The following is a 55,767-nucleotide window of genomic DNA, read 5'->3' on the forward strand; positions in this document are numbered from 1 at the left end:
CGTGGCTTGCCGTGAGACTTCGGAAAAAAGGGGCAAGCTTGGCCATCTGCTCGTCGGTCCGCCAGTAAAGGTCGCTCATGCCACCACTTCGTTTTCCGAGCCGTAAATTCGCCGCACACTGAAAATCAATGCTTCCTGACCTTCGCTAAAGATAATTTCCGACCCCAGGTACTTGTGTTCGACAAGGACACCGATGGCGATATAGAGAAGGATATCGGTTTCGAAGCATCCGCTAGTGATGGAATACACCTAAGGTGTTCAAACTACCTGTCCCTTCTCAAGTTAGAAGATAAGTATAGTACCAATCACTCGGGGTTGGTTGTTTTCGATGAACCCGGACAACAAGCTGCTGAGCCTGTCAACTTGAATAGCCTATTTCGAGAGGCGGCTAAAGAACGGCTGGGCTGGGCGGACACCAAATCCTAATTGCAACCTCGGAAAAGGAAGTAGCTATTAAAGAGGCGCTTGGTGACCGTGACTACAACTTGATAGCGTTCAATGGCTACATACTAAAACCGCTGACTCAAGATCATACAATCCCCCAAGTATAGCTTTAAAACTCTCTTGCACCACGAACACCTTTCGATGACGTCCACTATCATCGGTGAAGATGACGCACCCCGCTGGACCATCTGGCCAATAGCATCGGCCAGTAGTTCCAGAAGTGCCGTCGAACGGCCCAACCAGTCGGCCATGGTCGAGCGGTCGAGATTTAGACCGTCGCGGGCATAGATTTGGCTTTGGTGGTAAAGCGGCAGATGATCCGCGTACTTTGAGACTAGCACATGCGCCAACAGCGCCGGTCGCGGTCGGCTGCTGCTCATCACCCGGCAGGAAGTAGTTTCTCAACAAGATGCGGTTCTTCAATTTCTGATGCCATCGCTCGATCTTGCCCTGAGTTTGGGGGGTGATACGGCGCACCGCGGGACCAAAGAAACTGCCTGCTACATCAACTGACGATATGACCTGACCGCCCTAGCGCATATGAGGCAGCACCGCCTTGGTGCAGCGCACAACACCTGTAAAGTTGATATCCACGATCTTCTGGATGTCCTCTTCGCTCGCCTGTTCGGTGCTCCGGACAAAGCCAAGACCGGCGTTGTCCACAAGGGGTCGATACGCCCCTGTCCGCAATGACCTGTTCCACGGCGGCATTGACCGATACACTATCCTGCACGTCCAGTTGCAGAACCTGCATTGAAACGCCGGCCTGCTCAGCCACGGCGCCCCAAGCACCAAGCCGATCAAGGTTGCGCATCGTGGTGTAGACCGTTTGCCCCACCTTGGCAGCCTACACGGAGATTGTGATGACCAGCCCTGTGGAGGTTCCGGTATCCAGAATGACCTTGCTCATGAGGGGTATCCTCTTGAAGCGGTATCAAGCTGCGATCGAAAGCCAGACCCGATCAAAGGTCTGTTCGATTGTCGAGCTGTCGAGCCCAGTTCCATTCAATGCTGAACTACGGGCCAGTTGCATTTCGGGAGCATTGAGGAGAAGCGACAAAAGGCTGGTATAGAGAGGCACGAGCGTCCCGTCATCCACGCCACGTCGCAAAACGTCAGCAATGTCCTTGGCAAACCCATCCACGATAGCTTGCTGTGCGGGCGTCAGGATCTTTGCGGCATTTCCGAATTCCAGAAAAAGCAGATCCTGCGGTTGCTCAGACACAAAGTCGAACATCCGGAACCACATCTGTCGGATAGAGCTTGCCGTGCCACCTGCGTTCAACCCCTGTATCTGAGCGCCGTGAAACTCACTCTTGATTTCCATATAGACTTGCCCAAGCATATCGTCCTTGTTTTTGAAGTGTACATCGACGGTGCCCGCCAAAACATGGGCGCGCTGGACCACACCGGCGACGGACACGGCAGCAAATCCTTTCTCGACTCCTTTGGCCACGGCGGCGTTCCGGAGCTTGCGGCGATTCGCGTCTTTGGTCGTTCTGGGCATTGGCCTCGTATCCTGCACCGGTTCAGCAGGATATATGATAATGAATATTCATTACCATTGCGGACGCCAAAACTTATGGCGAGGGTAAGCTTTTTTCGACCACGTCAATTGACGCATGCATGCTGTGTCCGACCGGCAGAACAGGAATGCATGAAGCACCCCGAAAGCCATCCTTCGGGAACGGTCTGCACAATCCGCGACAGAGCGGCCTTAGCGGCCCATTAATTGAAAAAATCGATAGCGTCCGCTTGCCTCACCCACCGTCCCGAAACAGATAGATCGGACTCGTCCACGCTTGGTTACCATCCTCAAAAGTCGCGCAGATCCAAATCGGAGTATCACCAGTTTCGCGAATCTTGACGGTTTCGTGCAGTGTGATCTCGCGCGACAGCGGTGCATCGGGCAGACGCTGAACCCGCAATTCCCGCGCGAGCCCACCGGCGTCCATCACCACCGGCTCGCCTCCGATATCATCCAACGGCAGCGCGAGATTTCCGAGGTTGGTAAGGATGTCGAGCAACGCGCCCTCCTCGGCGTCGACCCATATGTCAAATCCCATCATGTTGCCGGTCGTCACCGCGCTCCAGACGACTGCGCCAGATCCTGTCTGCTCTAGCCTTTGTTCATGGTTCAGTCGGTTGATCCGCTCGAACCGATCAATACGTGCCGCCTTGAAATCGGCCCGGCCTCGCCAATTGGTGTTGCGCCCCCGGCCGCGATACTCGGCCCCGGACCACATGACTCTGATCCGATTGCCCAAATCGGCCTCGTCGTAGGGCCGAATACGTTTGAGCACATCAGCCTTGTCGCGCAGCTCCAGGCTGGCGATCCCCGCCGGTGACTTGACCGTCACTTCGATTTCGGCGGTGTCGCCATTGACCCTGACGATGTCACCCATTGTGCAGCGATCAACGGCCTCCGTATCAGTCTCTGGAAGGGCATCCGGGTTGCGCAGGTACAACGTACCGCCCTCAGGCAACTTTGCCGAAACATCGACAAAGACGCGCGGCCCGGTCGTGCCAAAGGTATGGCGACGCCGGATCGCTTCAAAGATGGCACTGCGAGTGTTCTCCGCGGTTACAAAACAGGTCAGCCCCCCATAGGCGCCAAACACCGATGCGCCGGGATAGCTGGATCCCGGCCGCCCCTTGTGACCGTCACTGTTACATACGACCCCGACACGACGCCGCAGCGGAAAGCCATCAGTCAGAATCCACTCAAAGCTGCCCCAGGCGGAATGCATCTCGACCGCCGCCTCGAAGCGAGGGTCATGGTCAAAAAAGATATTGGCATAGCGCCCACCCACATGGGCGTACATAACGGTCTCGGTCGGTTCGGCCTCGAACTTCTTGTAGAGGTCGGTCAGCGTATGGGCATCATTTGCGGCGTCACTGCGATCCGCAACCAGCGCGTGCGAGCAGCGATAGATCGGCGCGCCTTCGTCTAGGTAGAATACGTTGTGATCGCCTCCGACCGCGGTGTTCCCAGACCACTCATAGCCCGGCAATACGGTAAAACGCCCAGGATCGTTGGCTTCGGCGGTGATTTCGTTCAGGCGCGTCCAGAACCGATCGGTGATCTGAAAATCGTTTCCCTGATGGCTGGTCACGTCGAGAAAGGATTTGCTGCGCGCAAAGTCAAAATAGTACTCCGCGATGTTGGTCCCGACCGTTTCGCCGGTCTGCCCATGCAGATCGCCCCAGTAATGCACGGTCTCGCGGTCACTGATGACGAGAGGACCTGTCTTGACCACCTGCCCCGTTTCATCCGTGAGCGTGATCTGCAGTTCCCCCTCGGTGTCACATGTCAGCCCTTCGAGCGTCATCGCGCCACTCTCCGGGGAAAAGTCGATGGTTTCGGGTAGCCCGTTGACTGGCACCGGGCATTCAACCGTAAAGCGACGCGGTCCTTGCCCGGTGGGATTACCCCAACGATCCTCAGCCTTCACTCCCAGATGAAAGGGCTGTCCGGGCCGACGCAGGGTCGGAAGAACCGCGAGATGACGTGATGCCGGCCCCGGTACGACCGTTACGAAAAGCGGGTCACCGGGTACCGGGATATGAACGCCCGTCGCCTGCACATCGGCCATCACCCGAAAGACGCGCCCCGAGTCCAGGAACGTCGGCATCAACAGACCCGGGCTTCCCCCGGTAGTACCCCCGATGACAATCTCGATGGTTTCGCCGGGCTTAAGGTAACCACCGCTCTGATACACGGTCAGCGTCTCGTTCCAAGGACGCTGACCACCGTTTCGATCGTATTTGAGTTGTAACTGCCCCTCGCCAGAACTGCGCGCGGTGACATAGTTTGCCGCCGCCGGATCGGTCGTCTGAAGAAACCCCGCATCCGAGATGAAACGGAAGGCAACCCGGACGCTGCCTGTATCGTCAAGGCCCAGTTTGCCGGTCTGATAGCGAATCTTGAATGTCTGATAGGTGCGCACCTCTGCCGTGCGCGGCCCCTCCATCGTCGCCGTGCCATAGAGCGAATCATCGTCACCTGGCAGCGTTGTAAAGCGCGCGTCGCCAACAAGAGCAGGGTCGACAGGATGATGAGGAAGGGTCATGCAGAAATCTCCGGATTAGACATTAATATATAGTTTTACAGAAAGCCTCTCGATTATCCAGACAGGTTTTAGCGTGATGTCAGAGAAATGAGGGTGAAAGTATAAAATATTGGCAATACTTCAAATGAATTTCGACGAACGCAGGAAATATGAGAAAAGTTTTGCACTCGTAATACTCTATAGTATTCTAAACCCACCCAACCAGAGAGGTCCTCCAATGAAATTCCCAACGGCCGCCATCGCATTCACGTTCGCCTCCGGTGTCGCATTCGCCGCAGCTGCACAGGATTATCCGTCAAAGCCCGTCACCCTTGTTATCCCCTACGCTGCCGGGGGGTCGACAGAGACCATGGCGCGAATCTTCTCGGTCGCACTGGGCGAGGAGATCGGACAAAAGATCATCGTCAAGGTGCGTCCCGGTGCGGGCGGCGCCCTTGGCGCTTCCGAAGTGTCGCGCGCGCCGGCAGATGGCTATACTATCCTGTTTTCCACTGCATCGTCACTGATGTGGCCGCCCCTCACGCAGGATGTGGATTTCACCCTCGACAGTTTTGATTTCGTGGCAAAGATCACCGACTATCAACAGGCAGTCGTCGCCGCCGCAGATGCGCCCTTTGACACGATGGAGGAACTGGTTGCCCAGTCCAGCGACAGTACGCTGAGTTATGGGGATCAAAGCTCCATTTCACGCGCCTTCATCGACGCGGTCGCCGAAAAGGAAGGCGTTCAATGGAACGGTATCCCGACAAAAGGCGGCGGCGAGATGGTCCCGTTCCTGTTGGGTGGCAAAATTGATTTCGCCTGGTCCGGCGGCGTCCATCAGGCATATGATGGTAAAATGAAAGTCTTGATGTCGATGAACAGCGACCGGCTTGCCGCCAGCCCTGACGTACCATCCATTCAGGAACTCTACGGATTTTCGATGCCAAGCCAGGCCATTCTCAGCGTTCCCGCCGGAACGCCCGAGGATATCATCGCCTTCATCGCAGAAAAGACCGAGGCCGCGATGGAAGATCCTGAATTCGTCGATCTGATGAACAACAAATTGAGCTTCCCTCTCGCCTATCAGGGCACAGCCGAGATCACCAAAGCGATCACCGACAGCAATGCGGTTCTTGCCGAGATCGCAGGTCAGGAGTGATCGTCGCAACCAACACGGATCAAGGCGCGAAGCGGCGCCTTGATTTCATCTGCGGTCTCGTCCTTGCCGTGCTGAGCCTGATCGCACTTGTCTGGCTCATTCCCGTTTCGGTACCCGGAGAGGCATCACGCGGTGAGGTTGCGCCCTCATTCTTTCCCAAACTGACGGCTGGTGTCGTACTGACCTGTTCGCTTGGGCTGATCTTTCTGAACCGTTCCACCTTGCAAGAAAGCAGCCATACCCGAGGGTTGCAGATCGTCACCGAAGTCGTGGGCTGGGGCGTCTTTGCAACCGTTATCATGTTGCTGCTGTTGCACGTCGGGCTCGCCCCCGCGAGCATTCTGGCCACCGCCGCAGCGACTGTGGTCTCACGTTATCGTGGGCGATGGTGGATCTCGGCGATCATCGCGCTCTCCCTGCCCTTTGTGCTGCAATTTGCGGTTCAGGCTCTTTTCAGCATCCAACTTCCCTGAGGCATCCCCATGATGGATCAGATCCTCACCGCCTTTGACGCGGCCTTTACCTTTTACAATCTCATCGCGATTGCCGGGGGGATCACGCTAGGCATCATCATCGGTGCCATTCCGGGGCTGGGCAGCACGACGGCAATGGCCGTCCTGATCCCGATCACCTATTACATGACCCCACTCGTCGCCATCGCCTTTCTCGTGGGCGTCAACAAGGGTGGCACATCGGGCGGCGCAATTCCCGCGATCCTGCTGAATAGTCCGGGCACACCGGAGTCTGCCGCCACCGCGATGGACGGCCACCCGATGGCAAAACGCGGAGAAGCCAAGCGCGCACTGAAGTTCGCGATCTTTTCTTCGGTGACCGGCGATACGATTTCCGATGTCATGCTGATCCTTCTGGTGGTTCCCTTTGCCGCCATCGCGTTGCAATTCGGTCCACTCGAATATGCAACGGTGTTCCTCTTTGCCTTTGCCCTGTTGTCGAGCATCACCGGCGACTCTCCCCTCAAGGGAACCATCGCGATCTTTGGTGGTGTGTTCCTGTCCACCGTGGGTCTTGATCCGGTGCACAGCACCCAGCGCATGACCTTTGGTGAGATCAATCTCTATGACGGCTTACCCCTGATCCCCATCGCCATTGGCGGGCTGGCATTGGCCTCGGTCCTGTCCGAAATGTTCGACATCGGCCGTTCCGGCGGCACCGAAGCGTTTGACCTGCAACAGTCGAAATCAGGCGAAAAGACATGGCTACCGGCAAGCGAATTCTTTTCCCACTGGAAGACCATTATCCGCTCATCTCTGATCGGCTCTTTTGTCGGAATGCTGCCAGGGCTGGGCGTGACGCTGGCCGCTTTTCTGTCCTATGGGGCTGCGCGACGCGCCTCTCCCAACGGACAGAATTTCGGCAAGGGTGAACCCGAAGGCATCATCGCCACCGAAGCCGCTAACAGCGCCGTCGTCGGCGCAAATCTGGTGCCGACCATCGCCCTCGGCATTCCCGGCAACATCGCGGCGGCACTTTTGATTGGAGCCCTGGTCATGCACGGGATCGTCCCCGGTCCTTTCATGCTGCAGATGCACGGAGACCTGATCTATGCGCTATTCGCTTCGATGATCCTCGCCAACTTTGTGCACCTCGTTATTGGTCGGATGGGCGTCAACGTCTGGGTTCATTTCGCCACCATCCCGCGTGGGCTGATCCTGCCCCCGGTCATCACCTTCTGCATCGTGGGTGTATTTCTGCCGGCGCAATCCTTCTGGGATGTGGGTGTGATGTTTGTCTTTGCCGGGCTGGGTATCCTGATGATACGCACCGGTTTTTCAATGGTCTGTCTGGTGATCGGCTTTCTGCTGGGTGGCCAGTTTGAAAACTCGATGCGCCAAACGCTCTTGCTCTACAACGGGAAATACGCCGAGATGCTTCAGTCTCCGGTCGCAATCCTGTTCCTTCTGCTGACGGTGGCGGTTATGGTTCGCGGAATTATGCGCGCCCGGACATCCTGATGAACCAGACAGAAATCGCCGAAGACGCCGACCGATTGATGGGGTTGCTTCGCGACATTCTTGAGCGAGAGATAAGGGAGGGTTCCAGCAAACGGAACGCGCTGCGGATCGCCCTGGTCTGGGCAATCAATGCTGACCGGCTCAAACCCGGTTCGCGACTGCCACCGGAAACCGCGCTCGCCCGCGACCTGGGCATCAGTCTTGGCACCGTTCAGGCCGCGCTGCGACAGGTTCAGGATCTTGGGCTGATCGAGAGGCGCAGGGGCGATGGTACCAGAGTATCCGCTGGCACCAAATTCTCGCCCACGATCTGGCATTTCCGCATGCACCTTGTGGACACCGGCGAGCAGTTCCGGATCATGCATCAAGAGGTAGAGGTGCTGCAAAGCACCGAACAGGGACGATGGAGTGAACAGCTCGGCGAACTCCCTAGCTTTCTCGTCATCCGCCGTCAGATCGAAGGCACCGGGGGCATCCGGATCGGGGCCGAGATGATGCTTGATCCCGCGCTGGTTCCACCACACCTGATTTCGGCCGGCGAGTTACGTCTGACAAACCTTCGGACGGTCATCGAACAAAAGCTCAAGATAAAGGCCGCGGGCGCCAAGCACCGGGTGAAGTGCGAAAATGTCGATCCCCGCAAGCTTGCCACATTTGGCCTCGACTTGCACCAGCGCACTCTGTGCGTCGATGCGCGGACCGTGCTGACAGATGGTCGACCGTTCTACTTCCAGACGCTTTATGTTCCTGCAGACCAGATCGAGCTTGAGTTTTAGCGCCGAGAGCATGTTTCGCCCCGCCCGATCAGGGGCGAGGCGATATTGGCGTGACATTCATTTGTCAGTGTTTTGACGGCACCAGACCGCTCCAACCTTTCATGTCAAGTGGCTGACCATCGGCATCCATGACCGGTTTCGGCGGCACCGACTTTTGCGTCGCCAGCGAAACCGCAACCATCAGTGTAACCGATGCGATGACGCCCCAGATCGATCCGATGTAGATCGCGTCCCAATTGGCCCAATCCTGATAGACCCCATCGACCCCCGGCACGACACCGGTGTTGGCCTCGGATGTGATAGGCAGATAATAATAGAACCCCGCAATCCAGCCAAGAAACCCACCTATCATCGCCGCCAGCGCGCCAACCGAGTTGGCCTTTTTCCAGAAGAAGCCGCAGGCATAGGGTACGAAATTCGACACCAAAAGCAGCGTCCAGGCGGCGACCATCAGGTTGTAGATCACTTCAAATTTCAGCGCGATCACCAGCGAAACACAAGCCACAACCGGCACGAAAATCCGGGTCCAGCGCAATGACGCCTCATCCGAGATATTCGGATTAAGCATCTTGCCGCCATTGTAGCCCACGATCGAAGCACCGGCGAGCGTCGCCGCAGCAGCCGAGGACATCAAGGCGGCGACGAGACCGCAGACAAAGATGATTACAAGGCCGGTTGGCAGGTATTCGGCCGCCATGACCAGCAACATCTGGTTCTGCACCACGTCAAATTCCATATCCGGGTAGAGCTTGAATGCCGCCACGCCGAGGATCACCGGGATCATGCCGAGGATGATATAAACGATACCGGACACGATGGCCGATGCGACACCGACGTTCTCCGACTTTGCCGACATCAGGCGCTGGTTCACGTCCTGTGCGGCAATCGAGCCGACACCAACGGCCATGATTGCAGCGAACCAATAGAACCAGCCCATATGCCCTGTGTAGTAGTTGAAACCGGTATTGCCCAGTTCAGCATCGGCGCGTGCCTCGGAAGTCGGGAAGAAGTCCCATTGGTTGATCCCCATCCAGTTATGCGACGGATCGTTCGAGAGGATGTAGTCCCAACCGCCGACCTCGGGCAGGCCCATGACGATGACAAAGATCGCGATCATCGAAACCGTCACAACGGCGATTTGCACGCTGTCGGTCATGGTGACCGCATACATACCGCCCATGACGGTGTAGGCGATCAGCACAAGCGTCGAGATACCTATGCCCCAGGCCAGCGGAATACCTGTGAAGAAGGTGATGATGGAACCGAACCCGACCAGCAGCGCGCCGATCCACCCCATTTCGGCGATCAGCATGACCAAGGCCGACAAACCAGCAACCTTGCTGTTATACCGGCTTTCGAAAAAATCTACCAAAGTCATGAATTTCGAACGTCGAACGACTCGGGCAAAGAAAACACCCAACAAGACAAGACACAACGCCGCGCCGAACGGGTCAAACACCACGCCCTGCACACCAAACAGATAGGTCGCGCCCGACGCGCCCATGGTGGTCCCGGCTCCGAACCATGTCGCAACCAGCGCGCCCACCATCAGCGGCAGACCCAGACGACGGCCCGCCACAAGAAAGTCAGCCTCGTCCGAAACCCGCTTTGATGCCCACCAACCGACGGCAAGCAAAAGCAGCATATATATGCCCAGCCCGGCGATGACCAAACTGCCGTTTTCGTAAGTCTGTTCCATTCTTTCAATCCCTGTCGCTTTTCAGGCTTCCCTTTTGGTTTGCCTATCCATGCGTTGGGTTTGCCGCAGATGAACGAGTTAACGAATTACGGAGTCAGAGATTGATACATCGACGTTTCTAGAAGTTTCCTGAAAGCGGCGCGTTTCTGTGCGTCCGTGCCGCCAAGCTATTGGAATCATTCAGCCGCCCGACGAGCGGACGGCTGGAAAATGGCGTTTTATTGGTACTCCGCAAGAAGAGTTTATGCTGCAAGTGCCAGAGAATTGCACGATGTGCTCAGACCTTGGACAGGATGTGTTTCACACCAAGATATCCGGACAAGCCCCAAGGCCCGAGTTCCCGCCCGATGCCGCTTTGTTTGAAACCACCCCAGGCACTGTCGGGGTAAACCACCTGTGGCGTGTTGATCCAGATCTGTCCCGCCTCAATCCGGTCGGCGATGGCCTTGGCCCGCGTCCAGTCGCCGCTGACGACCGATCCGACGAGTCCGTAGTGCGTGTCATTGGCCACTGCGATGGCCTCTTCGTCCGAGGACACAGTCGTCGTGGCCAACACCGGGCCGAAAATTTCGTCTCGCCAGATCGTATGATCCTGCGGCACGTCCCGAAAGATCGTTGGTTTGACGAAATGACCCTCGCGATCAATCGCGCCACCACCGATCACGCAATCGAGGCCGTCAGATTTCGCGTCCTCGATCATCCAGAGCACCTTGTGACATTGCGCGCTAGTGGTCAGCGGCCCCATCTCGACCCCATCCTCAAAGGGCGACCCGACCCGTAGCGCACGAGAGGCTTCGACCAGCGCCTCGATAAGTTTTGGTTCGATTGATTTATCCACGATCAATCTTGAGGTGGCGGAACACATCTGGCCCGCGTTGAAAAAGATGCCCCCCATGATGCAGGACACCGCCTGATCGATATCGGCATCGGCGGTGACGACTATGGGTGATTTGCCGCCAAGCTCGAGCGAGATCGGCAAACAACGCGCGGAAACCGCTTCCATCACCTTGGCGCCGATCATATTGGAGCCGGTAAAGCTGATCTTGCGGAATTCATGCGCCCGCGTCAGCGCGATGCCAACCTCGGCACCGCCAGTAACGATATTCAGAACCCCGGCAGGAAGGCCGATCTCGGCGGCGATATCGCCATAAACCAGTTCATTCAGCGGTGTCATTTCGCTGGTTTTCACAGTCGCAGTGCAGCCAGCGGCCAGCGCGGGAGCAATTTTCCACGCGCTTGTCACAAGTGGAAAGTTCCACGGTACGATCATGCCGACCGGCCCGACCGGTTCATGTCGCACCAGCCCGAAATGCATGCCGCCTGCGTGGTCAACGCGGGTGTCCTGACGTTCATCCAGCCCCTCGGCAAGGGTGGCGTAATAATCGAAGGTCGCAATCGCATCATCGACATCGATCTCGGCCTCGATGCGCGACTTGCCGTTGTTGTGCATCTGCACGCGCACTAGAATGGTCTTGCGCGATTCCAGCCCGCGCGCGAACCCGAGCAAGTACTTTGCCCGCTCGGCACCGGGTTTGCGTTTCCAGCCATCAAAGGCCTTTGCCGCTGCCCTGGCCGCCTTCTCTACATCTTCGGCGCTGCCAGCCTGCACCCGCGACAGAACATTACCGGTGCTGGGATCAATCACCTCCAGCATTTCGGCGCCACGTCCGTTTTTCCACTGCCCGCCCACAAAGACGGTGTTTTCTCGTTCCAGAAGTGCCTCGGGCATGATCCGTTCCCCAAATGATTTGCTCCGACAATGCGCGGGGGCCAAGGTGGAAAGAATGACGAAAGCCCGTCGTGTTGCTACGATGGATCTCGTGGAAAGACCGACGTCGCACCACGTTTATCGACGAAACCCCGACAATCCTCGGAGTATGGCATAGGTGTCCCGTTATTTTAGAACGAGGTTCGGGACGGCAGGGTGCCCGAAACGTGATGTGATGGGAGAAAGAACATGAGCTTTGCCACCGGTGCCCTGAAGGATGTGACATTCTTTCCGTTCTGGCTGGACAATGATGCGGCACCCGAGGTGACCGCGCAGCATATCGGTCACACCTCTGCCGATCTGTTGATCATCGGCGGTGGCTTTACCGGACTATGGGCCGCGATTCAGGCCAAGGAAGCCGATCCAGATCGCGACGTAATGCTGATAGAGGCAGGCAAAGTGGCCTATGGTGCCTCGGGCCGCCCTGGTGGCGTGGTCTCGACATCGATCATGCATGGTCTTCACAATGCCGAGCGACTGTTCCCCAACGACATCGCCGAACTCGAGCGTTTGGGTCAAGATAACATGCGCGGATTTCTTGACACGTTGGAACGGCACAAGATTGATGCGCATAACACATGGGGCGGAGAACTGACCGTTGCGATTGGTGACGGGGCCTTGCCGGATGTGCAGGCCGAACATGACCTGCACAAGAAATACGGTCACACTGTCGAACTGCTGGATCAGGCCGGTGTGCAGGCCGAGGTCAATTCGCCGATTTTCTCGGGCGGCTGCTGGAGCAAGGACTTGAGCGGCACCGTGCATCCAGCCCTTCTGGCCTGGGGTCTTAAGCGCGCGGCGCTGAACCTTGGGGTGCGGCTGCACGAATTGACGCCGATGGAAAAGATCGACCGTGAGAACGGTGTTCTCAAGGTCACCACACACGATGGAACCATCAAGGCGCGCAAGATCATGCTGGGCACAAATGCCTTTGCCGCCGGTCACAAGCGGATCAAGAAACGCGTGGCAGGCATCCGCGACCGGATCATAGCGACTGAACCCTTGACCGATGAACAGCTTGACCGGATCGGCTGGACCAACCGGCAGGGCATCTATGATACCCGCACACAGCTCAACTATATGCGGATGACCAAGGACAACCGGATCACCTTTGGTGGGCGGCTGATATATTACTATGACGGCACCAACAATACTGATCCAGCGGGCGAACGCGTGGTCGATCCCTATGTGCGGCTGGCGGATGCGTTTAACCGTACTTTTCCGCAACTGAACGACGTCAAGTTCACCCACGCTTGGTCAGGTCCAATTGCGCTGACAACGCGGATGGCGGTGCATTTTCAGGATTACATGGATGGCGATATGGTCTGGGTTGGTGGCTATTCCGGGTTTGGAATCTCGACCAGCCGGTTCGGGGCGCGTGTTGCGCTGGCCAAGCTGGATGGAGTTGATCTGCCGGAACTCAAGATGGATTTCGCCACCACCATGCCGAACACGATCCTGCCAGAGCCTTTCCGCTGGATTGGTTCAAAGGTTACGCTCTATGCACTCGACACGGCAGATGAAAAAGGCGGATGGCGTCACGCTTGGCTGAAACTCGTTCAGGCGATGGGATTTCCGCTTTCCTGATTGGTTGCGTGCGCGGCGCAGATGGCATCGCGCACGGCCTGAACACGCCGCTCGTTTGCGGTGTCTTCACGCGACGCGAGGCTCATCGGCAGTTCGTAGAAATAGGTTGCGGGATGAATTGCGCGCATCATCCCGTTGTGTACCCAGGGTGCCGCGAGATGTTCCGGCAGATAGCCGATATGCGTACCCGCCAGAACAAAATGCGCGACACCTTCCATGTAATGTGACACTGCTGAAGCGACCGGCGGATGGGCAAAGTGGATGGTCTGGGGTAGTTCGTAGGCCCGTGCGACCCAATCGGCCTGTTCCAGTTCTTCCGGAGCAATGTCATGCGGCGCGCGTTCAAACAGCGGGTTGTCAAAACCGCAATAGACCTGATGCCGTTCGTGAAACAGCAGTTCATAGCGCAGGCTGGGCGTCAGCGAATTGAACCAACCCAAGGCCAGATCAGTTTCGCGTTTCAACAGCGCCGTTTCTATTCTGCCGGGCGCCATCTGGCGCACTTCCAGTTGCAGATATGGGTTATCACGGCGCAGCTTTGCCATCGCCGCCGAGAACCGGCAGCCGGGATGGGTCAGAATATTATCGATCAGAATGATACGCACCGATCCGATCAGATCGTCCTGCGTCGCTTCGATGGTGTTGACGAATTCGCCAAGATCACGCAGCAGTTTGTAGGTCGAGGTCAGGACAATCTCGCCTTGATTGGTCAGCGAAAATCCCGCCCGCCCCCGCTCGCACAGGCGAAACCCCAGTCGGGTTTCCAGATTGGAAATTTGCGTACTGATCGTCGACGCCGCCACGTTCAGCCGGTCCTGCGCTGCGGCAAAGCCTCCACATTCAGCCACCGCCACAAAGACCCTGAGAAGATGGATGTCCGCGTCCCGGACCTGATTGAGCATGGTTCACCGCTACTTTTATCGTGCCTTAGCCTCATTGCATTCATGATTTTTCCGAACTGGCAAGGCTTTTACGGTGGTTCCATGAAAACCGGGCCGGACCATTCCTCCGATATCGGCCCGTCAAACCTCAAGTAGAGCAGGAATACCGATGAACTCAGTAGTGAAAATGACCCCCGACGGCGCTGGCGACCTTAAGCTTGAGCCCTGCTCGGTTGTGCCGCCAGAAGCGGTGATTGACGGCAATCCGCAAGAGCAAGGCGCGGTGATTTCGGAGTCTAAGGATGGCAACTTTGTTGTCGGCATCTGGGAAAGCACACCCTACGCCGAAGCGTTTGACGCCTATCCCGGCGACGAATTCTGTCAGGTGCTTTCCGGAAAGGTCACTCTGACAGATCAGGACGGAAACGCATCCACCTATGTGGCCGGCGAGAGCTACTTTGTTCCAAAGGGCTTCAAAGGCACGTTCCGGGTCGTCGAAACAATGCGCAAGTATTACGCTCTCTATATGGGCTGACGCCGGGAACAGTACTTTGGGAAACGAAAACAGCAGGGAGACCGACATGGCTTTCAATCAACCGCTTGGCGGAAACGAAATGCCCCGCTTTGGCGGGCTGAACACGATGATGCGGCTGCCACACCAGGAAAGCGCCGAAGGGTTGGACGCCTGTTTCGTCGGTATCCCTATGGATATTGGCACTTCGCACCGGTCCGGAACCCGTTTCGGCCCGCGCCACATCCGGGCAGAGAGCGCGATGATCCGACCCTACAACATGTGGACCAAGGTGTCGCCATTCGACTCCCTGCAAGTTGCCGATATCGGTGATATCGCCATCGACACGTTTGATCTGAAACGGTCGGTCCAGATCATCGAAGAACGTTACGACGAGATCCTCAAGCACGACGTCATCCCGCTGACGCTCGGTGGCGATCACACGCTCAGCTATCCGGTTCTCAAGGCAATTGCCAAGAAACACGGGCCTGTCGGCCTTGTGCATGTAGATGCTCATGCCGACATCAATGACCTGATGTTCGGCGAGGAAATCGCGCATGGGACACCTTTCCGTCGTTCGCACGAAGATCAATTGCTTGATCCTTCACGGGTCTGCCAGATCGGGCTGCGCGCCACCGGCTATGAGGCGGGCGATTTCGACTGGCCACGCGAACAGGGCTGGCGCGTCGTGCAGGCCGAGGAAATCTGGTACAAGTCCCTCGCCCCCCTGATGGAAGAGGTGCGTGCACAAATGGGTGACGGTCCGGTCTATGTAACCTTTGATATCGACAGTTTCGATCCCGCCTATGCGCCCGGCACAGGCACGGCAGAACCCGGCGGGCTGACCTCGCATCAGGGTATCGAACTGATCCGTGGTCTGGCTGGCCTCAACATTGTCGGCTGCGACCTTGTCGAGGTTTCACCACCCTACGATCAGACCGGTGCAACCGCTGTTCTCGCCGCCAACATCCTGTTCGAAATGCTCTGCGTACTGCCCGGCGTCAAGCCGCGCACCTGACGAGTCCAGCCTCGGCCACTGCGTTCTGCGGCGATGGTTGGCCGAGGCTACACAGACTCTGTACACTTTAGATTGCCGCAATCGCTTGCTTCTAAGGGCGGTCCCAGTGGCCGCCCCGAAATGCGAGGGCTGCACCGGCTGTGTACAGGAATGTATTGCGCTACCCCCATTAGATGACTAGCATACCAGACAGATAATAAACTTCGCATGTGCGGACCGCCAGCGCCGAGCCGTTCAAGTGGTGGAGGGATGGCGTTGTCGCTCCTTTTTAAGCGGATAACACAAAGTGGTCTTCGCCCCTCAATTGGGCAAAGAAATTAGCAAGGGCGCGGAATGCAGATTGCCACGGACGTAACCGAACGCCGCACGACAACCGACATGGTCTTTGACAGGTTGTACGAAGAGATCGTGTCGCTCACCTTGTTGCCGGGAACCAAACTGTCAGAGGTGGAAATCGCCAAGCGGTTCGGCGTATCCCGCCAGCCCGTGCGGGATGCGTTCAACAAGCTCAAGTCGCAAGATCTGCTGCTCATTCGACCGCAAAAGGCAACCGAAGTGCGCGGCTTCTCGATGGAACGCATTGCGCATGAACGGTTCGTGCGACTGGCCGTCGAATTGGAAGTCATACGTCGCGCTTGCGCAAACTGGAAACTCGAGAACTGCGAAATTCTGAGGGGAAACCTTGCCCAGCAGATGGACGCGATGGAGCGTGATCAGCCGGAAACCTTTCACGCGCTGGATTACGACTTTCACCAACAGATTTGCGAACTGGGAGGTCACCGCTTGGCGTTCGACACCATTCGGGAGTGCAAGCGCAAGATCGACAGATTATGTGTTCTCAGCCTCGGACGGAAAAGCGAAATCGACACGTTGTATCAGGATCATTGCGATTTGGTTGAAGCACTTGGTGAGCGCGATGCAGCTAAGGCCGAAGATGTTATCCGGACCCATCTGGGCCGATTGGATGGCACGATTACCGAGATTCATTCGATGAACACCGAGTATTTCGAATAGCGCGGCAATCTGGCCACTCAAACACTCAGCGTCGCCTGATCACATGACCGGTTGCATCGACAGGCCCTGACCTGTGCATCAGGCCATCGTTATTTGCGCAAGATCAAGGACGTGCCCAAATCTCCCGTGGCAGTTTGAGGCATCAGACAGCGAACAGGAGAGAACGTCATGCTCGAGATTTCCCCGCGCAAGGTGGCACAGGTGATCCTGATGTCGCGCGAATTACACCGTGCCGAGGGCGAATTGCGCGCCTTTATCGAGCGGCTGAGCGAGGATGAGCAGGCCGAGTTGGTCGCCATCATGTGGATCGGGCGCGATAGTTTCGATGTTGGCAACCTGGCCGAGGCCATTGCCACGGCCAAGACAGAGGCGTCCGTGCCTTGCGCTGACTACCTGTTGGGAACACCGCATATGTCCGACCATCTGGAAAATGGTCTGGACGCCCTTGGAATTTCTGCAACCGAGGCCGAAGACGACCTCATGTAGGCATCCTCGCCCCTAGGCAAGATGGTCCACGATTTGCAGATGTTGTGCCAACCTGTCGATTTCACCCATCCAGCGCTCCACCAGCTTGGGATCGCTGGGGGCGGCGTGGACCCCGGCGGCAATCTCGTGATTGAGCACCGCTTCGATTGCGAGCGAAACCGGAATCGAAACCAGCCGCGCCATGGCGGTGCCACGCGCATCCCCCCAGGCATCCATCACATAGGTCTTGTGCCAGACCGAAACGCCATCCTGCTCGGCGTCCAGGCTGACGCACAGCACCACCCTGTCGGGTTCGCCTTCGTCATAGGCGTGCTCGGCCCAGAACTGGTCCGACATTTCCTTAAGCCGTGCGTCGCCTTCGCTGCCTGACAGCGTTTCCACCTCGGCAAACACGTCTTTCCATGCGTCGGCCCACCCGTTCAGACGCAAGGTTCCGCGCACGAATTCCTTGACCTGCCAGTCGTCCTCAAACTCGTATTGCTCCATGAACGGAAGGCTGTCGCGATTTGGATAAACCTCAAATGTTTCCGGTGTTGGCAGTGGTGCGGCATAGCTTCTGATCGCGTCCCATGGGCGATCTACCTGCAACTCGGAGTAGGACCGGATTGAACGGCTGGGAGAGCGCAGAGCCTTCAGCACGCCCAGAGGCGACCAACTGAATTTGTAGCGAAACGGGTTCGCGTTTTTGGGAACACCGCCGCAATAGGAAATGAAGCTGATGTGATTGGCAGCGTCAAACGCCGGCGACGCCCGGTATTCGTCCATCAACGCATGGGCCATCAGGTGGTCGATCCCCGGATCAAGCCCGACCTCGTTGACCAGAGCAACACCAGCGGCCTGTGCGGCGGCATCGAGCGCGCGCATTTCAGGCGCGATGTATGAGGAACTGACAAAATGCGCCTTGTTTGCGATGGCCAGTTCCGCGAGTGGAACGTGCCAGTCGCCGGGCAGCATGGAAACGATCACATCTCCAGCGACCAGTTGCCCGGCCAATGCATCGATATCAAAGGCTTTGATCCGGTCGGTCAAATCGCCAACGGCTTCGCGCGCTTTGTCCGTTGTCCGGTTCCAGACGGTGACATCATGGCCCGCCTCAAGCAGACGCCGAAGGCCGGGAATTGCCGAAAGACCGGTTCCACACCAGTGAATTGTCATTTCTCAGAGTCCTTTCTTGTGTTCGTCAAATGTCGCCTTGGCGCGGCCCCAGACACCTCCGGACAAATCATCCAGTGTCAGCAAGGATGGCAGCAGTTGCGCCGCGTAGTCCTCGGAACTCTCAACCGGCAGCATCGAGGGCAAATTATCGATGGCCGTGACATCCAGAACGGGCACATCCTGAACCCGCAACGCTGGCTCATCCCAAGTGGTCGTGCGATCGTAAACCTTGACCGGCGAAAACACGCTGTCCGGATCGCAGGCGATGTCGCCGATCACGGTCAATCGGCGCGGCGCGGTCTTGGCGATGGCGGGTACAAAGACGGGTGTATCGGGGCGGGCAAGGATACAATTCAGAAAGATGTCGTGGTCCAGAACCTCGGGAAACGGCCCCCCGTGGGCGGTTTCCTTCATGTCCCACTTCGTCACCGGCACGTCCATCTCTGCACAAAGATCAGCAGCACCAGAGCCAACGCGACCAAGCGCACCGATCACCAAGGCCGTGGGTCGCTGCGCACCGATTGCCTTGAGTTCAGCAGCGAGTTCGGACAACAGCGCCTTGGACCCAGAATAGGTCGACACGGGACCGGCAATTTCATCACGTTGCTGCGCGGCCCAACATTTCAGTGCAACCGCCGCGCCTGCGAAACCGGCCCAATAACCAAACGCGGCCACCCGCCGTCCAGATTCATCGACAAGATATTCAAGATCATAGAGCCTGCCGCCGCCAGCCTTGAACCGCTTTAGCAGGATTTGCCCAGCTGGCTGCCCCTTGTAGGCGTGGCCGAACAGGATGTGCCGATGGGTCAGGGGTGTGCCGTCTTCGGGCAGTTCCTTAAGGCCAAAGATGATGGCGTCAGCAGGGGCATCCGGCCAACTGTTTTCAACAGCGATTTCGCATCCAACCTCGCGATAACCGTCGAGAGGGATGGCACGAAACGAACTTTCTTCGACCGTGACGCGCACTCCCGCCTCAATCAATTGCGCAGCGCCTGCAGGCGTTAAACCGACGCGCTCTTCGTTTGCCCGTTGTTCCGCCCGAACCCATAGATGTGTCATCAAGAATTTTCCTCAGATCATGCCCTTGGCGCGTGCGGTTTGCACCGATGCCCGGGCGTTCATGGCATCCATGAACGTGGTGATTTTGGGATAGTCTGCGACATTAACACCGTCGCCCTCAAGCCAGCCGCAGATCACAAACAGGTAGGGATCGGCAATGCTGAAGGCATCCCCCAGAACGTACGGACCCGCGAGGCCGTGGGCCTCGATATAGGCTGCACTTTCGGACATGGTCTGGGGCACTTTGGCGGTCATGTCATCAAACGACTCCTGCCGGGTGGCCCAACGGCTACCGCGCATCCTGTGAGCGTGGTTCACATGCATGGTGGACGCGAGATAATACATCACCTCGCGCATCCGCGCGGCCTGCATGGCATCCTGCGGAACAAGACCTGCCTTGGGCGCGCTGGCGGCGACAAATTCCAGCAATGCCCCGGTTTCGGTAAGGGTGCCTTGATCCGTGACCAAAGCTGGCACCCGGCCTTTGGGGTTGATCTGATGATAGGCGGGTTTGGTCTGTTCGGCGGTCTTGAAATCGACTTTGACCGCCTCAAATGGCAGATCTGCTTCGAAGAGTGCGATCGCGGTGGCAATCGAGATCGTTCCTGGCATGTAGTGGAGTGTCAGCATTCCGTCGATCTCCTAGAAATGAGTCTGGGCGAATTGCCGCTCTGGCGTATCGAGATGCGGCACCGCATTGAACAATACCGGGCTGAGGTGCTCGCCGATGGGAAACAGGCGATGCATCGACGTGTTCATGATGGCCAGGGCCACGCGTGCCGTGGCAGACATGTTCAGATCCATGAACCGACGCATTGCGATCGCAATCAACCCGCCCGAGGTGACCACCAACGCCGGACCGCTTTCCGTGGCGATTTCCTGAAGAGCATCGTTTACCCGGGTTTCAAACGCCTCAAAGCTCTCGGGCGCACCCTCAAGTTCATCGTTGCGCCAGGCGTCAAAGACCTTGGGCAGATGGGCGATAAAGCCTTCACGCTCCTGCGGAATCGGAATTCCATGCTGTTCATCCAGAAGCTGCGACAGGGTAAAATACTGAAGCTCGTTGAGCCGCTCGTCTTGTACCGCGTCGCCCACGGCCATGCCGCTGGCGGTTTCGATATGACGGGTAAGCGTGCCGCAATAGACCCGGGGGTGATGGCTGCCCGCGATGCGCAGATGATCCCCCAACCACGCCGCCTGTTGGTGGCCCAATTCGCTGAGTCGGTCATACTCAAGCTCATCCCGTGCACCGGTGTTGGCCTGACCATGACGTATGAGGGTGATGTGGGACATTGCGACGGCTCCTGCTTGCCCCCGTCTTAGGCGAGAGCAGTCGCAGGTGCCAGAGGCTGGCAAGGAAATTTACGGGGGAATTGGCGGCGCGACGATCAAGTCTGAGGGGGCGTCTGCCTAGTTAAACACCGGACGCCGGAGGCGCCATGCAATTTAACGCATTGGCGGGGAGTCCAACGACATTGGTGCTGGTGCGGAACGACAGTGATTTAACCATTAGTCGCGGTGCGGGAATCCGGGACATCAAACACCTTCCGTGCGTGCAGAACGCTTAGATCCCGGATTTGCCGGATATCGCGCGGAATGTTCTAGTAGATATACCTGATCTGGTCGGTCCAATAGCGTTCTACCCGCTTCAGCGACGTGGTGATGGCGTCGATGCCATCGGCATCGATCACGCCCCTGCCCTCCAGCCCCTCGGCATGGCGCGCGAAAAGCGTGGCGACAATGTCGCGAACCTCGCGACCACGCGGCGTCAGCTTGACCCGGACAGACCGCCGGTCGATCTCACAGCGCTGGTGGTGCATATAGCCCATCTCGACCAGCTTCTTGAGGTTATAGCTGACATTGCTGCCCTGATAGTATCCGCGGGTTTTCAATTCTCCCGCCGTGACCTCGTTCTCGCCGATATTGAAGAGCAGCAATGCCTGAACAGCATTGATCTCCAGAATACCCACGCGTTCGAATTCGTCCTTGATCACGTCAAGCAACAGCCGGTGCAGCCGTTCGACCAACGCCAGCGATTCCAGATATCCGGTCATGAATCCTTTTTGGGTAACCGGGCCTACTTGCATTTCCATACTCATCCGTCTCTCCGACTCGAACTGCTCGGGTCAGAGATTGACGGGAAAACCCGAAGAATCGGTTAAACCGAATTCATCTCAGTTTTGAAAGGTTTGCGCGATTTCGCCGATCAGCGAACCAAAGCGCGCAGGCGTTGCCGCCTGCCCGGTCACCCATTGATAGAGATCCTGATCGTTCTCTTCCAAAAGCGCGTCATAGAGATCAAGGTCGCCCGTCGTCATTCCGGCCAGATTCGCATCCGCATAGGCGCTCAGGATCAGGTCCATTTCCTTGATCCCGCGCCGCATTGACCGCATCTTGAGCCGCTTGATCCGGGTATCGCGCTGCTCTGTCATTGACGCTCTTGCACCAGCTGCCGCAGTTTCTTCTCAACTCTTGCGGCGCGCTCGGCATTGGTGCGCATCACGGCGCGAATTTCCCTGAGTTCCGCCAACACACCGGCAAAATCCTCGCCGACGGTCACATCATCCGGCGCGGCGGGGCCTTCGCCTTCGCCGGTCAAGAGCCACTTGATCGAAACGTTCAGCAACCCGGCCAACATTGACAGGCGGTTCGCGCGGGGCTCGGAGACATCGTCCTCCCAACCAACCAGTGTCGTTTTCTTGATCCCCAAGCGCCGGGCGAGTTCCGACTGGTTCATGTTGGCAGCCTCACGCGCACCTGCCACGCGATCACCGAAAGTTGCGGCGTCCGGCCCGTACCAGTCGGTGTTTTGGTCGTTCATTTTCGCTCTCCTGTGAGTCGCGTTGAAACCTGCTTGATCGGCTGTCGGCGGCAACCTATGACAGTCGCGACAAACATACAAATCGAGGCTGATATGAGTTTCCTGTCTGCGACACTGTCGCGTGTCAAACCGTCTCCGACCATCGCTGTGAGCAACATGGCGCAAGATCTGAAGGCGGCCGGACGTGATGTCATTGGCCTCGGCGCGGGAGAGCCGGATTTCGACACACCGGACAACATCAAGGCCGCGGGTATTCGCGCCATCGAGGCGGGCAAGACGAAATACACTGCTGTGGACGGGATCGCAGAGTTGAAACAGGCGATCTGCGCCAAGTTTCTGCGGGACAACGGGCTGACCTATACACCCGAGCAGGTCAGCGTCGGTACCGGCGGCAAGCAGATTCTGTACAATGCTCTGGTAGCGACACTCAATCCCGGTGACGAGGTGGTGATTCCTGCCCCCTACTGGGTCAGCTATCCGGACATGGTTCTGTTGGCGGGCGGCACACCGGTGATTGCCGAGACTTCGTTGCAGACACGGTTCAAGCTGACACCTGATCAACTTGAGGCCGCGATCACGCCAAAAACCAAGTGGTTCATCTTCAACTCTCCATCCAACCCGACCGGCGCGGGCTATTCCCGTGACGAACTAAAGGCGCTGACAGATGTTCTGATGCGTCACCCGCATGTATGGGTGATGACCGATGATATGTACGAACATCTTACCTACGACGGGTTTGAATTCTGCACCCCGGCCGAGGTTGAACCGCGTCTTTACGAACGCACCCTGACCTGCAATGGCGTCAGCAAGGCCTATGCGATGACCGGCTGGCGGATTGGCTATGCGGCTGGTCCCGTTCCGCTGATTGCAGCCATGCGCAAAATCCAGAGCCAGAGTACGTCAAACCCCTGTTCGGTCAGTCAATGGGCTGCGGTCGAGGCGCTGAATGGCCCGCAGGATTTCCTCGCCCCGAACAACGAAACGTTCAAACGCCGCCGCGATCTTGTGGTGTCGATGCTGTCCGAGATCGACGGGATCACCTGCCCGACGCCAGAGGGCGCGTTCTATGTCTATCCATCCATTTCTGGCCTGATCGGCAAAACAACCCCGGCGGGCGTGGTGATCGAGGATGATGAAACCTTTGCCACGGCCTTGCTCGAAGACGTTGGCGTCGCCGTGGTTTTCGGTGCAGCCTTTGGTCTGAGCCCGAATTTCCGGGTCAGCTATGCGACGGCTGATGAAGCATTGAAAGAAGCATGTCGTCGCATTCAATCGTTCTGCGCGTCGCTGACCTGACACCTTGCCACGACCACATGATCTGCTTCGACTTAATTTTGCAGTCACGCCGTGCAGGTGAATAAGCCTGATCCGCGTTGCTCGCTTGAGGCGCGGTCAAAGGCTGGACACCCACAAGCTATGAATGAGAAAATAGGTCGATCTGTCGACATTGGTGCCTATCCAGATTGCACCACAGCACCCTGACAGGCGGAAACGCATTCGGCCTTTATGCAGAATGACCACGCTCTTCTTGAAATGGTGAGCCGTTGCAAGAAGGTTCTGCCGATACGTCTTAAAGACTGTAGATGCCCGAGAACTTGGCTTCCAGATAGTCCAGCAACGGAGCTTCGGATGGCTCTATCCCGCTGGCTTTCTTAATGACGTCCCGGGGCGCATAGAGCCCGCCGTGCCGTTGCACAGACTCGCGCAGCCAGTCCGTCGCGCCGGACGTGTCGCCTGCGGCCAGTTGCGCATCCAGATCGGGTACAGCGTCCCGCAGCGCCTGATTGAGGCACCCTGCATAGACGTTGCCCAGCGAGTAGGTCGGGAAGTAGCCAAACAGGCCAACCGACCAATGCACATCCTGCAAGCACCCGTTTGACGGCCTGTCCACCTCATAGCCAAAGTCGACGGCAAACCGGTCGTTCCAGGCCGTTTCAAGGTCCGAAACCTGCAAGTCACCCGACATCAGCGCCCGTTCAAGATCAAAGCGCAGCATGATGTGCAGGTTGTATTGGACCTCGTCAGCTTCGGTACGGATGTATCCGTTCTCGACACTGTTCACGGCGGCATAGAACGCACCGGTGTCATCAATTCCGATATCTCCGAACGTCGCATTCATCCGATCGAACAACCAGCCGGTGAACGCCCGCGAGCGGCCAAGCTGGTTTTCATAGATCCGGCTCTGGCTTTCATGCACGCCCATGGACACGCCCTGTCCCAGTGGAGTCAAGGCATAGGCGGGATCGATCCCCTGTTCATAGGCGGCATGTCCGACTTCGTGGATTGTCGAATAGATGCAATTGAAGGGATCGGTCGGGCTTGTCCGGGTGGTGATCCGCGCATCAGACCCGCTGCCGGAACTGAACGGATGAACGGCCTTGTCCACCCGCCCACGGTTCAGGTCATATCCAAACGCTTTGGCGAGTTCCTTGCTCAAAGCCATTTGGGTCGCGTCGTCAAACTGCCCGGTCACACCCTTGGGTTTGGGCTTTTCAAGAACGGCCGCGCGCAGGTCGACAAGGCGCGGGCGCATCGCGTCAAAAATGGCCGCAATCTGCACGCCCGTCGTGCCCGGTTCGTAATCATCAAGCATCGCGTCATAGAGATCGCCGCCATTGGCCAGCGCTGCGCCTTCTTCGCGCTTGAGGGCAACAACCTCTTCCAACACCGGAAGAAAGGCGGCCACATCCTCTGCCGCCCGTGCTGCGGCCCATTTCCCCTGCGCCTCTGATGTGACCTGTGCGATCCGTTTGGCAAGATCAGCAGGAACCTTGTTGGCACGATCATAAGCCCGCCGTATCTCGCGGATTTGCGCAATATCGGCAGGCGCACTCGCCTTGGCCGTTTCCAGCCATTCCCCGACCTGCGGAGCAGAGCGACGTGCATGCAGAATCGATTCCATGGCGCTCATTTCCAGACCGCGCTGCGCTGCCGCCCCGCGCGGCATCATCGTTTCCTGATCCCACCCTAGGCGACCGGCGACCTGAGCCAGAGCCGAGGTTTCACGCTGGAACGCCATCAATGCGTCAAATGCCGTCATGTGGATCATCCTCTCACCGATGTCGCTATGGGATAGGCGCTCAGGAACCGGGCGCGCAGGATCAGCGTCCAGACCAGAACGGCTGCCAGCTGGTGCAGGATGGCGACTTGCCACGGCGCACCGTACAGCACCGTCACGATGCCCAGCACGACTTGCAACGACATCGCCGCAAACGCCGCGTTAAATGCAAAGCGCGTGGCCGCATGGGCACTCCGCCGCCCGCGGTTCCAAACAACGACCGCGAATACAAACAAAAGATACCCAGTCATGCGGTGAATGAACTGAACCAATCCCGCGTTCTCAAAAAAGTTGCGCCAGATTGGCTCAATCACAAAGATGTCAGTTGGGATCAGCTGGCCATCCATAAGCGGCCATTCCGGATAATTACGCCCCGCATCAATGCCGGCGACCAACGCCCCGATCAAAATCTGCAGAAAAGCAAAGTGCAAAAGTCCCGTCGACAGCCCAAACAGTCGCCCCTCTTTCGCGCGACGGGCCTGCATCAACTCACGCTCTTCCCGGCCGAGCATGAAGACATACCAGCCGATGAAACCAAGAATGACAAAGGCCAATCCGAGGTGAACCGCCAGCCGATAACTGGCAACATCGGTCATGCCTTCGCCTTGTGTCACACCAGACGAGACCATCCACCAGCCGATGGCCCCCTGCAGCCCACCAAGCGCGCCGACAAGAAACAGACGCCCTGTCCAGCCTGCGGGGATCTTGCGAGCGACGAAAAAGCCCGCGAACCCGATGGCCCAGACCAACCCGATCACCCGACCCAGTTGTCGATGCCCCCATTCCCACCAATAGATCGATTTGAAATCGGCGAGCTCCATCCACTGGTTCTGAACCTGAAACTCGTCAATCTGCTTGTATCTGTCGAATTCTGCCTGCCAGTCAGCTTCGGACATCGGAGGCAGCGCGCCAGTGACTGGTCGCCATTCGGTGATCGAAAGACCGCTATCTGTCAGCCGCGTCAGACCGCCGACCGCGATCATCACGACGACAAGCGCAAACAGCAGCATCAGCCACAGCCGAATGCCACGCCGCGCGCCTCCGCGCCCCTTGTCGATCAGCCCGGGTTGAGCAGCCGGCTTTGCCGCACCCTGATCGGATACCTCTTCGAAAATGCTACGTTTTTCGCTCATCTCCGCCTCGCTCGCGATTTGCCCAGACCCTAGGTCGGTCCATCCGTCCCGTCCAGAGCCATCACCGGCCCCGTTCCTTCCAGCGTACCATCTGTCGCAGGATGCCGTGCAGGATCTGGACATCGGCCTGGGTCAACGGCAAGCGTGACCACAGGTTGCGCAGGTTGACCTTCATGCTGTCGGCCTTGGTTTCTGGGAAAAAGAACCCGGCCTCGTCCAGACGCGCCTCGTAATGCTGCGCCAGCTTTTCGACCTCAATCCCCTGCGCCCATCCGGATTTTCCGGGATTGTCGATCTCGGCAGCGACAGCCTCGGTCTGGCGACGCCATTCATATCCCAGCAGCAACACGCATTGCGCGAGATTGAGAGACGGAAACTCAGGATTGACCGGCACCGAGATCAGCACGTTGGCACGGGCGATGTCCTCGTTTTCCAACCCGGCCCGCTCGGGACCGAACAAGACCGCCACCTTTTCTCCGTCGGCGATCCTTTCGGCAGCCATCTGCATGGCACGTTCAGGGCTGACAACCGGCTTGGTGAGGTCCCGTGTCCGTGCCGTGGTTGCCAAGACGAAATGACAATCACCCGTCGCATCAACCACATCGTCGCAAAGCTGCACTGCGTCCAGCAACCGGCCCGCCCCGCTGGCCAAAGCCGTCGCCGCCGGGTTTGGCCACCCATCGCGGGGTGCCACGATCCGCATCCGGTCCAACCCGAAATTCCACATCGCGCGCGCGGATGCACCGATGTTCTCGCCCATTTGTGGACGCACAAGAACAAATGCGGGCTGTGGTTTGGGCTTGGGCATGGGTCTCTCCGGAAATCCGATCCCGCCATAAAGCCCGCCCAGCCATAGGGCAAGGCATGGCCACCGAAACAGAGCTAAAATGCCTCGGCGTCTGCCAGCCATGCGAAGACTTCGCCGCCGGTATCTCGGATTGCCGTGGGTTCGACGAAACGACTGCACAGGCGTTAACGGTTTGAACGGAGGTATGGCGCTACTGATACGAGATAGCCTCGGTCCACACGAGCCGAGGTACATTGAGCAAAAAGGGTCTGTCAGGGGTGTCGTATATCTCGCGATTTCTGGAAGGAGCGTCGGAAATGCCAGAATCATGCCCAAATTGAGCCCATTTTCACCGGCAGGATGAAACTGAACGCTCTTTAATGAGCAAGATAGCGGTTGGGTCACTGGGTAGGACGACCAGATTGAGGGCAGGCAGTTCGCCTGAAATTGTGAGCAAGATAGTGTTGAAGATTTTGACCCAGGCCCGCGAGACAAAAACGCATTTGGCGCTCGCGGCAGATCTGCATAACCGCAAGTTGAACGACATTCGGGAACGACAAGGTCGCAAGCGGTTCAGCAAGTGGGCGCACGATACCCGTGATTCAAATCTGGTAAGTCGCTTTGCCAAGCTTGAGGGCGCAAAGGCCCGACTTGCGTCCGATGATCTGCCCGACGAATTCCTCTGCTGTGCTGCGATGCAGGATTTCATCGGGTTTGTTGACCGCGAAGCCTCGGCAAACTGGACGGCGGTTTATGACACCGCGACTGCAGACGCAATTTATTCCGGTTTTGTCACAGCGGCCTTGGCCGCGGCAGGCGAAGACCTCGACAAGGATGCAACCTGATCCGCTCAACGCATCAATACCTGCTGATTAGGCAATGCCCTTCAAGGCGAACCCCGGTTCAATCCTGACGCCGGCTCACGCGCAACCAGATGCCATCCTTTGCGCGCACTGTCAGGTGCGCGACCGGGACAGGTTCACGATCAAGAACCGGCTCGACGCGGACATCCCGCAGTAGCGTCGACAGCAGCAAAGGCCCCTCGACCATCGCGAACCCCGCGCCGGGGCAGACGCGCGCACCCGCTGAAAAGGGCATATAAGCGCTTCGTTGACAGCTCCGGCCATTATCGGTGTGCCAGCGATCCGGATCAAAGTCGTCCGGCCGATCCCAGAGCCGTTCGTGACGATGCAGATGCCAGGGGCTCATCACGATCTGCGCTCCCTTGGGCACTTCACGATTGCGAAACTGTTCAGTGCATTGCGCCTCGCGCACCATCATGGGAACAGGCGGATACAAACGCAGCGCCTCGCGGAACACATCCCGGCTCAGGCGCAGCCAGCTCATCTGCGAAAATGTCCCCTCGCCCCAGTCCTGCGCCTCGGCGGCAACACGATCCTGCCAGTCCGGAGAAATTGCCAGCAGATATAGCGCCCAGGCCAAGGCAGATGCGCTGGTTTCGTGCCCCGCCAAAAAGAAGATCGCGACCTGATCGACCATCTCTTCGGTACTGAACCGTTCACCCGTTGCGGGATCAGCGGTTATCATGATCTTGGTCGCCAGATCGTCGGGCGCCGTGCCAGCCTCGATCTGAGCCATCCGCGCACTGGTCAGATCTGTGATCAGCGCGCGAATTTCCTTGGCCGTCTGACGGGTGCGGCGGCTGAAGAACCGCGGCATCCATCGGGGCAGTGGCACAAAAGCCGCCAGATTCAGAATCGGTTGGCTGCGTTGATAGTCGCGAAACAGCCGATACACCTGTGCCGCCGTCTCATGTTCGATCGGAATTGAAAACAACGTGCGAAAGATGACATCCGCCGCCATGTGGCTTGCCAACGGTTCGATATCAACGGGCTCCTGCCCGCTCTGCCGCAATCGCGCGGCGGCTGCCTCGGCGGCGGCCTGCATGGCTGGAAAGGTATCGCGCAGGCGTCCACCCTCAAAGGCCGGATCGATAATGCGCCGTTGTCTCTTCCAAGTCTCATGATTACTCAGAAACACCGAATTTCCCAAGAGCGGACGCAACCCTTCGCTGATCCGGTTGGACTTGGGAAAATCGTCAGGTCTCTCCCGCAAGACGATTTGCAGTAGGTCTGGCTGGTTGATCAGAAACGAGCGAAAAAACGGCGTGCGAAACTCTGCCATCCACGCGCGATAGAGCCGTGCGGGCTGGGCTGACAAAATATCCTTGCGAAACAGACGGCCATAGCGCCAGAGCGAGACCCGGTCCGGGCGCGATGGTGGCTTTGGTGGTCTCATGATGCGGTCAGGCCCGTGTATTTCGACACTGGCCTTTCAATCCGCGAGGGGGATGCTGGCCGCGCGGAATAGCGTTCGGCTAGAGTAAGCGGGCCGGCCGTAATGCGAAAATAATCGTAGTCCCCAGGCTGGTCAAAAGCACAGAGATACTGGAAATGCAGACGAAAGAAGCGCCACCGCAGGGCGCGCCACCGCTCCGGCGAAAGAGTTTGCGAGAAAGCAGCAGACAGGACCAATGGCCACCGTTTGCCAGCTGGGGCCACGCCACTGACTGCAACCGGATCGCAGAGCGCAAAGGCACAACCATCACCCGGTGCCGTGACGTCGATCCATGTGATTTCCTGCCGTTCTGACAGATAATGCAGATCCGCACGCAACCGATGAGCCTCAGGCAAAAAGGACTGCATCGGAATGACCTGACCCAATGACAGGAAACCAAGCGCGGGTCCGCCCGATGGCAGGCGCCCGGCGCGCAATAGGTCTGCAAGCAGCGACACCGCCAGATGCGCGCCCGAGGAATGCCCGACCAGCAAGACTTCGTCGACGTCCTCCTGCAGCGCCTTGGCCACGAGGTCAGTGAATTCGACAATCCGCGCCTCAAGTTCAGCAGGATATTCCCCGTTCCTCTGCGCAGAATAGGCATAGTCATGCATCAGGTAGTAGGCGTAGAACCGACCATCCCTGGCCCTGAACCAAGACAAGACAGCCCAGGCCGCACCCACACCCAGCCCCCAGACAACAAGATCGACCGCCCAGAAAGCCAACCCGAACCACGAGAGCACCAACAATAAGGCGTGGCTGACAGCCCACCCCGTCGCGCAAGCAAGCACCAGTTGGAGCAGCAGAAACGCCACAGGATACAGCGCCGCAATCACCGGCCCCTTGCGCAGTTGCATCAGCCGCCACAACGCCCCGGTTCCGATGTAGGTCCAGGCCGTACGCAAGAGGTGCCCATAGGTGGCTAGAATGGATCCAGCCATGCTATCCCGGACAAGGTCGGACCAGACCAGAACAGTGAACTGTGTTTCGATCTCTGCCCCGTCGATCGTGGCATTGACCTTCCAGCCGAATGGACCGTCATTTGGCGCAGCAACAACAGCGACCTGATAGCCTGAGATCGCGGCCTGACTTGCGCTTTCCTTACGATACAGCTCGCGATAGCGACGGGGATGGATCGGATCGTAGCCGGGCACATAGAACACCCGGCGGCGATAAACCCGCTGCTCTGGATCGCTGCTCATTTGAACCCTCTTGCCTCTGTCGCCACCTTAGCCGGTCGTGCAGAGCAGCGTAAGAGGTCAGCCAAGCGTCGCAAGCGCCGGGAAGCGTTCAAGCAACCAATAGGAAAAGCTGGAAAAACCACCGGTCAGCATCAGCAAGCCGATGGTCCACAGCAACAGGCCCATGACGCGTTCGATCTGCTCCATATGGCGTTTCATCCAGCCCATCAGCCCGCCCAGACGGGGCAGGAACGCCGCGACCAGAAGGAATGGAATGCCGAGACCAGCAGCATAGACCGCCAACAAAGCAGTGCCGCGCACAACCGAAGCCTCGGACGCTGCCAGAGACAGAATGGCGCCCAGTTGTGGCCCGATACAGGGGGTCCAACCAAAGGCAAAAGCCAGACCCAGAACATAGGCCCCAAAGGCACTGCCGCCCCGGTCGCCAGCATCAAGGCGGGCTTCGCGGTCGAGGAATCCGATCCGGTAGACACCCACGAAATGGGCGCCAAAGATCATCACCAGGATACCCGCGATGGTGTTGAACCAACCCTGATATTGCAAAAACATCGTGCCGATTGCTGAGGCGGTGAACCCCAACAGCAGAAAAACGGTGGACAGGCCGAGCACGAAAAACAGAGCAGGAAGCAGCGCCTTGTTGCGCGCGCTCGATTCGGTGCCAAGTTCCTGTAGCGACACGCCGCTCATATAGGCCAGATAGGGCGGCACGATGGGCAGCACGCAAGGCGACAGGAAACTGATGATCCCGGCGCTCAGCGCAACGATCATCGCGGGCAACAGCGCCGCATCAAAGATATCTATTCCGAACATGACATCGCCATAGGCCATCGCGCGATCAAGGTCACTGGGGCAAAAGCGTGATCACGGTCACAACCCTGTGGACAGGATGAAATATCCGCATTAACTGCCGCGTATGACCGAGATTTCCGACACGCTGGATGCCACCGGGCTGTTATGCCCCCTGCCCGTTCTTAAGGCGCGCAAGCGACTGAAATCGCTGTCTGCAGGCGCTGTTTTGCAGATGTGGGCCGACGATCCCGCGGCGCTGATTGACGTGCCACATTTCTGTTTCGAGGCCGGGCACACTTTGCTTTCACAAAGCGATGATGGCCCGCACCAGGTTTACCTGATCCGCAAAGGCGGCTGACCACACCTATCGCATCCGGAACGAAACAGGGGCGCGCCGCTTGGCACGCCCCCTATTTGTCTCGAACTCAACTAGGTTAGCTGCCCAGTGACCACCAGCCGCGCCGCTTGGGCTTGGCCGGTTCAGCCGGAGCAACCGCCTCTTCCGGTTGGACCTCCGCCGCGACGGGCTCAGGCGCTTGTTCCTCAGCAACCGGTTCAGGTGCGGGGGTTGGCTCTTTAGCCGCCGGTTCGGGTGTTGCTTCGACCGCAGCCGGTTCAGGAGCCGGTGTTGGCGCTTCTGCGACTGGCTCAGGTTTCGGCTCTGGGTTTTCGGCAACCAGTTCAGGCGTCGCAGCGGGCGCTTCATCCGCAGGCGGGGTTTCCACCACCTCGGCGGTCTCTGCCTCTGCGCCGCTTTTGGCTTTGGGCTTGCTCTTGCTTCGGCTCGAGCGTGTCCGAGTCGGTTTGGCCTTGGGTTTGTCCTCCGCAGCGTCCTCAGATGTGGAATCCATTTCAGCGACGGCCACTGTCGCCGCTTCCGAAGCGTCCTCATCCTTGGATTTGGACTTTGACGATTTGGACCGGCTCGACGATCTGCTGCGGCTCGGCTTTGACGCGGACTTGGGCGCGTCTTCTGCCTTCTCCTCACCCTCAGCTTGCGTGTCGTCGCCCGCCTTTGCGTCCTCTGCAGGAGCCTCATCGGACGCACCTGTTTCAGAACCTTCTGCAGTCTCCGCCTGCGACTCGTCGTCCGCGCCATTGGAATAGCTGCTCGACTTGCTGCGACGGCGACGCCGACGGCGCTTGCGCTTGGGTTTGGTTTCGGTCTCTTCGGCCTCGGCGGCGACTGGTTCCTCGACCTCTGCCTCCACTTCGTCCTCGTCCGAATCCACTTGATCCATCAACGATGTATCGACAGAAACCACCGGCGCGGTCGCAACCGGAACGGTCCGGCTCGCGGTCTTGAACTTCTCGATCGCAAAATCGGGACTGACCAGATGCGGGTCACCTTCGATCCGAACCGAAAGGCCATAGCGCATTTCGATCTGCGCCACGTGCTCGCGTTTCTGGTTCATCAGGAAGTTCGCGATGTTCACTGGGCATTTGACCAGAACTTCACGGCTGCGGCGGCGAACACCCTCTTCCTCAATCTGACGCAGGATCGACAGCGCCATATTGTCGTCGGACCGGATCAATCCGGTGCCATGACAGATCGCGCAGGGCTGGGTCGTTGCCTCGATCATGCCGGGGCGCAGACGCTGGCGGCTCATTTCAAGCAGCCCGAACCCGGAGATCCGGCCCACCTGAATGCGTGCACGATCGGTCTTGAGCTTGTCTTTCAGGCGCTTCTCGACCGCAGCATTGTTCTTGCGCTCGTCCATGTCGATGAAATCGATCACGATCAAGCCCGCAAGGTCGCGCAGCCGCAACTGGCGTGCCACTTCTTCGGCAGCTTCAAGGTTGGTCTTGGTCGCGGTATCCTCGATCGAGCCTTCCTTGGTCGCCCGGCCAGAGTTCACGTCAATGGCCACGAGCGCCTCGGTAACGCCGATCACGATGTAACCACCAGATTTCAGCTGGACAGTCGGGTTGAACATCCCGGCGAGATAGCTTTCCACCTGATAGCGTGCGAACAGCGGCATCTGATCCGCGTATTGCTTCACGTTCTTGGCGTGGGACGGCATAATCATCTTCATGAAGTCCTTGGCGATGCGATACCCACGCTCGCCTTCGACAAACACCTCGTCGATCTCGCGGTTATAGAGATCGCGAATCGAGCGTTTGATCAGGTCGCCTTCTTCATAGATCTTGGCCGGCGCGATGGATTTCAGCGTCAGTTCGCGGATCTGTTCCCACAGACGTTTGAGATAATCATAATCGCGCTTGATTTCGGTCTTGGTGCGCTTGGCACCTGCGGTCCGAACGATCAGCCCTGCCCCTTTCGGAACATCGATTTCCGAAGCGATTTCCTTCAGTTTCTTGCGGTCCGCAGCATTGGTGATCTTGCGGCTGATACCGCCACCGCGCGCTGTATTGGGCATCAGCACGCAATAACGGCCTGCGAGGCTGAGATAGGTGGTCAGCGCAGCACCCTTGTTGCCACGCTCTTCCTTGACGACCTGCACCAGAAGGATCTGGCGCACTTTGATCACTTCCTGAATCTTGTAGCGCCGCGGGCGCGGCTTGCGCGGTGGCCGGATGTCTTCGGCATCATCGTCATCCGCAACGGATTCGATGCTGTCATCCTTGGCTGCGGCATCGCTGCCCTTTGCTTCGGTCGCGTCGTCGTCACTGTCGTCATCATCGTCCGACGCTTCTGCTTCGGGGTCCTCGGCAGATGTCGCATCGTCTTCTAGGGTGTCCGGCTCGGGCTCTTCGACCGGCGTTTCGGCCACCGTCTCCATCGGAGAAGTGCCCTCGGGCGTTTCGACGTCTGCGGCCTCGGGCGCGTCATCCTCGGTCAGATCAATGGTTTCCATGCCATTGATTTCAGACTCGACCTCTTTGGACGCCTTTGCATCCTCAGACACGGTTTCGGCGGCCTTGGAGCGCGAACGCGAGCGCGACGACGACCGGCGGGACCGGGTCGGTTTGCTCTCTTCCTCTTCATCGCGCGCCTTCATTGCCTCGGCATAGGCACGCTCTTCCTCCATCAATGCCTCGCGGTCAGCGACGGGGATCTGGTAATAATCGGGATGTATTTCCGAGAACGCCAGGAAACCATGCCGGTTTCCGCCGTAGTCAACAAAAGCCGCCTGAAGCGACGGCTCGACCCGTGTTACTTTTGCAAGATAGATGTTGCCAGCAAGCTGGCGTTTGTTTTCGGATTCAAAATCGAACTCCTCGACCTTGTTTCCGTCGACCACCACAACGCGGGTTTCTTCCGCGTGGGTGGCATCGATAAGCATTTTCTTTGCCATGTTTCCTTAGTGCACAATCGCATCAGCGCCCGTCCTGGCGGGCGGGCACGCATGGGAGAGTGTCTTGTCAGGGCGATTTCAGACGCGGCGCGGCAAGGTACGGGCCTCAGCCCCCCTGCCTCATGTCTCAATGTTCGCGCGCGCGTCATCGCGGTTCTTCTCCGACAGACCCGGATGATATCCTTGGCCTGCCCATTTATATCCCCGTCGCCCGGGTTTCGGGTACAGGAAGGTATCTGCCCCGTTCGGGGCACAAGCGGTCTGTTCAGTCAATCGGATCGGTATCGCCAAAGCCTGAAACAGAAAAACTCTAAAGCGGACTCGTTCACGCGATAATGCGTAGCATCCGTCTGCCAAGCATAATGGCAGTCAACTGACAATTACAATGGGATATTCGCGCGCTTCACGTGAATATTCCGCCACCGCGCCCCAGTTGCGCAAGCCCCTAGAGATAATCGGAGCGTTGCAGCCCGTATTTTGCCATCTTCTCGTTCAGCGTCCGGCGGGGCAGGCAAAGCTCGTCCATCACCGAAGCGATTGAGCCCTTGTGCCGCCGCATGGTGTTGTCGATCAGCATTCGCTCGAACGCTTCGACGTACTCCTTGAGCGGCTTGCCCTCGGTGGTCATGACCGGCTGCATTTCCTCGTGGTCCGACATCAGCAGCGACGCGATGGTACCGCTGCCCCGGCGCGATTGCAGCACGGCGCGCTCGGCGATGTTGATCAACTGGCGCACATTTCCCGGCCAGGGGGCCTGCAGCAACTGCGCTGCTTCCTGCGCAGTCACCTTGGGTGCATCACAGCCATATTCATCGGCAAACTGTTCTGAAAGGCGGGTGAACAGCGACAGAATATCCTCACCACGCTGCCGCAAAGGCGGCACGGTGATCCGCAGGGCGGCAAGGCGATAGAACAGATCAGGCCGCAGCGCGTCTTCGCAGGTCCGGCCCGCTTCCTGTAGGTTGCTGATACAGATGAGGCGCGTTTCCGCAGGTGTACCCTGCTCGTTGATCACGCTCAACAGTCGCGCCTGCAGGCTCTCGCTCAGCGCCTCGATGTCTTCGAGCACCAGCGTTCCGCCACGCGCCTCTTCCATCGCCGGGAGGCGTTCGTCCTCGGGCAGCATCGGACCAAAGAGGCGTTTGGCCAGCGTGTCTTCTTCGAGCGCCGCACAGTTCACCAGCACGAATTTCTTGCCCGCCCGGCTGCCCACCGCATGCAGCGCATGCGCCACGAGCGTCTTGCCGGTGCCGGTTTCCCCGTCGATCAACACATGGCCATCGGCCTGCCCCAGATCGAGCACGTCTTCTTTCAACCTCTCCATCACGGGACTGGCCCCAATCAGCTTGTTCATCAATTGCGAACCATCGCTGAGTTCACGCCGCAAGGCACGGTTGTCGAGCGTCAGCCGCCGTGCACCGGCGGCGCGTTTGGCCAGTTGCGACATGCGGTCAGGGTTGAACGGTTTCTCAAGAAAATCAAACGCACCAACCCGCATCGCCTCAACGGCCATAGGGACATCGCCGTGGCCGGTGATCATGATGACAGGCAAGGCACTGTCACTGCCCATCAGCTTTTTCAGGAACTGCATGCCGTCCATGCCGGGCATCTTGATGTCGGAGATCACGATCCCCGGATATTCCGGCCCCAACGCCTTGAGCGCTTCTTCCGCGCTGGAAAAGGTCTCGGTGTCGTAACCGGACAGGGCCAACCATTGGCTGATCGACTGGCGCATGTCCTGTTCGTCATCCACGATCGCAATTTTCATCGCCTGAGCCATCATTCGTCCCTTGTCATTCCGCCGCCTCGAGATCGTCCTCAAGGATCGGCAACTGCATCTCGAACACCGCTCCACGTTCCCGCGCGTTGCGTGCAATCAATCTTCCGCCGAGGTCGTTTACGATACCAGACGAAATGGCAAGCCCCAAGCCGACCCCATCGCCGGGCTGCTTGGTTGTATAAAACGGCTCAAACAACGACTCCAGTTCTTCGATACCGGTTCCGTTGTCCCGTACGGTCAATGACGCGGTTTCGCCCGCCGCCAGAATGATCTCAACTTCCGGTTCTGAGACCGATTTGGTAGCGTCCAGCGCGTTGCGCAAGAGGTTGACCATCACCTGCTCAATCCGCAGCCGGTCGCCCATCACCCAGACGTCCTCGTCCGGCAGGATGCGTGTGATCTGTACCTGACGATGGCGCAGCTGTGGCTCCATCATTGACAGCGAAGATGCCAGCGCATCCCCCATATTTACCGGGGCCAATGTATCGCCGCCTTTGCGGGCATAGGATTTCAGTTGGCGGGTGATTGCGCCCATGCGCTCGATCAAATCGTCGATACGTCCGAAAGACGACACCGCCTCTTCGGGCCGGTTCCGGCGCAGCAACAGCCGCGCACCCGCAAGATAGGTCTTCATCGCCGCCAGAGGCTGGTTGAGTTCATGACTGACCGCTGCGGACATCTCACCCAAGGCCGCCAGCTTGCTTGACTGAGCCAGCGATTGCTCAGTCACCGCCAGCGTTTCCTGCACCCGTTTACGTTCGGCAATTTCCCGCTGCAGCCTCGCGTTCAATGCGCGAAGCTCTGCCGACTCGCGTTGGAACAATGCCATGCGCAGCGCCGTGCGGCGGCTGAGCGCGTAAAACACCAACGCGAGCAAGATGGCGAATCCCATGATCTCAAGCGCAAGGATGCCATTCACCCGTTCACGGATCGAGGCATATGTGGTGAACGAGGTCATCCGCCAGCCATAGACCGGCATCCTCAGTTCCATTCGCATCACCGCCTCGCCAGCAAGATACGCCTCGGCTGGCACGGCCGCCCAGTCCGAGGTCGCTTGGATCGCGCGCTCTATTGCGCTGTGCGGCGTCTCCCGTTGCAGTGCCTCGTTCTCGGTCAAGCCACGCCAGCGCGTTTCAGTCGACAGGATGATGGTGCCGGTACTGTCCGCGACCATAACCGCATCCGAAATGCCGCCCCAGGCGCGTTCGAATTTCTGCAGGTCGACCTCGACCACGATAACGCCAAGTACGTTCGCACCGCTTTCCACCCGGCGGGCGTAAAAGAACTGATACCCCCCGGTTTCGAGCTCCTTCACCGAGAAAATCGTCGCGTTCGAGCGGATCGCGTCCACGAAATAGGACTCACTGCCCCGTTGCGAGCCAAGTTGGTTGCGGTCCGTCGCGGCGACAATGCGGCCATCCAGATCAAGCAACAGCAGCGAGGCCGCATCCAGGTCCTCGACAAAAGAAATCAACCGCTGTGTGGATTGACTGTAATCACTGGAATTCAACGCCCCGATCAACGTCGGGTCCCGCGCCAACAGTTGCGGCATGCTGCGGTTTCCGCGCAGTTCGCTCACGAGGTTGCCGCTGTAAAGCGCCAGACGCAATTCGGCCCGGTTGCGCGTGCTTTCCGTGAACCGGTCAGTCATCAGGCGGTTGGTCACCCAGATGGTCGCCGCAGCGATCACCAGAAGCAACACAAGCGCCAGACGCACCCGCCATCCGATGTTATCTGAGCGCGGCCAGCCTGAGATCAGCTGATTTTTCTGGACCGGATCGTTCATTATGACAGGCTACGCCTGTCGTGCCGTTGGCTCAAGTCACGCCGGCGTCATTGCGCCGGTCAATCCGCGGAACATCGCCACCCCATCGGTGCCGCCATGCCCGGAATCCGCTGCCCGTTCGGGATGCGGCATCATGCCCAGAACCCGGCGATTTTCCGAGAGGATGCCAGCGATGTCATCAACCGAGCCATTGGGGTTATCGCCGTAGGTAAAGGCAATCCGATCTTCATCCCGCAACTTGGCGCGTGTCGCTTCATCGGCGAAATAGTTGCCATCATGATGCGCAATCGGAATACCGAGCACATCGCCGGCATTATAGGCCGATGTAAAGGCGCTGTTGCTGGTTTCCACTTTCAGATCAACGGTTTTGCAGATGTACTTCAATCGCGCATTGCGCAACAAGGCGCCGGGCAGGATGCCGGTCTCGGTCAAAACCTGAAAGCCGTTACAAACCCCGATCACATAGCCGCCGCGATCCGCATGCGCCTTGACCGAACGACAAATCGGAGATTGTGCCGCGATTGCGCCACAGCGCAGATAGTCGCCATAGGAAAACCCGCCCGGAACGCCGACAATGTCGATGCCATCCGGCAACGACGTGTCCTTGTGCCAGACCATCGCGACCTCGGCACCCGCCTCGCGAAACGCCACGGCCAGATCACGATCACAGTTCGAACCGGGAAATACGACGACTGCGGCGCGCATCAGGACATCTCCACCGTGTAGGATTCGATCACCGTGTTCGCGAGCAGCTTTTCGCACATCGCTGTCACGTCGGCTTCGCTTGTGCCGTCTTCCAGTTCAAGTTCGATCACCTTGCCCTGCCGCACACCGGCGACCCCGTCAAACCCCATGGCACCCAATGCGTGGCGCACAGCCTCGCCCTGCGGGTCCAGTACTCCGTTCTTCAGCATCACATGCACACGTGCCTTCATGATGTCGTCCTCTGTTCTTGGCGCGCGGAGGCGATCCGCGCAATTGTCTCAGTTGATCAGCGTCGGCTTGGTGATCGGGCCGGAATTCTTGGGCATCACACCCAGACGTCGCGCCACTTCGGAATAGGCATCTGCAAGGTTGCCCAGATCGCGGCGGAACACATCCTTGTCGAGCTTTTGGCCGGTTTCGATATCCCACAGGCGGCAGCTGTCAGGGCTGATCTCGTCGGCGATGATCAGGCGTTGGAAATCGCCATCGTAAACACGGCCAATCTCGATCTTGAAGTCCACCAGCCGGATACCGACCGCCAGCATGACGCCGGACAGAAAGTCATTCACCCGCAAAGCAAGGCTCAGGATGTCGTCCATGTCCTGCTGGCTGGCCCAACCAAAGGCGGCAATATGTTCTTCGGTGACCAGCGGATCGCCGAGATCGTCGTCCTTATAGCAGTATTCGACAATCGGGCGCGGCAGTTGGGTGCCTTCCTCGATGCCCAGACGGGTCGACAGCGAACCGGCGGCAAAATTACGCACGATGATTTCCAGCGGCACGATTTCGCAGCTGCGGACCAGCTGTTCACGCATGTTCAGGCGGCGAATGAAGTGAGTCGGCACGCCGATCGTGTTCAACCCGGTCATGAAAAATTCACTGAGCCGGTTGTTGAGAACACCCTTTCCGTCGATCACATCCTTTTTCTTCGCGTTGAACGCGGTGGCATCGTCCTTGAAATATTGAACAATGGTGCCGGGTTCCGGGCCTTCATAGAGAATCTTGGCCTTGCCTTCATAGATTTTCTTGCGACGCGCCATAAACAGCCTTTCGGGAATGTCCGGCCCGGACACAGCACCGGGCTCTCAGTCGCCGCTATAGTGCAAGGGACGCAGTGTCGCAAGCGGCGCGCCCCCTCTTGCGTCTGCGCCCGTTGGGCAACATATCTGTGGGGAAAGTTTAAACCGGAGGGGTCCGACCCATGTCTACATTCGATGATCGCGAAAGCGCCTTTGAAAACAAGTTTGCACATGATGAAGAAATGCAATTCAAAGCGGAAGCACGGCGCAACAAGCTGACCGGTCTCTGGGCTGCCGAATTGCTGGGAAAATCCGGCGCCGATGCCGATGCCTATGCCAAATCTGTCGTGATCGCCGATTTCGAAGAAGCCGGAAGCGAGGACGTGGTCCGCAAGTTGGTCGCTGACCTTGGCAGCAAGGCGGATGCCGACACCATCCGCGCCAAGCTGGACGAATACATGGCCGTCGCCAAAGGCCAGATCATGAGCGAGATCAAGTAAGGCCCATAGCAGGCCGAAAGTATTTCGCGAGCCTGCTACGGTCGGCCTTATGCGGCCTGACCAAATGGCGGTACCGGGCGCCACTTCCCCGCGATTGAGTGGCGGACCAGGTTTGATCTGGCCCGCCCGCACCGGCTCTCCACCTCATAATCTACATGAGAATTTCCGGTTTGCCTGCCAGACACCTTTTGTGCGACAGGCAGGCAACGCCGCAGGTGCGCCCACCCGCACGCGGCAAGTGAAACAGGACAGCAACCCCAATGACCAATTCCCTGCATTCGATGCTCGACAGCCATGATGTCCTTCTGGCCGATGGTGCCACCGGCACCAACCTGTTCAACATGGGCCTCATGTCTGGCGATGCGCCCGAGTTGTGGAACGTTGACGAACCCAAGAAGATCATCGCGCTTTATAAGGGATCGGTTGATGCGGGCAGCGATTTGTTTCTGACCAACACGTTTGGAGGCACCGCCGCCCGGCTTAAGCTGCATGACGCGCAGAACCGCGTGCGCGAACTGTCCCGCGTCGGTGCGGAACTTGGGCGAGAAGTCGCAGATACCGCGGGCCGCCCGGTGATCGTGGCCGGATCGGTCGGCCCGACCGGTGAAATCATGGAACCCGTCGGCTCGCTTTCGCATGCGCTTGCGGTCGAGATGTTTCACGAACAGGCGGATGGTCTGAAAGAAGGCGGCGCTGATGTGCTGTGGCTCGAAACCATCTCGGCCCCGGAAGAGTACCGTGCCGCTGCCGAGGCCTTTGCCCTTGCAGACATGCCGTGGTGCGGCACGATGAGCTTTGACACCGCCGGACGGACCATGATGGGCGTGACGTCGGCAGACATGGTGGCCATGGTCGATGGCCTTGAGAACCCACCGCTGGGCTTTGGCGCAAATTGTGGCACCGGCGCATCGGACCTGCTGCGCACTGTGCTTGGCTTTGCCGCGCAAGGCACCGAGCGTCCGCTGATCGCAAAGGGTAATGCCGGTATTCCAAAATATGTGGACGGGCACATCCATTATGACGGGACACCTGAATTGATGGGCGATTACGCCGTGATGGCGCGCGCGTGCGGCGCAAAGATCATCGGCGGCTGTTGTGGCACCATGCCCGAGCATCTTCGCCATATGCGCGACGCACTCGACACCCGCCCGCGTGGCGATGCCCCGACGCTGGATCAGATCACCGAGGCACTTGGCGCATTTTCTTCGGCCAGCGATGGCACCGGCGATGAAGCCCCAAAACCCCGCGCCCGTCGCGGACGTCGCCGCGCCTGAGGGTCAAACCCGACACAGCGTTCCATAAGGCAGACTAATGCCCCGGTTCACGCCGCTGGCTTGCGCGCCACGAGATCAACCAGCGCGGATTGCCCGGCGTGGCCACTGCCCTCGCTCAGTTCGGCGTCGTAATCGACAATACACAGGATATCAAAACCGGCAAAGGCCTTGCGCAGCATTTCTTCGGTATACATGTGCTCTTCTCGACCCGGTCCACCAGTGGCATAGCCAACCTGACGCGGCGCATACCCGTGCAGCAACAGCATGCCGCCGGGGGCCACGGCCTGCGCCATCCACCCAAAGAATCTGTCCCTGAGATCAGGCGGCGCGAACTGGACGAAGACTGCAACGACCGCGTCATAGGTCTTGGTCCAGTCCCAATCCTCGATCCCCGAAACGTGGTAATCGACGCTCACGCCGTTTTCACGCGCCAGTCCGCGCGCCTTGTCCACCGCCACGGCAGAGGCGTCAAAGGCCGTCACGTTATGCCCCTGGCTGGCCATCCAAACTGAATTGCGCCCTTCCCCGTCAGCGACGCACAGCACGCGGGACCCTTTGGTAAGGCAATCTGCATTCTGGGTGAGAAAGGCCGCGGGTTCGATTCCAAACCGAAACCCCTCGCCCGAATACCGGGCGTCCCAATACCCACCGCCCCACATGCTACTATCTGTTGTCATTGACTGTTCTCCGCGCTTGGTTCCGTCCGATGTCAGAACAGCGATAACTGATCGCCTGCCTGCATCGGTACCTGAAACAGATCACACCGCAAGGGCGCTGTTGGCCGGTCCAATCCCAAGCGCCGAGCCGCCGCATTGAACCGTTGCGCCACCATTTGCGCATAGGTGCCTTCGCCCCGCATCCGGCGGCCCCAGCGTGCATCGTAGTCCTTGCCCCCATGCATTTCGCGCAGGCGCGCCATGATCTTCTCTGCACGGCCCGGCTCGTAGGCGGCCAGCCACTCTTGCCAAAGCTCGGACACTTCCATCGGTAAACGCAGCATGATCCAGCTTGCCGCATCAGCGCCCGCATCGCGGCCCGCCTTCAACAATGCCTCGACCTCGTGATCGGTCAGCCCCGGCACAATCGGCGATGTCATGACACGCACAGGGATACCCGCTTCGGTCAGGCGCGCGATTGTCTGTAATCTGCGACGCGGCGCAGGCGCGCGTGGCTCCATCCGTCGGCTCAACCCCGCGTCCAGCGTGGTCAGGGAAATACCGACGCGCGCCAGCCCCTGCCGCGCCATCGGGGCAAGAATGTCGATATCGCGTTCAATCAGCGCCCCCTTGGTGACAATTGCTACGGGATGGTGAAACGCTGCCAGCACCTCCAGACAGGCACGCATGATGCCATGGTCCCGCTCGATCGGCTGGTAAGGATCGGTGTTGGTGCCGATGGCGATCGGCGCAACCCGATAGCGTTTTGACCGCAACTCCCGCTCCAACACTTCAGCGGCATCCGGTTTGGCCACAAGCCGTGTCTCAAAATCCAGCCCCGGCGACAAACCGAGATAGGCATGCGTCGGCCGCGCAAAGCAATAGACGCAGCCATGTTCGCACCCGCGATAGGGATTGATCGAGCGGTCAAACGGCAAGTCGGGCGATTTGTTCCAGGCGATGATCCGGCGTGGTGATTCCGTGGTAACCTCGGTGCGCAGCACCCGCGGGTCATCCTGCCCCTCCCACCCGTCATCCACATCCTCGCGCGCCAGATCATAGCGCCCGCTCACATTGCCAAGCGCACCACGCCCACGCCGCTGCTTTGACCCATTCGCAATCTGTTCACCCATTTGGAATAAATAGAACATTCAGGGAACATTCACAACAACCCCATGATCTCTATGCGTAGACTTCATTATCAATTCGTCGGATTCGACGATAAAAGTCGGTTGCAGCGCCACCAATGTCGCAAATAATCGAGTGTCCCTGCGACCAAATGGCAATAACGATCAAATAAGATCACGGGGTGCGTCCCCTCCAGCAAGGAACTGTGCGTATGTCGGAAGAAGAAGACATCATCCTGTCGGAACTGGACGACGAGGAACTCGTTCAGCAGATGTTTGACGACCTTTACGACGGTCTCCGCGAAGAGATCGAAGAAGGCGTCAATATTCTTCTCGAGCGCAAGTGGGAACCCTACAAGATTCTGACCGAAGCACTGGTCGGCGGCATGACGATCGTCGGCGCGGATTTCCGCGACGGTATCCTGTTCGTCCCCGAAGTGTTGCTCGCGGCAAACGCGATGAAAGGCGGCATGGCCATTCTCAAGCCGCTGCTCGCTGAAACCGGCGCACCGCGCGTTGGCAAGATGGTCATCGGTACGGTCAAAGGCGACATCCACGACATCGGCAAGAACCTTGTCGGCATGATGATGGAAGGCGCCGGGTTCGAAATCGTCGATCTGGGGATCAACAACCCGGTTGAAAACTATCTCGAAGCACTGGACCGCGAAGGCGCTGACATTCTGGGAATGTCCGCGCTTTTGACCACCACCATGCCTTATATGAAGGTTGTGATCGACACGCTCGTTGAACAGGGAAAGCGCGAAGATTATATCGTTCTGGTCGGCGGTGCCCCCCTGAACGAAGAGTTCAGCAAGGCGATTGGCGCCGACGCCTATTGCCGCGACGCGGCCGTTGCGGTGGAAACTGCCAAGGACTGGATGGGTCGCAAGCACAACCAGCTCAGCGCCTGATCGGGCGGCATTGCCAAGCACATCGGCCCGCCCCTCAGGCGGGCCTTTTTTGTCAGGACCAAAGATGAATCAGATCAGCGACAGCACCCTGACCAACACCGGCCTGTCCGCCAGCGGCACAGGTCGTATCCTGTTGATCGCCTGCGGGGCGCTTGCACGCGAAATCCTTGATCTCAAGGCACAGAACCGCTGGGATCATCTAGACCTGACCTGCCTGCCTGCAAAGCTGCACCTCTATCCTGACAAGATCACCGAAGCCGTCACCGAAGCGGTCTCCAATCATCGTGCAGATTACGACGAGATCTTTGTCGTATATGCAGATTGCGGCACGGGCGGGCTGCTTCAGGCGAGATGTGACGAGCTTGGCGTACAGATGGTCAAGGGGCCGCATTGCTATTCCTTTTTTGAAGGCAACACCGCCTTTGAAGCCCGCGCAGAAGACGAGATCACCGCCTTTTACCTGACCGACTTTCTCGTCCGGCAGTTTGATGCCTTTGTCTGGAAACCCATGGGGCTCGACCGGCATCCAGAACTGCGCGACATGATCTTTGGCAACTATACCAAGCTGGTCTATCAGGCGCAGACCGATGACCCGGCGTTGTATGCAAAGGCAAAGGACTGTGCCAACCGCCTTGGGCTTGCATTTGAATACCGCCCCACAGGATACGGCGACCTAGAAACCACGCTGAAATCCTGGGCGGGCAGTCAGGCTCGACAAACATCGGTATGATACGTTAGCCCTGTGCACGGCCTAAACAATGCGGACAACAGCAGGTGCACTGGCAAGGATTATCACGACTTTACTCGGCTCTACTGCTTCTGGCGCTTGCTGCCTGCTCGGCACCGGTTATTGAGCAACCTGATGGCACCGAACGCCTTACGCGTGCCATTCTCGCCCTTGATCCGAGCGTCGATCCCGGTGAAGCAGCGCGGGCCGCAGACCTTTCCTATGCCCACGCCCGGCATCTCTCAATTGCCTATGAAATCACCGACCCGCCTTTGGTGCACAACACCAAGGTCAATATGGGCCTCAAGCCGCGCGGACTCTGCTGGCATTGGGCCGAAGACATGGAAACACGGCTGGTGGCGGCCAATTTCAGAACGCTCGACATTCACAGGGCGATTGCCAATGCCGACAATCCCTTTCGCATCGACCATTCCACCGCGCTGATCAGCGCACGGGGCCAGCCGATGAATCGTGGTATCGTGCTTGACCCGTGGCGCAATGGCGGGCGGCTGTTCTGGTCGACCGTTGAGGACGACCACCGCTATGACTGGCAGCCGCAGCAGAAGGTTCTGGCCGATAAGTATCCCCTGACGCCCATCACCGACTGACAGGGTCAGACATGTGCGGCGGCGACCTTGCCGATCCGTTCGATCATGGCGCGCAGCCCGTTGGATCGTTGTGCCGACAGATGGTCGTTCAATCCGAGCCGCGCCAGTTCGGCACGCGCATCCACCGCTGGAACCTCGGCCACCGGCAGATCGTTGTACAGTGCCTTCAGAACCGCGATCAGTCCGCGCACGATCATCGCGTCGCTTTCGCCATCAAATCGGAACACCCCTCCTTCAATCGTCGGGTGCAGCCAGACCTGACTGGCGCAGCCATCCACCTTAGTCGCCGGCACCTTCAACGCATCGGGCAGCGGCTCCATCGCCTTGCCCTGATCGATCACATAGCGATAGCGGTCTTCCCAATCTTCCAGAAATTCGAAATCCTCGACGATATCTTCAAATGCGGGGCTGGCCATCACGCGGTCCTCTGGTCTGTACGCATTCGAGGTATGCCGCGACACCTGTGCTGTCTACCCCTGCCTTGCACCTTTTCATCGGCCCCGTGATACGATAACCCGATGCAAGACAACACAAACGGCGCATCCAATGAAAAAGACCCTCACAGTCCTTCTTGCCGCCAGCCTGATCCTGTCCGGTTGTGGATGGCGCAGCTGGTTTGGTGGGCGCGATGCGCCGCCGTCAGGGGACCTGGCCCCGATCGAAGCCACCAATCCGTTGATCCCCGCCGAACGTCCGGGATTGTTTCGGCGGCCCGACGCAGCCGATACAACGGTTCTGATTGCCAAGGTTACCAAACTTCAGATCGACCAGACCCCCACCGGGGCGATTATTCTGGCCGAAGGCATTGGCAGCCGCCAAGGGGCCTACGCAGCCGTCCTGACGCCACCGAGTGGCACCATGATCCCAGAGGACGGTATTCTGAAGCTGGATTTCCGCGTCAGTTATCCGCCCTATGACACGCCCATCGGATCCGAACAGTCCCGAAAGGTAAACGATGGATTATCGCTTACCCGTCAGGAACTGGCCGGGATCAGGCAGGTGGTCGTGACTGGCGCGCAAAACGCGATGCAATCCCGGCGGCGCTGAGCGATCTAGCCATACATCCCGTTCTGGATCACCGGCATTCGGGTTCGGTTTGCGCGCCTCGCCAGAAAATACAAAATCTCAATCTCAATCGCTAGATGATCATTTCGATGGAGTTATGGCGATGACGATCAGGTGGACCTCTTTAGGATCTTAGAGGTTTCGTGATCCGACCCACGCCAAAAAGAAACGCCTGCATCCACGCCGACTGCTCAGCAGAAATTTTTAATAAAAACAGATTTTTATCTGCTAGAATTAAAGCTCTACCACAACCACGAGCTGACCCTTTGCCGCCAGCCCGATCTTTCCATCGCAAAGTCTCAGCGCATCAGCCCCGAACACTTCGTGCCGCCAACCCGAAAGAGCGGGCACGTCACGTTCGCCCGCGGCGATCAGGTCCAGATCAGCACTTGGCGCGATCAGTTTGGCCGCGACGCCAGAGCTCTCGGTCTTGGATTTCAGAAGTACTCGCAACAGGTCCGCCAAGGCCGGATTGACCTGTAGCTTTTCACGGCGCCGATCAGGTTGGGGCATCTTGTCGGCGGGGCAATTCATACCGCGTTCGACCGCCTCAAGGATACCATCGGCAATTGCGCCGCGCCGCGCTTCGCGTAGCAGCAGGCGGAGGCCACCAAGGTCAGAGACCGTACACGGTTTTGCCGAGGCCAGCTCGACCAGCGCATCATCCTTGAACACCCGGTTCCGTGGAATGTTGTTGGCCTGCGCATGGCGTTCGCGAAACGCCGCCAAGGCCTGTACCAGCGCGAGGAACTTGGGCGAATTGGTACGTGTCTTTACCCGTTTCCACGCATCCTCGGGCGCCGCTTCGTAAGTGGTAGGATTGGTCAGGATCTGCAGTTCTTCGGCAACCCAGCGAGAGCGGTTGGTTTTTTCCAGTTCAGCGGCCAGATATTCGTAGATCTGCCGCAGATACGTGACATCAGCCAGCGCGTATTTCTTTTGTGCATCGCTCAGCGGGCGGCGCGACCAATCGGTAAACCGGCTGCTTTTGTCCACGGACGCCTTGGCGATCCGCCGCACCAGTGTCTCATACCCGGCCTGCTCACCAAACCCACAGACCATCGCCGCAACCTGCGTATCAAACAGCGGTTCCGGAAATACCCTGGATTCGACCCAGAAGATTTCGAGATCCTGCCGGGCCGCATGAAACACTTTTACAACGTTGGTATCACGGAACAGATCGAACAGCGGCTCTAGCGACATGCCCTCGGCCAGCGGATCGACCAGAACCGCGTTCTCGTCGCCTTCCCCCGGCATCGCCAATTGAACAAGACACAGCTTGGAATAATAGGTCCGCTCGCGCAGGAATTCGGTGTCGACGGTGACATAGGGCTGGCCATGGGCTTCCTTGCAAAAGGCAGCAAGGTCTGCGGTCGTTGTGAGTGTTCTCATAGATGGGCTGTCGTCTGCTTGTTGTTGTTTTTCTTGCGCGATAGGCGCTTGATCCACGCCTTCATATGCAATCCTTAGTTCAATCCGCGCCGATTGCAAAGCAGATGCAGGCAACGCCTAGGGCAACAGCACCTGTTCGCGACTGCCAGCAGCAAAGCGGCGCAACACCGCCGGGTACAACCGGTGCTCTTGCGTCAGGACCCGGGCAGCGAGCACGTCAGGAGTATCCCCATCCAGCACAGGCACCCGCGCCTGCCCCAGAATCGGCCCTTCGTCCAGTTCCGGAGTCACCTCGTGCACGGTACAGCCATGTTCGCTGTCTCCGGCCTCCAACGCTCGTGCATGGGTATGCAACCCTCGGTACTTTGGCAGCAACGACGGGTGAATGTTCAGCATCCGCCCCGTCCACTGCCCGACAAATCCGGCTGTCAGAACCCGCATGAAGCCGGCAAGGCAGACAATATCAGTCTGTGCCGCAATTAAGGGTTTGATCAGCTCTGCCTCAAAGGCGGCGCGATCGGAACCAAAGGGTTTGTGATCCACCACTGCCGTCGCCACGCCACGCGCGGCCGCCTTGGCCAGACCACCCGCTGACACATCGTTGGACATAACCAGACAAGGCCGCGCCGGATGGTCACCGGTCAGGCTGTCCAGCAGCGCGACCATGTTGGACCCGCCCCCTGACAGCAGGATCGCAACCCGCTTGTGGCTCACAGCAGCGCGCCTTGATACTGGACACCGGGCTGATCAGTCACGGTACCGATCTGATGAACGGTTTCGCCTGCATCAGCCAGCAAAGCGGTCAGGCTGGCGGCCTGCTCAGGATCGCACGCAAGGATCATCCCAACACCACAGTTGAACGTCTTGAGCATTTCGGCCTCGGCCATGCCACCGACTTCTGCCATCCACTTGAAGACTTCGGGCAAGTCCCAGGCAGACAAATCGATCTTCGCGCCCAGCCCCTCGGGCAGAACCCTGGGCAGGTTTTCGGTCAACCCGCCGCCGGTGATATGGGCGAGCGCATGAACGCCCCCTGCCCGCACCGCCGCCAGCGCCGGTTTCACATAAAGCCGCGTGGGTGTCAGCAACGCAGCCCCAAGATCACCGTCGCCGAACGGGCAATCGGACTGCCATTTCAATCCCGACATCTCGACCAGTTTGCGCACCAGCGAATAACCGTTTGAATGCACCCCATCACTGGCCAGTCCCAGCAACACGTCGCCTTCGGACACACCGTCGGGCAAAGCCGTACCGCGTTCCATCGCGCCCACCGCAAACCCGGCGAGATCAAAATCGCCCGGCGGGTACATCCCCGGCATTTCCGCCGTTTCCCCGCCGATCAGCGCGCAGCCCGAGCCTTCGCAACCCGTCGCGATCCCTTCAATGATCCGCGCCGCCGTTTCCGTCTCAAGCTTGCCAGTGGCAAAATAGTCCAGAAAGAACAGAGGTTCGGCCCCTTGGCACACCAGATCGTTGACGCACATCGCTACAAGATCGATGCCCACGCCATCCACATGGCCGGTGTCGATCGCAATCCGCAGCTTGGTGCCAACACCATCGGTGGCCGCGACCAGCACCGGGTCGACAAACCCCGCAGCCTTCAGATCAAACAGCGCGCCAAAACCGCCCAGCCCACCGGCCACCCCGGGCCGCGCAGTGCGTTTGGCCGCTGGCTTGATCCGCTCGACCAGCGCGTTGCCTGCATCAATATCCACCCCTGCTTCCGCATAGGTAATGCCATTCTTGCCCTGTGTCATGCGTGCTGTCCCTGTACTGCCTGCGCGCGGGGTAGAACATTGCGATGCAGCTTGCAACACATCGCGGTGCGCGCACTCTTGACGCCCCTGCTCATCATGATACCCAGCGTTCAGGCGGGCCTGTAGCTCAATTGGTTAGAGCAGAGCGCTCATAACGCTTTGGTTGCGGGTTCAAGTCCTGCCGGGCCTACCATCACACTGCCGCTTTCTCCTCGCACTGCAAGCACTTAGACCGAGGAAGAATCAAGTAGTGTTCAAATGTCGCGAGATGTCTGAGCGGGTCGCCTTATAAGGCATCCCAGTATCGAAAAATGGCGACATACCTGTCATGTTCTGTAGAATCGATTGCCCGGCCGATCTGAAGTAACGTGATAATTTGCGGGCAGCCATGGGCAAAACCGCACCCATAGAGTCAGATGTGACTCCCTTGTTCCTCCGGATGGTGCTCTACTGGCAAACGGAAGCGCTAGAAGTAGATGCCGCACCGCGAAACTCACTGCTCGGGTGCAAGGCATATGGTGTGACCCACCTGCGCTAAATACAGACCAAATCAAAGCTCTGGGAAAGATGGTGGGCGACCCTGGAATCGAACCAGGCGTGCGTCTCCGCGAGGGAGTTACAGTCCCCTGCCACACCTTGCGGCCTGTCGCCCACTGACAGACGCGCATTGCGCCTGACGTGAAGGCGTGATTACAAGCGGTCAAAAGGGGCGTCAACAGGAAAATCCGTCGATTTGCCGCCCATCTTGCGGTTCATTTGTAAAAGGTCAGCGCAATGAAAAAGCCCAAGTGGGTCGTAGAAAAGGAACAGGCCCAAAAAGCACGCGGTGACGAGACCGTCTGGCTCTTTGGGTTGCATGCCGTGCGCGATGCGCTGGTTAACCCCCACCGCAAGAGACTGCGCCTGATCGTGACTCTGAATGCGCAGACCAAACTGGCCGAAGCGATTGCCGAGGCCGGGATCGAGCCGGAGTTGACAGATCCGCGCAATTTTTCTGCACCACTGGATCCGGGGTCGGTGCATCAAGGCGCTGCGCTTGAGGTGAAACCCCTGTCATGGGGCAGCCTGAGCGAGGTCTGCATCGGGGCGGTCGCACCGCGCGTTATCCTGCTTGACCGGGTGACCGATCCCCATAATGTGGGCGCGATTCTGCGCAGTGCCGAAGTTCTTGGCGCCTCTGCGGTCATTGGCACGCGGCATCACTCGGCTCCGGAAACCGGGGCTCTGGCCAAATCAGCAAGCGGTGCTTTGGAGCGGCAGCCCTATTTGCGTGTCCGCAACCTCGCCGACACGATCATTGAACTGCAAAAGATGGGTTACTTTGTGCTCGGGCTTGATGGCGAGGCCGAGCACACCATTGAAGACGCGCTCGAAGGACGCAGCGATCATGCGGTCGCACTTGTTCTGGGGGCCGAAGGGCCGGGCCTGCGCGCCAAGACCAAGGACACTGTGGATCAGCTTGTCAGGATTCGCGCGGCAGGTGGTTTTGGGTCGCTGAACGTTTCGAACGCCGCGGCCTTGGCGCTCTATGCGTCGCGGGGTTGATCGCGCCTGAAAACGAGTTGAACTCAAGCCCGCAGATGCATATCTCGACGGCGTTCAAGGAGATATACAGACCGGATGCCCCGCCCCACAAAGATTGCCACATGCTGCTATTGCGGAACCCGTGCGGCGCTGGTGCTGGCAGGAGAAGTCCGGCACGAACTGGCCTGTTCGGCGTGCGGGGCGCCGCTTCACGATCTCAAGATGCTGCGCAAGGATCGGAGCGGGGATCGAGAGCTGACTCCACGCAAGACCGCCAAGCCGACCAAAGTTCGCAAATCGAAATCGCGAAAGAAGCGCAAGAGCGTCTTTTCCAAATTGTTTGACGAAGCCTTTGACGTGATCGAGGACATCTTCGACTGACACTCTGAAATATTGATCACAGCTTGGACAGGCTGCTTTCACAACTGCGTATCCCACCTTTTCTCCGGGGGGATCCATCGCCATTGTAGCCGCATGATGAAAATGACTCCCTTTCCGCACCTGCAACTGAGCTGGCTCGCGACTCTGTGCATTGGCCTGATCGGCGCGATGTCGATGGCGCACGCGGACGCCCCTGTGTTTAGCGCGGACCACGGCAAAGCCGTCGATGGTTATGACGTGGTGACATATTTTAATTCGGATACGCCCCTGCCCGGCGACCCGATGCATGCGGTGATCTGGAAAGGCGCGGTTTGGCAGTTTGTGTCGCGCCAGAATCGGGAACAGTTCGAGGCCAATCCCCGCGCCTATGCACCACAGTATGGCGGGTATTGTGCATTCGGCGTGTCGCAGGGGATGGTGCTGGAAACGGATCCGATGCTGTATCGCATTGAGGGCGGCAAGCTCTATCTGATTCACAACAAGGCCGTTTGGAGTCAGTGGGTCGAGGATATGGCCGGCTACATCGCTGAGGCCGATACCAGATGGCCCACGGTTCTTCGCGACGATTGACACGATCCCGTCGCGTTCACAGATCTGCGAGGCCTGTTCAAAATGCAACAGCCGCACCTATATCGGTAGGGATCGCGAAGCGGAACAATCGCGCATCATTTGACTGTCCCTCGTTCCAAACTTTGCGCCCAAGGCAATGCCTTGGGCGCTTTTTTATTGATGCGGGACCGGCTATATAAAAATCATGAGCAGCTATTCCGATACCCTCCTGAAAAATGTCTTGGAACGCACCCGTGTGATTGCCGTGGTCGGCGTTTCGATGAACCCCGTCAGGCCGAGCTATTACGTGGCACGTTATCTTGGGCTCAAGGGCTATACCGTTGTTCCGGTCAATCCGGCACATGCGGGAAAGGCGCTGTTTGGACAGACGGTGGTCAGCAGCTTGGGCGATATCGATCGCCCTGTTGACATGGTAGACATCTTTCGCCGCTCCGAAGCGGTGCCGCCGATCGTGGACGAGGCGCTCGCGACCTTTCCCGACTTACAGACCATCTGGATGCAGATTGGCGTGGAACACGCCGAGGCAGCTGCGCAAGCAGAGGCACGAGGTGTCACCGTGATCCAGAACCTCTGCCCCAAGATGGAATATCAGCGCCTCTTCGGAGAGCTGCGGATGGGTGGATTCGCCACCGGAGTCATCTCGTCAAAACTCTAGCTGGGCCGTTTTGGTCTGGCGGCAGAGCGCTGTGAACACAGGTGCAGCGGGAACGTCTGCCCCTACCTGTGTCCGGACAGAAAACAGCTTGAGGTCAGTTTTCGAACCGATTTTGGCACGTGACCCGGATGCAAAAATCTTGGTCGTGGGCGATCTCAATTGCTTTGAGTTCACTGGTGAACTGGTCGATGTTTTGCGAGGCGTGAGGACTTCGGGTCGGATGTCATCAGGGACTTCGACGCCGCTTCGGACGCCCTGATTTTTCGAAACGTCGATGCTTTGTCCGTGGAAATTGAAAGCGTTGGCGACCATCTGATCGCAACTCTAATCGGCGACACATCTTTTGGGGCGATCTAGCTGCTCCGTAGCTGACCGGTTGCTAATCTGTGGCTTTATCACATTTGAGTGATTGCTCAATATGGACATTGAGCAATCACTCAAACTCCCTATATCCCTCTCACACCGGCTCACTTCGCCACGGGATGAACAGTAAAGGAAACGCAATATGCATGACCTCATCAACGCCAAAGCGGACCAGATGTTCCGAGTCGTTCCAGCGACGTATTTAGATGTCGCTGTCGCCAACTTCAGATTGATCACATGATCACCTGATTGCTGTTCGCTCTGCCGGTTCATTTCTTACGTCCAGACCCACCACTCACAAAAACCCAACGTTCAGGAGAGACTGATGACCGACTTTACAATGCACACCGAAGACTCCGCGCCAGAAGCATCCAAGCCGCTTGTTGCGAAATCCATTTCCGCCAACGGCCGCCTGCCGGGCCTGCATGCCGTTATGGCGGAATCACCGGAGCTTTTGGAAGGCTATCAAAAGCTGCACGAACTGTTCATGAATTCGAGCTTTGACAAGGACGAGCTGACCGTCGTCTGGCAGGCGATCAACGTGGAAAACGAATGCCACTACTGTGTGCCCGCCCACACCGGAATCGCCAAGATGATGAAAGTCGACGACGCCATCACCGAAGCCTTGCGCAACGAAACGCCTCTGCCGACGCCCCGGCTGAAAGCCCTGCGCACCTTCACGCTGCAACTTGTCCGTGACCGCGGCAACGTTGCGGATGCCGATGTTCAGGCATTCCTGGACGCTGGCTTTACCCAACGCAACATTCTTGAGGTGATCCTGGGCTATAGTCAAAAGATCATGTCAAACTACACCAACCACCTCGCGAATACGCCTGTGGACAAGGTGTTCGAAAAATTTGCATGGTCGCGCAGCAAGATCGCAGCCTGAGCAAAGGCGCGGCCCAATCATCAGAGGTCGCGCAAGCTGACTCATCCGCCTGAGCACTGTTTCGCCAGTGACAGGCAACATTGATCGCCGCCCGCCGCACCGTCGCGGCGGGTGGTGGCAGGAAAGGACCCCGCATGACCACGGAACCGCTTCGTATCGATATCGTCTCGGACGTGATGTGCCCGTGGTGCATCATCGGCTATCGCCAGCTTGCCAAGGCTCTGCAAGAGACCGGCACAACCCATGAAATCCATTGGCATCCGTTCGAGCTGAACCCCGAAATGCCTCCCGAAGGTCAGGACGGGTTCGAACATATTGCCGAGAAATACGGATCAACCCGTGCCCAATCCGAAGAAAGCCGCGCCCGAATGACCGAATTGGGTGCCGACCTTGGGTTCGACTTTCGTTGGGCCGAAGGGTTTCGGATGCACAACACCTTCAATGCGCATCAGTTGCTGCATTGGGCCGACGAACAGGGGCGCAAGCACGACCTGAAACTGGCGATGTTCTCTGCCCACTTCACCGATCGCCGGAACCTTTCCGACAATGCTGTTCTGGCGGATATTGCAGGTGAAATCGGCCTTGATCGAGACGAAGCCTTGGCGGTTCTGACGGATCAACGCTACGCGCAAAACGTCCGCGATGCCGAAAAGTTCTGGCTTCAACAAGGCATCCAAGGCGTTCCCGCACTGGTTCTGGATCGCAAATACCTTGTGACCGGGGCGCAGGGCGTTGATAATTACACGAATATTTTGCATGAACTGGAACAGAAAAAGACCTGACCCCATGGCCCGCGCCGCACCTTATGACCGCGACAAGACCCTGACCGCCGCCATGTCCCTGTTCTGGGACAAGGGATATCACGCGACATCGCTAAAGGATCTCGAAGCGGCGCTTGAAATGAAGCCGGGCAGCATCTACGCGGCGTTCAAGAGCAAGGAAAACCTCTACCTCCTCGCACTGGACAAGTATTTCGCGACCTCGCGCGGCCTCTTTCGCAAGATGATCGCACAGGCAGACTCGCCGTTGAGCGCGCTTGCCAATCACCTGCGCGCCTTTGCCTCGCTGCCTACAGAAGACGCCGCGCGGCAGGCCTGCATGCTCACCAAGACGATTGTCGACACCCGATCGACAGACGCGGTGAT

General features: G+C 58.4%; 56 protein-coding genes, 2 tRNA genes and 2 pseudogenes (1 of these 60 only partly in view). 26 read left to right on the forward strand and 34 right to left on the reverse strand.

Going from position 1 to position 55,767, the window contains the following annotated elements; genetic code table 11:
* The 5 genes and pseudogenes from ABJO75_RS01475 to ABJO75_RS01495 form a co-directional block, all read right to left on the reverse strand.
* A pseudogene (locus tag ABJO75_RS01475) lies at positions 1–79 on the reverse strand (IS5/IS1182 family transposase); the annotation flags it as partial.
* Positions 80–659: 580 nt separating this feature from the next.
* A pseudogene (locus tag ABJO75_RS01480) lies at positions 660–800 on the reverse strand (transposase); the annotation flags it as partial.
* Positions 801–975: 175 nt separating this feature from the next.
* A complete protein-coding gene (locus tag ABJO75_RS01485; RefSeq protein ID WP_348432374.1) occupies positions 976–1,134 on the reverse strand; it encodes an SDR family NAD(P)-dependent oxidoreductase in 159 nt (52 codons plus the stop codon).
* Positions 1,135–1,378: 244 nt separating this feature from the next.
* Complete coding sequence (locus ABJO75_RS01490; RefSeq protein ID WP_348132297.1) at positions 1,379–1,951, reverse strand: TetR/AcrR family transcriptional regulator; 573 nt, start codon at positions 1,949–1,951, stop codon at positions 1,379–1,381.
* Positions 1,952–2,204: 253 nt separating this feature from the next.
* Positions 2,205–4,517, reverse strand: coding sequence for a DUF3604 domain-containing protein (locus tag ABJO75_RS01495; RefSeq protein WP_348132300.1), 2,313 nt, complete (start codon positions 4,515–4,517; stop codon positions 2,205–2,207).
* A 217-nt stretch (positions 4,518–4,734) separates the two neighbouring features.
* Here ABJO75_RS01495 and ABJO75_RS01500 point away from each other — a divergent pair, with 217 nt between their 5' ends.
* The 4 genes from ABJO75_RS01500 to ABJO75_RS01515 are packed head-to-tail and all read left to right on the forward strand — an operon-like array spanning position 4,735 to position 8,407.
* Positions 4,735–5,658: a tripartite tricarboxylate transporter substrate binding protein gene (locus ABJO75_RS01500; protein WP_348132303.1), complete on the forward strand. Its 924-nt coding sequence runs from the start codon at positions 4,735–4,737 to the stop codon at positions 5,656–5,658.
* Complete coding sequence (locus ABJO75_RS01505) at positions 5,655–6,131, forward strand: tripartite tricarboxylate transporter TctB family protein (protein ID WP_348132306.1); 477 nt, start codon at positions 5,655–5,657, stop codon at positions 6,129–6,131. The genes ABJO75_RS01500 and ABJO75_RS01505 overlap by 4 nt, the downstream gene beginning before the upstream one ends.
* Before the next feature lie 9 nt (positions 6,132–6,140).
* A complete protein-coding gene (locus ABJO75_RS01510; RefSeq protein WP_348132308.1) occupies positions 6,141–7,631 on the forward strand; it encodes a tripartite tricarboxylate transporter permease in 1,491 nt (496 codons plus the stop codon).
* A complete protein-coding gene (locus ABJO75_RS01515) occupies positions 7,631–8,407 on the forward strand; it encodes a GntR family transcriptional regulator (protein WP_348132310.1) in 777 nt (258 codons plus the stop codon). The genes ABJO75_RS01510 and ABJO75_RS01515 overlap by 1 nt, the downstream gene beginning before the upstream one ends.
* A gap of 64 nt (positions 8,408–8,471) precedes the next feature.
* On the opposite strand, the gene ABJO75_RS01520 is transcribed toward ABJO75_RS01515, so the two are convergent.
* A complete protein-coding gene (locus ABJO75_RS01520) occupies positions 8,472–10,106 on the reverse strand; it encodes a sodium:solute symporter family protein (RefSeq protein ID WP_348132313.1) in 1,635 nt (544 codons plus the stop codon).
* A 277-nt stretch (positions 10,107–10,383) separates the two neighbouring features.
* On the reverse strand, positions 10,384–11,835 hold the full coding sequence (locus tag ABJO75_RS01525) for an aldehyde dehydrogenase family protein (protein WP_348132316.1): 1,452 nt from the start codon (positions 11,833–11,835) through the stop codon (positions 10,384–10,386).
* Positions 11,836–12,063: 228 nt separating this feature from the next.
* On the opposite strand from ABJO75_RS01525, the gene ABJO75_RS01530 reads away from it, so the two are divergent.
* Positions 12,064–13,461 carry an FAD-dependent oxidoreductase gene (locus ABJO75_RS01530; RefSeq protein ID WP_348132319.1) on the forward strand — a complete coding sequence of 466 codons (1,398 nt, stop codon included), beginning with the start codon at positions 12,064–12,066 and terminating at the stop codon, positions 13,459–13,461.
* Here ABJO75_RS01530 and ABJO75_RS01535 read toward each other — a convergent pair.
* On the reverse strand, positions 13,434–14,363 hold the full coding sequence (locus ABJO75_RS01535) for a LysR family transcriptional regulator (protein ID WP_348132321.1): 930 nt from the start codon (positions 14,361–14,363) through the stop codon (positions 13,434–13,436). The two genes, ABJO75_RS01530 and ABJO75_RS01535, sit on opposite strands and share 28 nt — an antisense overlap.
* A gap of 148 nt (positions 14,364–14,511) precedes the next feature.
* On the opposite strand from ABJO75_RS01535, the gene ABJO75_RS01540 reads away from it, so the two are divergent.
* The 4 genes from ABJO75_RS01540 (at position 14,512) to ABJO75_RS01555 (ending at position 17,371) form a co-directional block, all read left to right on the forward strand.
* Positions 14,512–14,877 carry a cupin domain-containing protein gene (locus tag ABJO75_RS01540; RefSeq protein WP_348132324.1) on the forward strand — a complete coding sequence of 122 codons (366 nt, stop codon included), beginning with the start codon at positions 14,512–14,514 and terminating at the stop codon, positions 14,875–14,877.
* A 46-nt stretch (positions 14,878–14,923) separates the two neighbouring features.
* On the forward strand, positions 14,924–15,871 hold the full coding sequence (speB, locus tag ABJO75_RS01545; RefSeq protein WP_348132327.1) for an agmatinase: 948 nt from the start codon (positions 14,924–14,926) through the stop codon (positions 15,869–15,871).
* Positions 15,872–16,204: 333 nt separating this feature from the next.
* Complete coding sequence (locus ABJO75_RS01550) at positions 16,205–16,885, forward strand: GntR family transcriptional regulator (RefSeq protein ID WP_348132330.1); 681 nt, start codon at positions 16,205–16,207, stop codon at positions 16,883–16,885.
* Positions 16,886–17,053: 168 nt separating this feature from the next.
* Positions 17,054–17,371, forward strand: coding sequence for a DUF3775 domain-containing protein (locus ABJO75_RS01555; RefSeq protein WP_348132333.1), 318 nt, complete (start codon positions 17,054–17,056; stop codon positions 17,369–17,371).
* 12 nt (positions 17,372–17,383) lie between these two features.
* Here the strand turns inward: ABJO75_RS01555 and ABJO75_RS01560 are convergent, their stop codons facing one another.
* The 7 genes from ABJO75_RS01560 to ABJO75_RS01590 all read right to left on the reverse strand — a co-directional run bounded on the left by ABJO75_RS01560 (position 17,384) and on the right by ABJO75_RS01590 (position 22,406).
* Entirely contained in the window at positions 17,384–18,526 is a 1,143-nt protein-coding gene (locus ABJO75_RS01560; RefSeq protein WP_348132335.1) for a saccharopine dehydrogenase C-terminal domain-containing protein, read from the reverse strand.
* A gap of 3 nt (positions 18,527–18,529) precedes the next feature.
* Positions 18,530–19,585 carry a saccharopine dehydrogenase gene (locus ABJO75_RS01565; RefSeq protein ID WP_348132337.1) on the reverse strand — a complete coding sequence of 352 codons (1,056 nt, stop codon included), beginning with the start codon at positions 19,583–19,585 and terminating at the stop codon, positions 18,530–18,532.
* Positions 19,586–19,597: 12 nt separating this feature from the next.
* Positions 19,598–20,215, reverse strand: a complete 618-nt coding sequence (locus ABJO75_RS01570) for a glutathione S-transferase family protein (RefSeq protein WP_348132339.1) — start codon at positions 20,213–20,215, stop codon at positions 19,598–19,600.
* Between the two features lie 12 nt (positions 20,216–20,227).
* Positions 20,228–20,878 (reverse strand): histidine phosphatase family protein, encoded by a 651-nt coding sequence (locus ABJO75_RS01575; protein ID WP_348132342.1) that lies wholly within the window; start codon positions 20,876–20,878, stop codon positions 20,228–20,230.
* A gap of 308 nt (positions 20,879–21,186) precedes the next feature.
* On the reverse strand, positions 21,187–21,684 hold the full coding sequence (locus tag ABJO75_RS01580; protein ID WP_348132345.1) for a winged helix DNA-binding protein: 498 nt from the start codon (positions 21,682–21,684) through the stop codon (positions 21,187–21,189).
* A gap of 75 nt (positions 21,685–21,759) precedes the next feature.
* Positions 21,760–22,017 (reverse strand): succinate dehydrogenase assembly factor 2, encoded by a 258-nt coding sequence (locus tag ABJO75_RS01585; protein ID WP_348132348.1) that lies wholly within the window; start codon positions 22,015–22,017, stop codon positions 21,760–21,762.
* A complete protein-coding gene (locus ABJO75_RS01590) occupies positions 22,014–22,406 on the reverse strand; it encodes a helix-turn-helix transcriptional regulator (protein ID WP_348132351.1) in 393 nt (130 codons plus the stop codon). Before ABJO75_RS01590 ends, ABJO75_RS01585 begins: the two co-directional genes overlap by 4 nt.
* Before the next feature lie 93 nt (positions 22,407–22,499).
* Between ABJO75_RS01590 and ABJO75_RS01595 the strand changes: the two genes are divergently transcribed.
* On the forward strand, positions 22,500–23,702 hold the full coding sequence (locus ABJO75_RS01595; RefSeq protein ID WP_348132691.1) for a pyridoxal phosphate-dependent aminotransferase: 1,203 nt from the start codon (positions 22,500–22,502) through the stop codon (positions 23,700–23,702).
* A gap of 274 nt (positions 23,703–23,976) precedes the next feature.
* Here ABJO75_RS01595 and ABJO75_RS01600 read toward each other — a convergent pair whose 3' ends face one another.
* From ABJO75_RS01600 to ABJO75_RS01610, 3 genes are all read right to left on the reverse strand, one after another.
* Entirely contained in the window at positions 23,977–25,446 is a 1,470-nt protein-coding gene (locus tag ABJO75_RS01600) for a carboxypeptidase M32 (RefSeq protein WP_348132353.1), read from the reverse strand.
* A gap of 5 nt (positions 25,447–25,451) precedes the next feature.
* Positions 25,452–26,597 (reverse strand): heme A synthase, encoded by a 1,146-nt coding sequence (ctaA, locus tag ABJO75_RS01605; RefSeq protein ID WP_348132356.1) that lies wholly within the window; start codon positions 26,595–26,597, stop codon positions 25,452–25,454.
* Between the two features lie 61 nt (positions 26,598–26,658).
* Entirely contained in the window at positions 26,659–27,405 is a 747-nt protein-coding gene (locus ABJO75_RS01610) for an RNA methyltransferase (protein WP_348132359.1), read from the reverse strand.
* Positions 27,406–27,848: 443 nt separating this feature from the next.
* Between ABJO75_RS01610 and ABJO75_RS01615 the strand changes: the two genes are divergently transcribed.
* Positions 27,849–28,229, forward strand: coding sequence for a hypothetical protein (locus ABJO75_RS01615; protein ID WP_348132362.1), 381 nt, complete (start codon positions 27,849–27,851; stop codon positions 28,227–28,229).
* Between the two features lie 58 nt (positions 28,230–28,287).
* Here ABJO75_RS01615 and ABJO75_RS01620 read toward each other — a convergent pair whose 3' ends face one another.
* Genes ABJO75_RS01620 through ABJO75_RS01630 form a run of 3 tightly spaced genes read right to left on the reverse strand, consistent with a single transcriptional unit; the run spans position 28,288 to position 31,694 of the window.
* Positions 28,288–29,643 (reverse strand): cytochrome P450, encoded by a 1,356-nt coding sequence (locus ABJO75_RS01620; RefSeq protein WP_348132365.1) that lies wholly within the window; start codon positions 29,641–29,643, stop codon positions 28,288–28,290.
* Entirely contained in the window at positions 29,640–30,884 is a 1,245-nt protein-coding gene (locus ABJO75_RS01625) for a hypothetical protein (RefSeq protein WP_348132367.1), read from the reverse strand. The genes ABJO75_RS01620 and ABJO75_RS01625 overlap by 4 nt, the downstream gene beginning before the upstream one ends.
* A 57-nt stretch (positions 30,885–30,941) precedes the next feature.
* Entirely contained in the window at positions 30,942–31,694 is a 753-nt protein-coding gene (locus tag ABJO75_RS01630; protein WP_348132694.1) for a cytochrome c biogenesis protein CcdA, read from the reverse strand.
* Positions 31,695–31,797: 103 nt separating this feature from the next.
* Here ABJO75_RS01630 and ABJO75_RS01635 point away from each other — a divergent pair, with 103 nt between their 5' ends.
* Positions 31,798–32,031, forward strand: a complete 234-nt coding sequence (locus ABJO75_RS01635; RefSeq protein WP_348132370.1) for a sulfurtransferase TusA family protein — start codon at positions 31,798–31,800, stop codon at positions 32,029–32,031.
* A 76-nt stretch (positions 32,032–32,107) separates the two neighbouring features.
* Here the strand turns inward: ABJO75_RS01635 and ABJO75_RS01640 are convergent, their stop codons facing one another.
* The 6 genes from ABJO75_RS01640 to purC form a co-directional block, all read right to left on the reverse strand.
* Positions 32,108–34,933 (reverse strand): Rne/Rng family ribonuclease, encoded by a 2,826-nt coding sequence (locus ABJO75_RS01640; RefSeq protein ID WP_348132373.1) that lies wholly within the window; start codon positions 34,931–34,933, stop codon positions 32,108–32,110.
* Positions 34,934–35,378: 445 nt separating this feature from the next.
* Positions 35,379–36,713 carry a sigma-54 dependent transcriptional regulator gene (locus ABJO75_RS01645; RefSeq protein WP_348132375.1) on the reverse strand — a complete coding sequence of 445 codons (1,335 nt, stop codon included), beginning with the start codon at positions 36,711–36,713 and terminating at the stop codon, positions 35,379–35,381.
* Positions 36,714–36,726: 13 nt separating this feature from the next.
* Positions 36,727–38,499, reverse strand: coding sequence for an ATP-binding protein (locus ABJO75_RS01650; protein ID WP_348132378.1), 1,773 nt, complete (start codon positions 38,497–38,499; stop codon positions 36,727–36,729).
* 36 nt (positions 38,500–38,535) lie between these two features.
* Positions 38,536–39,204, reverse strand: coding sequence for a phosphoribosylformylglycinamidine synthase subunit PurQ (gene purQ, locus ABJO75_RS01655; RefSeq protein ID WP_348132381.1), 669 nt, complete (start codon positions 39,202–39,204; stop codon positions 38,536–38,538).
* Positions 39,204–39,434, reverse strand: coding sequence for a phosphoribosylformylglycinamidine synthase subunit PurS (gene purS, locus ABJO75_RS01660; RefSeq protein ID WP_348132384.1), 231 nt, complete (start codon positions 39,432–39,434; stop codon positions 39,204–39,206). The genes purQ and purS overlap by 1 nt, the downstream gene beginning before the upstream one ends.
* A gap of 48 nt (positions 39,435–39,482) precedes the next feature.
* A complete protein-coding gene (gene purC / locus ABJO75_RS01665; protein ID WP_348132697.1) occupies positions 39,483–40,244 on the reverse strand; it encodes a phosphoribosylaminoimidazolesuccinocarboxamide synthase in 762 nt (253 codons plus the stop codon).
* 161 nt (positions 40,245–40,405) lie between these two features.
* Here purC and ABJO75_RS01670 point away from each other — a divergent pair, with 161 nt between their 5' ends.
* On the forward strand, positions 40,406–40,723 hold the full coding sequence (locus ABJO75_RS01670) for a DUF1476 domain-containing protein (protein WP_348132386.1): 318 nt from the start codon (positions 40,406–40,408) through the stop codon (positions 40,721–40,723).
* 260 nt (positions 40,724–40,983) lie between these two features.
* Positions 40,984–41,997 (forward strand): betaine--homocysteine S-methyltransferase, encoded by a 1,014-nt coding sequence (gene bmt / locus ABJO75_RS01675; RefSeq protein ID WP_348132389.1) that lies wholly within the window; start codon positions 40,984–40,986, stop codon positions 41,995–41,997.
* 47 nt (positions 41,998–42,044) lie between these two features.
* Here the strand turns inward: bmt and ABJO75_RS01680 are convergent, their stop codons facing one another.
* Positions 42,045–42,674, reverse strand: coding sequence for a class I SAM-dependent methyltransferase (locus ABJO75_RS01680; RefSeq protein WP_348132392.1), 630 nt, complete (start codon positions 42,672–42,674; stop codon positions 42,045–42,047).
* 32 nt (positions 42,675–42,706) lie between these two features.
* The gene (locus ABJO75_RS01685; protein WP_348132699.1) at positions 42,707–43,786 is read right to left on the reverse strand and encodes a PA0069 family radical SAM protein; all 1,080 of its coding nucleotides are present in this window, start codon (positions 43,784–43,786) and stop codon (positions 42,707–42,709) included.
* A 206-nt stretch (positions 43,787–43,992) separates the two neighbouring features.
* Here ABJO75_RS01685 and ABJO75_RS01690 point away from each other — a divergent pair, with 206 nt between their 5' ends.
* From ABJO75_RS01690 to ABJO75_RS01700, 3 genes are all read left to right on the forward strand, one after another.
* Complete coding sequence (locus tag ABJO75_RS01690; protein ID WP_348132394.1) at positions 43,993–44,691, forward strand: B12-binding domain-containing protein; 699 nt, start codon at positions 43,993–43,995, stop codon at positions 44,689–44,691.
* 64 nt (positions 44,692–44,755) lie between these two features.
* Complete coding sequence (locus tag ABJO75_RS01695) at positions 44,756–45,421, forward strand: DUF1638 domain-containing protein (protein WP_348132395.1); 666 nt, start codon at positions 44,756–44,758, stop codon at positions 45,419–45,421.
* A 44-nt stretch (positions 45,422–45,465) separates the two neighbouring features.
* Complete coding sequence (locus ABJO75_RS01700; RefSeq protein ID WP_348132397.1) at positions 45,466–46,026, forward strand: hypothetical protein; 561 nt, start codon at positions 45,466–45,468, stop codon at positions 46,024–46,026.
* Positions 46,027–46,031: 5 nt separating this feature from the next.
* Here the strand turns inward: ABJO75_RS01700 and ABJO75_RS01705 are convergent, their stop codons facing one another.
* The gene (locus ABJO75_RS01705; protein ID WP_348132399.1) at positions 46,032–46,442 is read right to left on the reverse strand and encodes a SufE family protein; all 411 of its coding nucleotides are present in this window, start codon (positions 46,440–46,442) and stop codon (positions 46,032–46,034) included.
* Between the two features lie 130 nt (positions 46,443–46,572).
* Here ABJO75_RS01705 and ABJO75_RS01710 point away from each other — a divergent pair, with 130 nt between their 5' ends.
* Positions 46,573–47,073, forward strand: a complete 501-nt coding sequence (locus ABJO75_RS01710) for a hypothetical protein (protein ID WP_348132402.1) — start codon at positions 46,573–46,575, stop codon at positions 47,071–47,073.
* A gap of 252 nt (positions 47,074–47,325) precedes the next feature.
* Here ABJO75_RS01710 and rnd read toward each other — a convergent pair whose 3' ends face one another.
* The 3 genes from rnd to purM all read right to left on the reverse strand — a co-directional run bounded on the left by rnd (position 47,326) and on the right by purM (position 50,240).
* Positions 47,326–48,483 (reverse strand): ribonuclease D, encoded by a 1,158-nt coding sequence (gene rnd, locus ABJO75_RS01715; RefSeq protein WP_348132405.1) that lies wholly within the window; start codon positions 48,481–48,483, stop codon positions 47,326–47,328.
* 117 nt (positions 48,484–48,600) lie between these two features.
* Positions 48,601–49,197: a phosphoribosylglycinamide formyltransferase gene (gene purN, locus ABJO75_RS01720; RefSeq protein ID WP_348132408.1), complete on the reverse strand. Its 597-nt coding sequence runs from the start codon at positions 49,195–49,197 to the stop codon at positions 48,601–48,603.
* Positions 49,194–50,240, reverse strand: coding sequence for a phosphoribosylformylglycinamidine cyclo-ligase (gene purM, locus ABJO75_RS01725; RefSeq protein WP_348132411.1), 1,047 nt, complete (start codon positions 50,238–50,240; stop codon positions 49,194–49,196). The genes purN and purM overlap by 4 nt, the downstream gene beginning before the upstream one ends.
* Before the next feature lie 116 nt (positions 50,241–50,356).
* On the opposite strand from purM, the gene ABJO75_RS01730 reads away from it, so the two are divergent.
* A tRNA-Ile gene (locus ABJO75_RS01730) sits at positions 50,357–50,433 on the forward strand.
* A 375-nt stretch (positions 50,434–50,808) separates the two neighbouring features.
* Here ABJO75_RS01730 and ABJO75_RS01735 read toward each other — a convergent pair.
* Positions 50,809–50,892: transfer RNA gene (locus ABJO75_RS01735), tRNA-Tyr, on the reverse strand.
* 122 nt (positions 50,893–51,014) lie between these two features.
* On the opposite strand from ABJO75_RS01735, the gene rlmB reads away from it, so the two are divergent.
* The 7 genes from rlmB to ABJO75_RS01770 all read left to right on the forward strand — a co-directional run.
* Positions 51,015–51,785, forward strand: coding sequence for a 23S rRNA (guanosine(2251)-2'-O)-methyltransferase RlmB (rlmB, locus tag ABJO75_RS01740; RefSeq protein WP_348132414.1), 771 nt, complete (start codon positions 51,015–51,017; stop codon positions 51,783–51,785).
* Positions 51,786–51,860: 75 nt separating this feature from the next.
* Complete coding sequence (locus ABJO75_RS01745) at positions 51,861–52,145, forward strand: hypothetical protein (RefSeq protein WP_348132417.1); 285 nt, start codon at positions 51,861–51,863, stop codon at positions 52,143–52,145.
* A 93-nt stretch (positions 52,146–52,238) separates the two neighbouring features.
* Positions 52,239–52,715: a YHS domain-containing (seleno)protein gene (locus tag ABJO75_RS01750; protein ID WP_348132420.1), complete on the forward strand. Its 477-nt coding sequence runs from the start codon at positions 52,239–52,241 to the stop codon at positions 52,713–52,715.
* Positions 52,716–52,899: 184 nt separating this feature from the next.
* Positions 52,900–53,370 carry a CoA-binding protein gene (locus ABJO75_RS01755; protein WP_348132423.1) on the forward strand — a complete coding sequence of 157 codons (471 nt, stop codon included), beginning with the start codon at positions 52,900–52,902 and terminating at the stop codon, positions 53,368–53,370.
* Between the two features lie 688 nt (positions 53,371–54,058).
* The gene (locus tag ABJO75_RS01760; protein ID WP_348132426.1) at positions 54,059–54,622 is read left to right on the forward strand and encodes a carboxymuconolactone decarboxylase family protein; all 564 of its coding nucleotides are present in this window, start codon (positions 54,059–54,061) and stop codon (positions 54,620–54,622) included.
* A gap of 134 nt (positions 54,623–54,756) precedes the next feature.
* Positions 54,757–55,404 carry a DsbA family oxidoreductase gene (locus ABJO75_RS01765; RefSeq protein ID WP_348132429.1) on the forward strand — a complete coding sequence of 216 codons (648 nt, stop codon included), beginning with the start codon at positions 54,757–54,759 and terminating at the stop codon, positions 55,402–55,404.
* 4 nt (positions 55,405–55,408) lie between these two features.
* Positions 55,409–55,767: the 5' portion of a helix-turn-helix domain-containing protein gene (locus tag ABJO75_RS01770; RefSeq protein WP_348132432.1), read on the forward strand. 235 nt of this gene lie beyond the right edge of the window; 359 of the gene's 594 nt are visible here — the first part of the coding sequence; it begins with the start codon at positions 55,409–55,411; the stop codon falls past the right edge of the window.

This window comes from Sedimentitalea sp. (genome assembly GCF_039973035.1).
Classification (GTDB): Bacteria; Pseudomonadota; Alphaproteobacteria; order Rhodobacterales; family Rhodobacteraceae; genus Sedimentitalea.

What these genes read in the sequence shown, in the direction of transcription:
- ABJO75_RS01490 (WP_348132297.1), bottom strand. Translation starts at nt 1,951, where the DNA reads ATGCCCAGAACGACCAAAGACGCGAATCGCCGCAAGCTCCGGAACGCC.
- ABJO75_RS01495 (WP_348132300.1), bottom strand. Translation starts at nt 4,517, where the DNA reads ATGACCCTTCCTCATCATCCTGTCGACCCTGCTCTTGTTGGCGACGCG.
- ABJO75_RS01500 (WP_348132303.1), top strand. Translation starts at nt 4,735, where the DNA reads ATGAAATTCCCAACGGCCGCCATCGCATTCACGTTCGCCTCCGGTGTC.
- ABJO75_RS01510 (WP_348132308.1), top strand. Translation starts at nt 6,141, where the DNA reads ATGATGGATCAGATCCTCACCGCCTTTGACGCGGCCTTTACCTTTTAC.
- ABJO75_RS01515 (WP_348132310.1), top strand. Translation starts at nt 7,631, where the DNA reads ATGAACCAGACAGAAATCGCCGAAGACGCCGACCGATTGATGGGGTTG.
- ABJO75_RS01520 (WP_348132313.1), bottom strand. Translation starts at nt 10,106, where the DNA reads ATGGAACAGACTTACGAAAACGGCAGTTTGGTCATCGCCGGGCTGGGC.
- ABJO75_RS01525 (WP_348132316.1), bottom strand. Translation starts at nt 11,835, where the DNA reads ATGCCCGAGGCACTTCTGGAACGAGAAAACACCGTCTTTGTGGGCGGG.
- ABJO75_RS01530 (WP_348132319.1), top strand. Translation starts at nt 12,064, where the DNA reads ATGAGCTTTGCCACCGGTGCCCTGAAGGATGTGACATTCTTTCCGTTC.
- ABJO75_RS01535 (WP_348132321.1), bottom strand. Translation starts at nt 14,363, where the DNA reads ATGCTCAATCAGGTCCGGGACGCGGACATCCATCTTCTCAGGGTCTTT.
- ABJO75_RS01540 (WP_348132324.1), top strand. Translation starts at nt 14,512, where the DNA reads ATGAACTCAGTAGTGAAAATGACCCCCGACGGCGCTGGCGACCTTAAG.
- speB (WP_348132327.1), top strand. Translation starts at nt 14,924, where the DNA reads ATGGCTTTCAATCAACCGCTTGGCGGAAACGAAATGCCCCGCTTTGGC.
- ABJO75_RS01550 (WP_348132330.1), top strand. Translation starts at nt 16,205, where the DNA reads ATGCAGATTGCCACGGACGTAACCGAACGCCGCACGACAACCGACATG.
- ABJO75_RS01555 (WP_348132333.1), top strand. Translation starts at nt 17,054, where the DNA reads ATGCTCGAGATTTCCCCGCGCAAGGTGGCACAGGTGATCCTGATGTCG.
- ABJO75_RS01560 (WP_348132335.1), bottom strand. Translation starts at nt 18,526, where the DNA reads ATGACAATTCACTGGTGTGGAACCGGTCTTTCGGCAATTCCCGGCCTT.
- ABJO75_RS01565 (WP_348132337.1), bottom strand. Translation starts at nt 19,585, where the DNA reads ATGACACATCTATGGGTTCGGGCGGAACAACGGGCAAACGAAGAGCGC.
- ABJO75_RS01570 (WP_348132339.1), bottom strand. Translation starts at nt 20,215, where the DNA reads ATGCTGACACTCCACTACATGCCAGGAACGATCTCGATTGCCACCGCG.
- ABJO75_RS01575 (WP_348132342.1), bottom strand. Translation starts at nt 20,878, where the DNA reads ATGTCCCACATCACCCTCATACGTCATGGTCAGGCCAACACCGGTGCA.
- ABJO75_RS01580 (WP_348132345.1), bottom strand. Translation starts at nt 21,684, where the DNA reads ATGAGTATGGAAATGCAAGTAGGCCCGGTTACCCAAAAAGGATTCATG.
- ABJO75_RS01585 (WP_348132348.1), bottom strand. Translation starts at nt 22,017, where the DNA reads ATGACAGAGCAGCGCGATACCCGGATCAAGCGGCTCAAGATGCGGTCA.
- ABJO75_RS01590 (WP_348132351.1), bottom strand. Translation starts at nt 22,406, where the DNA reads ATGAACGACCAAAACACCGACTGGTACGGGCCGGACGCCGCAACTTTC.
- ABJO75_RS01595 (WP_348132691.1), top strand. Translation starts at nt 22,500, where the DNA reads ATGAGTTTCCTGTCTGCGACACTGTCGCGTGTCAAACCGTCTCCGACC.
- ABJO75_RS01600 (WP_348132353.1), bottom strand. Translation starts at nt 25,446, where the DNA reads ATGACGGCATTTGACGCATTGATGGCGTTCCAGCGTGAAACCTCGGCT.
- ctaA (WP_348132356.1), bottom strand. Translation starts at nt 26,597, where the DNA reads ATGAGCGAAAAACGTAGCATTTTCGAAGAGGTATCCGATCAGGGTGCG.
- ABJO75_RS01610 (WP_348132359.1), bottom strand. Translation starts at nt 27,405, where the DNA reads ATGCCCAAGCCCAAACCACAGCCCGCATTTGTTCTTGTGCGTCCACAA.
- ABJO75_RS01620 (WP_348132365.1), bottom strand. Translation starts at nt 29,643, where the DNA reads ATGAGACCACCAAAGCCACCATCGCGCCCGGACCGGGTCTCGCTCTGG.
- ABJO75_RS01625 (WP_348132367.1), bottom strand. Translation starts at nt 30,884, where the DNA reads ATGAGCAGCGATCCAGAGCAGCGGGTTTATCGCCGCCGGGTGTTCTAT.
- ABJO75_RS01630 (WP_348132694.1), bottom strand. Translation starts at nt 31,694, where the DNA reads ATGTTCGGAATAGATATCTTTGATGCGGCGCTGTTGCCCGCGATGATC.
- ABJO75_RS01635 (WP_348132370.1), top strand. Translation starts at nt 31,798, where the DNA reads ATGACCGAGATTTCCGACACGCTGGATGCCACCGGGCTGTTATGCCCC.
- ABJO75_RS01640 (WP_348132373.1), bottom strand. Translation starts at nt 34,933, where the DNA reads ATGGCAAAGAAAATGCTTATCGATGCCACCCACGCGGAAGAAACCCGC.
- ABJO75_RS01645 (WP_348132375.1), bottom strand. Translation starts at nt 36,713, where the DNA reads ATGGCTCAGGCGATGAAAATTGCGATCGTGGATGACGAACAGGACATG.
- ABJO75_RS01650 (WP_348132378.1), bottom strand. Translation starts at nt 38,499, where the DNA reads ATGAACGATCCGGTCCAGAAAAATCAGCTGATCTCAGGCTGGCCGCGC.
- purQ (WP_348132381.1), bottom strand. Translation starts at nt 39,204, where the DNA reads ATGCGCGCCGCAGTCGTCGTATTTCCCGGTTCGAACTGTGATCGTGAT.
- purS (WP_348132384.1), bottom strand. Translation starts at nt 39,434, where the DNA reads ATGAAGGCACGTGTGCATGTGATGCTGAAGAACGGAGTACTGGACCCG.
- purC (WP_348132697.1), bottom strand. Translation starts at nt 40,244, where the DNA reads ATGGCGCGTCGCAAGAAAATCTATGAAGGCAAGGCCAAGATTCTCTAT.
- ABJO75_RS01670 (WP_348132386.1), top strand. Translation starts at nt 40,406, where the DNA reads ATGTCTACATTCGATGATCGCGAAAGCGCCTTTGAAAACAAGTTTGCA.
- bmt (WP_348132389.1), top strand. Translation starts at nt 40,984, where the DNA reads ATGACCAATTCCCTGCATTCGATGCTCGACAGCCATGATGTCCTTCTG.
- ABJO75_RS01680 (WP_348132392.1), bottom strand. Translation starts at nt 42,674, where the DNA reads ATGACAACAGATAGTAGCATGTGGGGCGGTGGGTATTGGGACGCCCGG.
- ABJO75_RS01685 (WP_348132699.1), bottom strand. Translation starts at nt 43,786, where the DNA reads ATGGGTGAACAGATTGCGAATGGGTCAAAGCAGCGGCGTGGGCGTGGT.
- ABJO75_RS01690 (WP_348132394.1), top strand. Translation starts at nt 43,993, where the DNA reads ATGTCGGAAGAAGAAGACATCATCCTGTCGGAACTGGACGACGAGGAA.
- ABJO75_RS01695 (WP_348132395.1), top strand. Translation starts at nt 44,756, where the DNA reads ATGAATCAGATCAGCGACAGCACCCTGACCAACACCGGCCTGTCCGCC.
- ABJO75_RS01705 (WP_348132399.1), bottom strand. Translation starts at nt 46,442, where the DNA reads ATGGCCAGCCCCGCATTTGAAGATATCGTCGAGGATTTCGAATTTCTG.
- ABJO75_RS01710 (WP_348132402.1), top strand. Translation starts at nt 46,573, where the DNA reads ATGAAAAAGACCCTCACAGTCCTTCTTGCCGCCAGCCTGATCCTGTCC.
- rnd (WP_348132405.1), bottom strand. Translation starts at nt 48,483, where the DNA reads ATGAGAACACTCACAACGACCGCAGACCTTGCTGCCTTTTGCAAGGAA.
- purM (WP_348132411.1), bottom strand. Translation starts at nt 50,240, where the DNA reads ATGACACAGGGCAAGAATGGCATTACCTATGCGGAAGCAGGGGTGGAT.
- rlmB (WP_348132414.1), top strand. Translation starts at nt 51,015, where the DNA reads ATGAAAAAGCCCAAGTGGGTCGTAGAAAAGGAACAGGCCCAAAAAGCA.
- ABJO75_RS01745 (WP_348132417.1), top strand. Translation starts at nt 51,861, where the DNA reads ATGCCCCGCCCCACAAAGATTGCCACATGCTGCTATTGCGGAACCCGT.
- ABJO75_RS01750 (WP_348132420.1), top strand. Translation starts at nt 52,239, where the DNA reads ATGATGAAAATGACTCCCTTTCCGCACCTGCAACTGAGCTGGCTCGCG.
- ABJO75_RS01755 (WP_348132423.1), top strand. Translation starts at nt 52,900, where the DNA reads ATGAGCAGCTATTCCGATACCCTCCTGAAAAATGTCTTGGAACGCACC.
- ABJO75_RS01760 (WP_348132426.1), top strand. Translation starts at nt 54,059, where the DNA reads ATGACCGACTTTACAATGCACACCGAAGACTCCGCGCCAGAAGCATCC.
- ABJO75_RS01765 (WP_348132429.1), top strand. Translation starts at nt 54,757, where the DNA reads ATGACCACGGAACCGCTTCGTATCGATATCGTCTCGGACGTGATGTGC.